The organism is Tardiphaga robiniae (assembly GCF_013359755.1).
GTDB lineage: Bacteria > Pseudomonadota > Alphaproteobacteria > Rhizobiales > Xanthobacteraceae > Tardiphaga > Tardiphaga robiniae.
Window position 1 is genome coordinate 1 of sequence record NZ_JABMCJ010000061.1, and the last position, 53323, is coordinate 53323.

Consider the following 53323-nt stretch of genomic DNA (forward strand, 5'->3'; position numbering starts at 1 on the left):
CCTTGGGACTTTAATTCGCGATCGGAGCGTTCGTCGAGGCAAAGTGCAAGCAACCGAAAAAACACCGCAGGCGGAACGTCGGGCACGCGCTCGGCGCCTCCGAAAGTCCTGATGCACTCTAAATTGCGGAAAACCGCATCGCATCAGGCCCAAGGGTGCAATGGGCACCCGGCGTTCCGCACGCCCTCTCACAGGGGGCAGGGAATGCAAGAGACGACGGCGCCCCCGCGCCGCAAACAATGGGGGCGATGACGCATGTCTTCAGAGCAGTGGCTGTTTGACAGTTGAATCTGCGATGGCGCGTAGGCGCCAGAGGAATCCCTTCCTCAGCGTGGCTACGCCGCTTGGGGGAGGAGCAGGAAGAGCGTGCTACTGCTTGAACGGATAGGCCAGTTGCCCGGTGAATTCGGTCGGCAAAGGCTCGCCGTCGACACCGTAATTATCCGGCAGTTCACCCTTCGGCATGCGGAAGGTCCCGAACATGATGTCCCAGATCGGAAACGTGCCGGCGAAATTGGTATTACCGCCGCGCTCCAGCGACGTGTGGTGCCAGCGGTGGAACACCGGCGTCGCCAGCACATATTTGAACGGCCCGAGGGTCCAGTTCAGATTGGCGTGCACGAAAGCCGAGTGGAAGGTCGTGAACGGGCCGACCCACAGCATGATGTTCGGCGAGATACCGGCCATCAATAGCAGCACGTCGACCGCGACGGTGCCGAGAAACAGGTTGACCGGATGAAACCGTGCAGCGGAGATCCAGTCGATCTCTTCCGACGAATGATGGATGGCGTGGTACTTCCAGAAGCCGCCGCCGTGATACATCCGGTGCAGCCAGTAGAGCATGAAGTCGGACACCACGAGGAAGAAGATCCCCTGTACCCAGAGCGGCATCTGCGCCAGCGGCCCGTGGCCGTTGTCGTAGAAGGCAATCAGTTCATCGGCATCGTGAATATTGAAGACGACGGCAGCGCCGACCACGAGGAGTCCGATCCGCACGACGCGGGTGATCAGCGGCACGAAGAACCAGTAGACCACGTCGGTCACGATCTCCGTCTTGCGCCACCAGTGCTTGCCGGGATTGCAGGCCCAGAAATGCGTCAGCACCGTAAAGACCACCGCAACAACCAGCGTGATCGGCACCACCTTCATGATGGTCTCGCCGAACATGTTCAGGACTTCCATGGGGAGTATAGTCATCGCGACCTCGTAGGCTCCGGAGGCCAAGAGTTACCGCGGTATGCTTAAGGAGCGATGAAGCGAAAAGGACACGCCTGGTGTCATCACACCCAAGTCATTCTAAAATCGCTTTAAGTAGGTATTTACCGTGCAAAAGAAGAGACAAATGCGACCGACTTTCATCAATCGAATTAACCGCACTGCAATTCCCCACTCCTAGTGTTCCCTCATGGTCACGGTGCTGAGAACGCCGGGGAGACCAGGCATCACGATCGACAGCCACGTGCACATATGGAGTTTTATATTATGAAGAACCTCGTTTCGCGTTTCATGAAGGATGAGTCCGGCGCCACCGCTATCGAATACGGCCTGATTGCTGCCGGCATCTCGCTGGCCATCATCGCGGTCGTTAACGGCCTCGGCTCGAACCTGAACGGCAAGTTCACCTCGATCAACGGCTCGCTCAAGTAAGCGACTGTTACGAGTGCATCAAAGGCTCCGGTGTCCGGAGCCTTTTTTGTTTCGGGATGCTGCTGAGCCGTCGTCGTCAAAAGTGTAATGCGTATGAGACACCCCGACATTCCCCGCTCCGTCCTGCAGGGACTTCAGATCTCGCTCCGCGACCCCGCCGGTCTGGTCTGCGCCGCATTGATTCTCGCGCTGGTCGCCGTCGCGATTCGGATCGCCAGCGTTTGGTAAATTCTTTCTTGTTGTCCGATTGTTCATTTCTGCTGGCTAGGTTTTCCGTTGTCGCCGTAACGGGCCCTTGAAGCCATGATCCTCGATTTGACGCGCCTCCTGCTGTTCCCGGGCCTGATGGCCTATGCGGCGATCAGCGACCTTTTCACGATGACCATTTCGAACCGTATCTCGCTGCTGCTGGTGGCGGGCTTCGCCGTGCTGGCGATCTTCGGCGGGATGGGCCTTCACGATGCGCTGTCGCATCTCGGCGCGGGGGCGACCGTGCTGGTGGTCGCTTTCGCCTGTTTCGCGTTCGGCTGGATCGGTGGCGGCGATGCCAAGCTCGCCGCAGCTGCGGGACTGTGGTTCGGCTTCGACCATCTCCTGAACTACCTCGTTTACGCCTCGCTGTTCGGCGGCGCGCTCACATTGCTGCTGCTCCAGTTCCGGCAGTGGCCACTGCCCTATGCGCTCGGCGGCCAAGCCTGGCTGATGCGTCTGCATCACAAGGAAACCGGCATCCCTTACGGTATTGCCCTCGCCCTCGGCGCATTGCTCATTTACCCCGACACCGGATGGGTGAAGACGATCGACCTGGCGCGTCTCGCGCTTCACTAAGATCGGAACTTTCTATTAACGCGATTTAGATACCGCTCATTAACCATGCTTTGACGAATAACTGGTCAACTCCCGTTACAGCGGCGGCAGCGTCGCGGCGTAATGTGGAAAGTTGAAGCGTATGAATACCGCACGCATTGTGGTCCTCGCCATTGCACTCGGCGCTGGCAGTGTGGCGCTATATCTTGCGAGCACATCGGACGCACCGCCGCCCCCTCAGGTCGCCGAAGCCCCGACAACTGACGTTCTCGTTGCCAAGGCCGATATCGCGCTCGGTCAGGCGCTCGGTCCCGATGATGTCCAGTGGCAGTCCTGGCCCGCATCAGCGGCGAGCACCAATGTCATCAGCCGTAACAGCCGCCCGGACGCAGCGACGCAAATCGCCGGCTCCATCGCGCGTTCGGCCTTCATTGCCGGCGAACCGATCCGCGAACCGAAACTGGTGCGCGCCAATGGCGCTGGCTTCATGGCCGCCGTTCTGCCGACCGGCATGCGCGCCGTCTCCACCGAAATTTCGCCGGAAACCGGCGCCGGCGGCTTCATTCTGCCAAACGACCGCGTCGACGTAATCCTGTCGAAGCGCGAACGTGGCACGGATCGCAGCGGCATTGAGGTCATCAACTCCGAGATCATCCTGAACAATATCCGCATTCTCGCCATCGATCAGGCGCCCAAGGAAAAGGATGGTCAGAATTCAGTCGTCGGCAAGACCGCAACGCTCGAATTGAAGCCCGAACAGGCCGAGTTGCTCGCCCGCGCGCGGCAGAGCGGCACGATCTCACTGGCATTGCGGGCCCTGGTCGACGCTAACGCGCCTGCGCCGGTTGAAGATCCCAATGGCGGTAAGCGCGACAGTATTAGCATCGTGCGTTACGGCATCCCGTCGACCGCGACCATGACGAAGTGATCAAGAGGACGCAGGCGATGAAGCGCATCACAACAGGCGGATCGATGCGGGCTCTTGCAGCCCGCGCGCTGTCGCTCACCGCCATCACGGCGCTCACGATCAATCCCGTATCGACGCCCGTTTTCGCGGCCGACTCCGCGTCCATGCAAGCCGGCAGCGCCGGCGCCTTGAACGCAAAATTCCTGCCGCTCGGCATCGGCAAGTCGATCGTTATCGACCTGCCGCGCGACATCAAGGATGTGCTGGTCGCCGATCCCAAGATCGCCAACGCCGTCGTGCGTTCGGCGCAGCGCGCCTACATCATCGGTGCGACCGTAGGCCAGACCAACATCGTATTCTTCGACGTCAACGGCCAGCAGATCGCCGCCTATGATATCGCCGTCACGCGCGACCTGAATGGTATTCGGGCCGCGCTCAAGCAGACCATGCCCAATACGGATATTCGCATCGAAGGTCTCGGCGATGGCGTGATGCTGTCGGGTACGGCATCGAGTCAGGTCGAAGCGCAGCAGGCCGCGGACCTCGCGGCGCGCCTCGTCGGCGGCATGGACAAGGTCGTGAACAGCATCTCGGTGCGCGGGCGTGATCAGGTCATGCTCAAGGTCACCGTTGCGGAAGTCCAGCGCAACATTGTCAAGCAGCTCGGCGTCGATCTGTCGGCATCGATGAGCTACGGCACGTCCGTCGTCAACTTCAACAATAGCAACCCGTTCACGGCGCGCGGCGGCAGCCTGGTCTCCGATAATGCCCTCAAGGCATCCTTCGGATCGACGCCATCCGTCACGGCGACGCTGAAAGCGATGGAAAACGCCGGCGTCATCCGGACGCTTGCCGAGCCCACGCTGACCGCGATCTCCGGCGAGACCGCCAATTTCCTTGCGGGTGGCGAATTCCCGGTCCCCGGCGGCAATACCTGCGATCCCACGACGCGGATCTGCACGACGCAGATCACCTTCAAGAAATTCGGTATTTCGCTGGGCTTTACGCCGGTGGTTCTGAGCGAAGGTCGTATCAGCCTGCGTGTCGGCACCGAAGTCTCCGAGCTATCGCAGGAAAATTCCGTCACGATCAGCGGAACGTCGATCCCGGCGATCAAGGTCAACCGTGCGGACACCACGCTCGAGATTCCGTCCGGCGGTTCGATGGTAATGGCCGGCCTTATCAAGCAGCAGACCAAAGCGGCCATCAGCGGCCTGCCGGGCATGTCGCAATTGCCTGTGCTGGGCACGCTGTTCCGCAGCCGGGATTACGTCAACAACAACACCGAGCTGATGGTCCTGGTCACGCCCTATGTGGTCCGCGCCGTCGCGCAGAAGGATCTCTCGCGTCCGGATGACGGCTTCGTGGATGCATCCGATCCGCAGGCCGATCTGCTCGGCAACGTCAACCGCATCTATGGCGCACCGCACCGCACCGAGCCGACCCAACCGACGCGCAGCTATCGTGGTGTTTTCGGCTTCATCACGGATTGAGACGGGGCAAGTATCCGATGACCATGATCAATCACACAGCGATACACTCTTCGCGCACACGGACCGCCACTGGCGCGCTGCTGTTCCTGGCGCTTGCGCTCGGCGGCTGCAAGACCGTTGCGCAGGACACGACGTCGAGCATACCGGACGATTACCGGCTGCGGCATCCCATCGTTGTCGAAGAACGGGCCAAGACCACCGAGGTCTTCGTCGGCAGCCAGCGCGGCGGCCTGTCGGCCACACAGCGCGCGGATATCGTATCGCTCGGTCAGGACTGGTTGCGCGAAGGCACCGGCGTCATCACTGCGGAGGTGCCGGTCAATACACCGAATGCACGCGCCGCCAGAGAGTCTTATCGTGAGGTTCATTCGCTCCTGATGGCGATTGGCGTGCCCCAGAACGGCGTCCTGATGCGTAGCTATCAGCCGAGCGATCCGCGTATGTTGCCGACCATCCGCGTCAGCTACCCGCTGATCGCGGCTTCGGCCGGTCCGTGCGGCACCTGGCCCGACGACCTTGCGTCGTCGATCAAGAACAAGGGCTATCTCGCGAACAAGCCATATTACAATCTCGGCTGCGCCCAGCAACGCAATCTCGCCGCCATGGTCGCCAATCCTTCGGACCTGGTTCAGCCGCGCGCCGAAACCCCTGTCTATGCCGGCCGACGTACCGTCGTGCTGGACAAGTATCGCAAGGGTGAGAGCACCGCGACGACCTATCCCGAAGACAAGACCAGAATCAGCAATGTGGGCCAATGATTAGCTACGCGCAGAAAACCGCAGACGAGCAGCCCTCCGCACCCGCAGCAGAGGAGCATATTGCGCCGGCACCGCGGGTGTCGGTGCAGGCGTTCTGCGAGACCGTGGAAACCGCTGCCGCTGTGCAGGCCGCCGCCGAGGACAGGCGCCTGGGCAAGGCTCACATCAAGATCCAGATGGGCGGCATGCCTGCGGCCATCGAGGCCTATCGGTCGGCACCGACGCCGAACGTCATCGTTCTCGAGACCGAACCGCGCGGCGACATTCTCGCTGGCCTTGATCAACTGGCGACAGTTTGCGATTCCGGTACCCGCGTGGTGGTGATCGGCAAGGTCAACGATGTCACGCTCTACCGCGAGCTCGTTCGTCGCGGCGTCAGCGACTACGTGATCGCGCCTGTTGCGACGATCGACGTCGTTCGTTCGATCTGCGGATTGTTCTCGGCGCCGGAAGCCAAGGCGGTCGGCCGTATCATTGCCGTAGTCGGCGCCAAGGGCGGCGTCGGCGCGTCCACCATCGCTCACAACGTCGCCTGGGCGATCGCGCGCGATCTGGCGCTGGACTCCGTTGTCGCCGACCTCGATCTTGCCTTTGGAACCGCCGGGCTGGACTACAACCAGGACCCGCCGCAAGGCATCGCCGACGCAGTGTTTTCGCCGGATCGTGTCGACACCGCCTTCATCGACCGTCTACTGTCGAAGTGCACCGACCATCTCAGCCTGCTGGCTGCCCCCGCCACGCTGGACCGCGTCTACGATTTTGGCGCCGAGGCCTTCGACTCGATCTTTGACACGCTGCGGTCGACAATGCCCTGCATCGTGCTCGACGTGCCGCATCAATGGTCGGGATGGACCAAGCGGGCCCTGATCGGCGCGGACGACATCCTGATCGTCGCGGCGCCGGATCTCGCCAACCTGCGCAATACCAAGAACATGTACGATCTGATAAAGGCCTCGCGCCCCAATGATCGCGCACCGCTGTACTGCCTCAATCAGGTCGGCGTTCCAAAGCGGCCCGAAATCAGCGCCAGCGAATTCGCCAAGGCCATCGAGACACCGCCGATCGTCACGATCCCGTTCGATCCACAGATGTTCGGCTCGGCCGCTAACAATGGTCAGATGATTGCCGAAATTGCGGCCGGCCATCGCACCACCGAACTCTTTCTGCAAATTGCGCAGCGGCTGACGGGCCGCGGCGAGGCCAAGAAGCCACGAGGATCCTTCCTGGGTCCGTTCCTGGAGAAATTGCGGTCGAAGTAATTCACCGCATGGAGTGTTGTCGTGTTTGGTAAGCGTAGCGGAACAGATACCGATGTCCGGGCCGTCAAGCCCGCCAGCGCGCCGGAGCCCTCTCCCGGCGCGATGGCTGCGTCTGCGCCACCGGCTGTGTCATCGCCGCCGCTGTCACCCGCGCGTGCTGCACCAGCGGCCCCCGTCATCGCAGAGCGTCGCTCCGAAAATTACTATCAGGTCAAAGCGACGATTTTCGGCGCCCTGATCGAGGCGATCGATCTCGCGCAGCTCGCCAAGCTCGACGGAGAATCCGCGCGCGAGGAAATCCGCGACATCGTCAACGAGATCATCGCGATCAAGAACATCGTGATGTCCATTGCCGAGCAGGAAGAACTGCTCGACGACATCTGCAACGACGTGCTCGGTTACGGGCCGCTCGAGCCGCTTCTGGCGCGCGACGACATCGCCGACATCATGGTCAATGGTGCCGGCACGGTGTTCATCGAAGTCGCCGGCAAGATCCAGAAGACCGGCATCCGCTTCCGCGACAATCAGCAGTTGCTGAATATCTGCCAGCGCATCGTCAGCCAGGTCGGCCGCCGCGTCGATGAATCCTCACCGATCTGCGACGCTCGTCTTGCCGACGGCTCGCGCGTCAACGCCATCGTGCCGCCGCTGGCCATCGATGGTCCTGCGCTGACGATTCGTAAGTTCAAGAAGGACAAGCTGACGCTCGAGCAGCTGGTCAAATTCGGCGCGATCTCGCCGGACGGCGCCCAGATCCTTCAGATCATCGGCCGCTGCCGCGCCAACGTGCTGATCTCCGGCGGTACCGGTTCGGGCAAGACCACGCTGCTGAACTGTCTCACCAACTATATCGACGACGACGAGCGCATCATCACCTGCGAAGACGCCGCTGAACTTCAGCTGCAGCAGCCCCACGTGGTGCGGCTCGAAACCCGGCCGCCGAACATCGAGGGCGAAGGCCAGGTCACGATGCGCGAACTGGTGCGTAACTGTCTGCGTATGCGTCCGGAGCGGATCATCGTCGGCGAAGTCCGCGGACCCGAGGCATTCGACCTGTTGCAGGCGATGAATACCGGCCATGACGGCTCGATGGGCACCCTCCACGCCAACAATCCGCGTGAAGCGCTGTCGCGCTGCGAATCCATGATCACCATGGGTGGCTTCTCGCTGCCCTCGCGCACCATTCGCGAAATGATCTGCGCGTCGATCGACGTCATCGTACAGGCCGCCCGTCTGCGCGACGGCTCGCGCCGCATCACGCACATCACCGAGGTGATGGGCATGGAAGGCGACACCATCATTACGCAGGACCTGTTCGTCTACGACATGGTCGGTGAAGACGCCAACGGCAACATCATCGGACGGCACCGCTCGACCGGTATTGGCCGCCCGCGGTTCTGGGATCGTGCCCGCTATTACGGCGAGGAGAAGCGGCTCGCGGCGGCGCTCGATGCTGCCGAAGTCATAGCGCCGAACTGAGGAGCGAATGATGAACATGCAGGCGCTCGCATTGGCATTCATGGCCAGCATCGCTGTCGGCGGTCTGGCCTGGGTTTTTCTCTATCCGCTGTTGTCCGGCGAGAAGAAGGCCGAAACCCGCCGTGCATCGGTCGCGCGGACGGAGCCCGTGGCGCGCCAGGTCGACAGAAACCAGCGGTCCCGGCGCGAGCAGGTCGAAGGATCTCTCAAGGAAGTCGAAGCACGTCTCCAGAAGGAAAAGAAGATCCCGCTCGGAATCCGGATCGCGCAGGCCGGCCTCGACTGGAGCGACCAGAAATTCATGGTGATCTCCGGCATTCTGGGAGGCGGAAGCTTCCTGGTGACCATGATGTTTGGCGGCGGTCTGCTCGCGGCCGCCGGTCTCGGATTCGCCGCCGGCTTCGGCCTGCCGCGCTGGATCCTCAGCTTTCTCAAGAAGCGGCGCGAGGCGGCCTTCCTCAAAGCGCTTCCAGATGCTGTCGACGTCATCGTTCGCGGTATCAAGGCCGGTCTGCCGCTATTCGACTCGATCAAGGTTGTCGCCGCCGACGCGTCGGAACCCCTACGCAGCGAATTTCTTGCCATCATCGAAACTCAGACCATAGGTATGCCGCTCGGCGAGGCTTGCGCGCGGCTCTATGAGCGCATGCCGCTTCCGGAAGCCAACTTCTTCGGCATCGTCATCGCGATCCAGCAAAAATCGGGCGGCAACCTCTCGGAAGCTCTCGGCAACCTCTCCAAGGTGCTGCGCGACCGCAAGAAGATGGCCGAGAAAATCCAGGCCATGTCGATGGAAGCCAAGGCGTCCGCCGGCATCATCGGCTCGCTGCCGCCGATCGTGATGTTGCTCGTCTATCTCAGCACGCCTGAATATATTTCGCTGCTGTGGACCCATCCGACAGGCCGCCTGATGCTGGCGGCCTGCGTGGTCTGGATGTCCTGCGGCATCTACGTCATGAAGCGCATGATCAACTTCGACTTCTGATGGTGCTGGCATGCTCGATCTCCTGATAGCAAAGCTTCACGACATCCGTTTCATGACGATGCTGCTGGCCGCGATCGCGGTTGCGGCAACGGCCTACAGCCTGCTGACGCCGCTATTCGCCGGCGATGGCCTCGCCAAGCGAATGAAAGCGGTCGCCAGCGAACGGGAGCGGCTGCGGCAGCGCGAGCGGGACCGCATGGCGAAAGGCGAGAGAGTGTCGCTGCGCCAGACGCCGAAGCAGTTGGTCTCCAAGGTCGTGACCGAGTTCAACCTCAGCAAATGGCTGGCGCAGGAAGCCGCGCTCGACAAGCTGGTCATGGCCGGCTATCGCGGCCAAGCGCCCTATATCACCTTCCTGTTCTTCCGCGCCGTCACGCCGATCGTGTTCCTCGTCTTCGCGATCCTCTATGTGTTCGTCATCTCGCGCATGGAACAGTCGATGCCCATCAAGATCGGCATGTGCCTCGGTGCCGCCTATCTTGGCCTGCAGGCGCCGATGATCTTTCTCAAGAATGCAATCACCAAACGCCAGCTTTCGATCCGCCGCGCGTTTCCGGACGCTCTCGATCTGCTGCTGATCTGCATCGAATCCGGCATGTCCATCGAAGTCGCGTTTCGCCGCGTGTCCATCGAGATCGGAACGCAGTCGGTGGCGCTGGCCGAGGAATTCACACTGACCACGGCCGAACTGTCCTATCTGCAGGATCGCAAGGTTGCATATGAGAACCTCGCAAAGCGTACCGGATTGGAGGGCGTCAAATCAGTCTGTCTGGCGCTAATGCAGTCGGAACGCTACGGCACTCCGCTCGGTCAGAGCCTTCGCGTGATGGCGCAGGAAAACCGCGACATGCGCATGAACGAAGCCGAGAAGAAGGCCGCCGCGCTGCCGCCGAAGCTGACGGTGCCGATGATCCTGTTCTTCCTGCCGGTTCTGTTCGTCGTCATTCTCGGCCCAACGGGCATCAAGGTCGCAGCGATGCAGTGAGGCCGGTGAGCTTGGCCTTGCTCAACGTCATTGCGAAATTTGACCTGCGAGAAATTACGACCGACGCGGCGCGTCGTCGTCCCGGGCGCCCAGGCGGGGCTGACCTTTACTGCTCAGCATCTGCTTGAGATAGGCGACATTCGCCGCTGCTTCGTCTGGGGGCAGGTCAGCCCTCACGATAGATTCCGCTTCACCGAACCGGCCCTGCAGGCCAACCACGAGACCGAGATTCTGGCGAACGCGCGGATCGACATTGCCGCGGCCCTGCGCGCGGCGCAGCGTCGCCTCGGCCTGCGGCAGATCCTTCGAGAGCATGTAGGACAGACCGAGATTGGAGAGCACGGACGACTCCTCCGGCCTGATCTTCAGCGCGCTGTCGTAGTAACGGCGGGCTTCGTCATGCCTCCCCATCTGGTCAAGGACGGCGCCCTGTGCCGACAGGATACGCCAGTCCGGATTGGCTGGGCTATGTGCGGTGGTCAGCACATCGAAGGCGCGCTGGAAGCTGCCGGCGTCGGCCAGCGCGCGGCCGTAGCCTGCCAGCAGCGGCTTGTTGCCGGGATTCGTCAGCGTCGCCTGTTCGAACACCGAAACGGCCTGGGCCCGCTGGCCGTTGGCCCGGAGCGCCTGGCCGTAACGCAGGGCAGCGTCAGCATCCTTGGGATTGGCGCGATAGCGTTCGCCATAGACTTCGGCAGCACGCGCGGGATCGGTATCGCTTGGTGCTTCCGCCCGAGCGCCAAGGGAACCGGTGATATCGGACATGCCCGCCGTCTTGCAGCCGGCAAGGCCTGCGGCCAGGATCGCGGTCACCGCCGCGGTCGTCAAAAGCCGGGCAAGACAAGGGGGCTGACGCATGACAGGTTGACTCAACAATGGCGCGAACGGGCGGGCCGGACGCCTTCAGCAATAGAGTGTTAACCCTAATGGCTGGTTAATCGGTGCAGACCGCGCCATATCCTCCCATACCGTCGCTTGACGCCCTTTGCGCTTCGGGTGTCATTGCCGCTCCCTTTCGCGAGATTCCGCATATGCATTCCGCCTTCGAGACCGCTGCCGCCGCATCCGCCATACCGATCACCTTCGCGACCAAGACGACCTGGCCCGAAATCAGCGCGGCACTCCCCGCGCGGGCGAGAGCTTTCGCCGCGGCCAACGGTTTTGCGGCGAAGCCCGGCGCGTGGCTGGCGCTGCCAGCAGAGGACGGCGCCATTGCCCAGGTGATCTTCGGACTGGAAGACGACAGCGCGACCTTCCGTGACCTGTTCCGCCCCGGACAGTTGCCTGGCCTGCTGCCGCCCGGCACCTACCGTTTCGCCAACGCCCCCCACGACACCCGCCTCGCCGTACTGGCTTTTGCGCTCGGCAGCTATCGTTTCGGCCGCTATCGCAAGAATGATGAGCCCAAGGCGAAGCTGGTGCCGCCGGATGGTATCGATGTCGCCGATATCAGCCGCATGGCCGAGGCTGCAGCACTGGCGCGCGATCTCATCAATACGCCGTCGAACGATATGGGACCGGAAGAACTCGCCGCGGCCGCCAGGGATCTCGCCACGCGTTTTGGCGCAGAGTTCAACTGCATCGTGGGCGACGACCTCGTGCAACAGAATTTTCCGCTGATCCACGCCGTAGGCATGGCCTCGACGCGCGTGCCACGACTGATCGATTTCTCCTGGGGTGATCCGTCGCATCCTAAAGTGACACTGGTCGGCAAGGGTGTCTGCTTCGACACCGGCGGCCTCGATCTCAAGCCATCGAGCGGCATGCTGATCATGAAGAAGGATATGGGCGGCGCCGCCAATGTCCTGGCGCTGGCGCTGATGGTAATGGACGCCAAGCTGAAAGTGCGGTTGCGCGTGCTGATCCCTGCTGTCGAGAACGCCGTGGCCGGCAATGCTTTTCGTCCGCTCGATATTTTCAAATCGCGCAAGGGTCCGACGGTCGAAATCGGAAACACAGACGCCGAAGGTCGCCTGGTGCTGGCCGATGCGCTGGCCTATGCCGATGAGGAGAAACCGGACCTGCTGGTCGATCTGGGCACACTGACCGGCGCTGCACGCGTAGCGCTTGGTCCAGATTTGCCGCCCTACTACACCAATGACGAAACGCTGGCGCTCGACGTTGCGCGCTGTGCGAAGGAGCAGAACGATCCGCTCTGGCGACTGCCGCTCTGGGCGCCCTACGATGCCTGGCTCGACTCCAAGGTCGCCAATATCAACAACGCACCATCCGGCGGTTTTGCCGGCTCGATCACCTGCGCGCTGTTCCTGCAGCGTTTCGTCGAAGCTGCGAAGAGCTGGCTGCATGTTGATATCTATGGCTGGACGCCATCGGCGAAGCCAGCGCGCCCCGAAGGCGGCGAATGCCAGGCGGCACGCGCAATCTATCAGCTATTGAGCCAACGCTATGGATAAACGCGACCCCAGGCTCACACCCGCGCGGCCAGACGTGGCCGCGCGATATCTTGAAGGTCAGGTCGAGGCCGCACGCTTCGTCGACGGCGAAGAATTCGAGGTTGCCGATGGCGTCGCCTCCATGCGGCTCCAACCATTCTCCGGCGCAGAAATGAATACGCAGGCCTTGAAGGGCGAGCGCTTCACCATCTACGACCGCAACGACGAAGGCTGGGCCTGGGGCCAACTCAATGGCGACGGCTATGTCGGCTGGCTCTCGGATCTCGCACTCTATCCACCCGGGCCGACGCCAACACACAAAGTGACCGCGCTCCGGACGTTCCTTTTCCCTGGGCCCTCGATCAAGCTGCCGCCGACAGATACGCTGCCGCTGGGCGCGCGCCTGGCCATCGTCAAGATGACAGATGCGTTTGCGATGACGAATGCCGGACATTGTGTACCGAGGCGGCATGTCGCGGAGATCGATGCGTTCGAAAACGATTTCGTTGCGGTCGCCGAGCACTTCGTCGGCACGCCCTATCTCTGGGGCGGCAAGAGCAGCCTCGGTATCGATTGCTCCGGGCTAGTGCAAATCGCACTGACCGCCGCGGGAACCGGATGCCCCCGCGACAGCGACATGCAGGAGAGCGGCCTCGGCCGCGCCTTGACAGACGCCGAGATGCAGCATCTGAAGCGCGGCGACCTGATCTTCTGGAAGGGCCACGTCGCCATCGCCCGCGATGCCGACACAATCGTGCATGCCAATGCGCATCACATGGCAACGGCCATTGAGGACACGAAAGGCGCCATTGCGCGGATCAGGGCGGCCGGCAGCAATGTCACGAGCATCAAACGGCTGGACTAGGCACCGCGCGCTCGTAGTAGTCCTGCAGTCGGTCACGATGCAGCGCCAACCACTGTAGGGCACTCACCATTAGGCCATTGTGAATTGCGCCGCCATCCAGCGCCGCGATCGCGTCGTGGATGGAGACCACGAAGGGCCGCGTATCCTCAGTCTCTCCGACGAGACCGCCCCGAACAGGCACCTTGCTGCTGTCGACGAAGCCGAGAAAGAACGTGATATATTCGTCGGTGCAGCCTGGCGTCGGCAGCACGCTATAGAGTTCAAACAAACGCTGCGGCGTTACGCCGATCTCTTCCGCGCATTCTCGCGCAGCGGCGGCGAGCGGCGTTTCATCGCCATCGATCCGCCCGGCGACGATCTCGACCATCTCACCACGCCCCGTGGCCAGATGCGCCGGCAAACGGAACTGGTGGATCAGTACGATCTTGCCGCGCTCCAGATCGATGGGAATTACTGCTGCCACCCTGCTCGCACGCAGCACGTCGCGCTGCTGCCGCAACGTCTCATCGTCCGCGCGAATGATCGCGAAATCGTACCGTTCGTAGGTCATGAAGCCGCGTCCGACCACCGTCGGAGCCGAGACAGCGACATCGGCAGCACGGTCCGTAATGGTGGGACGGTGATCGTTGTCTTTCGTCATTGTATCCTACTGCGCAGCATCCCCGCCCGGTGCCGTTTCGATCCTGAACGCTGCGGCAAACAGCGCGCGGGTGTAATCGCTCTTCGGATTCTTGAACAGATCCGCAGCCGGGCCCTCTTCGACCACCTTGCCGTGTCGCATCACGATCAAATGGCTGGCCAGCGAGGCGACTACGCGCAGGTCATGCGAGATGAACATATAAGTGAGATCGCGCTTGCGCTGCAGCTCGCGCAGGAGATCCACCATCTGCGCCTGGAACAACATGTCGAGCGCGCTGGTCGGCTCGTCCAGAACGACGAAACTCGGCTCCAGCACGGCTGCGCGCGCGATGCTGATACGCTGGCGCTGGCCGCCGGAGAATTCATGCGGATAGCGGAACCGGGTCTTGGGATCGAGGCCGACATCCTGCAGCGCCTTGACGACGCGCATCTCGCGATCCTCCTGCGAAAGAGAAGGCTGGTGCACGCTCAGACCTTCGGCCACGATATCGCCGACCGACATGCGCGGCGATAGCGCACCGAACGGATCCTGAAACACAATCTGCATGTCACGCCGGATCGGCCGCATATCCTTGAACTGCAGTCCCTGGATATCCTTGCTCAGGAACACGATCGGTCCTTGCGAGGAGATCAGCCGCAGCAACGCGAGCCCCAACGTCGTCTTGCCCGAGCCGGACTCGCCGACCACCCCCAGCGTTTCGCCCTGCCGTACCTTCAGACTGACGCCGTCCACGGCCTTCACGTGACCCACCGTCTTGCGCAGCAATCCGCGCTTGATCGGGAACCAGACCTTGAGACCGTCCGTCGACATCACCACCGGCGCTTCCGGCCGCGGCGGCGCGGGGTCGGGCTTCGGTTCGGCCGCAAGGAGTGCCTTGGTATAGGGATGCTGCGGCGCCGTGAACACCTGCTCCACCGGCCCCTGCTCGACGATCTTGCCGTTGTTCATCACGCACACCGTATCAGCGATACGGCGGACGATGCCGAGATCGTGGGTGATGAAGAGGAGACTCATGCCGAGCCGCTGACGAATGTCAGCCAGCAATGCGAGAATCTGCGCCTGCACCGTGACGTCCAGCGCGGTGGTCGGCTCATCGGCGATCAGCAGATCGGGCTCGTTCGCTAGCGCCATCGCGATCATGACGCGCTGGCGCTGACCGCCAGACAGCTGATGCGGATAGCTGGCGAGACGCGTTTCCGGATCGGGAATGCCGACTTGCGTCAGCAATTCCAGCGTTCGTTCGCGCGCCTTGCTGCCGCGGATGCCGTTATGGAGTTGCAGGATCTCGCCGATCTGCGCACCGATCGTGTGCAGCGGGTTCAGCGAGGTCATCGGCTCCTGGAAGATGATGGAGATATCGTTGCCCCGGATGCCGCGGATCTCGCGCTCTGACATGCTCAGGAGCTCATGGCCCTTGAAACGAATATGGCCGGACGGATGTGACGCCGTCGGATAGGGCAGCAGCCGCAGGATCGACATGGCGCTGACGGATTTGCCCGAGCCGGACTCGCCCACAAGCGCAACACACTCGCCCCGTTTGATCTCGAACGACACCCTGTCGACAGCGACCGACGTATTGCCGCCATGGTGGAAGGCGACCGAAAGATCGCGCACATCGAGCAGCGGCTGGTTGATGGCATCCATGCTGCGGCCCTACCTGAACGTCTTGCGCGGATCGAAGGCATCGCGCACGCCCTCGCCGATGAAGATCAACAGCGACAACATGATCGCCACCGCGAAGAAGCCGGTGAAGCCGAGCCACGGCGCCTGCACATTGGCCTTGCCTTGCGACAGCAGCTCGCCGAGCGACGGCGAGCCTGGCGGCAGGCCGAAGCCCAGGAAATCCAGCGCGGTCAGCGTCATCACCGAGGATGAGACGATGAATGGCAGGAAGGTCATCGTGGCAACCATGGCATTGGGCAGCAGATGCCGGATCATGATCTTGGCGTTGGATACGCCGAGCGCCCGCGCCGCCATGATGTATTCGAAATTGCGCCCGCGGAGGAATTCGGCGCGCACGAGACCTACGAGCGATACCCATGAGAACAGCAGCAGGATCCCAAGCAGCACGAAGAAGCCAGGCACCAGCACGGACGACAGGATCAGCAGCAGATAGAGTGACGGGATCGCACTCCAGATTTCGATGAAGCGCTGGAAGGCCAGATCGACCCAGCCGCCGAAATAGCCCTGCACACCGCCTGCGGCGATGCCGATGATTGACGAAACGATCGTAAGCGCGAGGCCGAATAGCACCGAGATGCGGAAGCCGTAGATCAGCCGCGCAACAACATCGCGGCCCTGATCGTCGGTGCCGAGCCAGTTATATTCGAGATCGCGGCAGCTCTTGAGGCCCTTCTTTTCGACCACCGGCTTGCACTGCTCCTCGGTGAGCATCCATGTCGGTTTCGACGGTGCCGGCGTCGGCAGATCGAGATTATGCGTGTCGTAGGAATAGCGGATCAGCGGCCAGAGAATGGTGCCGTTCTTCTCGGCGATCAGCTTCTGCAGGAACGGATCGCGATAGTCCGCAGCCGTCTCGAAATCACCGCCGAAGGTCGTCTCCGAATAAGTGACGAAAGCTGGGAAATACATCTTGCCGTCGAACTTGATGAAGAACGGCCGGTCATTGGCGATCACCTCTGCGAACAGCGAGATGAAGAACAGGGCCATGAAAAGCCAGAACGACCAGTAGCCGCGGCGATTGGATTTGAAGTTCTGCCAGCGGCGCTGGTTGAGTGGCGAGATGCCGAGCGGATGCCGCGATGGCGGCACGGCTTCGCCGAACGGCGACTGTGTGGTGCTCTCCACGGGAAGGGGCGCGGTGATGGTCATCAGACTTCTCGCGCCTCAAAGTCGATCCGCGGATCGATCCACATATAGGCCAGATCGGACAGCAGGTTCACCACCAGACCGACCAGCGAGAAGATGAACAACGTGCCGAACACCACGGGATAATCGCGGTTGAGGACGCTCTCGAAGCCGAGCAGGCCGAGGCCATCAAGCGAGAAGATCGTCTCGATCAGCAGAGAACCCGAAAAGAAGGCGTGGATGAATGCGCCCGGGAATCCGGCGATCACGATCAGCATGGCATTGCGGAAGATGTGATTGTAGAGCACCTGCCGCTCATTGCAGCCTTTGGCGCGCGCCGTCATCACATATTGCTTGCGGATTTCATCGAGAAACGAGTTCTTGGTCAGCAGCGTCATGGTGGCGAAGGCGCCGAGCACCATGGAGATCAGCGGCAGCGTCATGTGCCAGAAATAATCGATGATCTTCCAGTACCACGGGAACTGGCTCCAGCCGTCTGAAGTCAGGCCGCGTAGCGGGAAGATGCTCCAGAACGATCCACCCGAAAACAGGATGATCAATAGGATCGCGAACAGGAAGCCGGGAATGGCGAAACCGACAATGATGACCGCCGAGGTCCAGGTGTCGAAGCGCGAGCCGTCCTGCACTGCCTTGCGAATGCCGAGCGGAATCGAGATCAGGTAGGTGATCAACATCATCCAGATGCCGAGCGACATCGAGACCGGCAACTTCTCCTTGATCAGTTGCAGCACTGTCGTGTCACGGAAGTAACTCTTGCCGAAATCGAAGCGGGCGAAGTTCCACAGCATCAGCGCGAAACGTTCCGGCGCCGGCTTGTCGAAGCCGAACTGCTTTTCAAGGCTCTTGACAAAATCCGGATCAAGCCCCTGCGCGCCGCGATATTTCGAGTTCACCGCATCGCCTGCGGCGCCCGGCTGCGCACGGTTACCGAAGTCGCCGCCGGACGAGCCGGAGACGCGCGACGCGCCGGTATCGGCACCGCTGAGCTGTGCGATCACGCGCTCGACAGGACCTCCGGGCGCAAATTGCACCACCACAAAGGAGACGAACAGGATTCCCAGCAGTGTGGGAAACATCAGCAGCACGCGCCGTGCGATATATGCGCCCATGCTATTTGGCCTGCTCACTTGAAGGTTTTGCGGACGCCCACCACAGATCGGGGGCACCGACGCCGATATATTTCGGCAGATTGGCGGGATGGCCGAACACATCCCAATAGGCCACGCGATGCGAGGCCGCATACCATTGCGGCACCCAGTAGCGCCCGGCACGGATGACACGATCCAGCGCTCGCGCCGCGAAAACCAGCTTGGGCCGCGTATCGGCGGCGATGACTTCGTTCATCAGGGCATCGACCACAGGATCGGAAATGCCGGCGAGATTGTTCGAGCCCTTGGTCGCTGCCGACTGCATCGAGAAGAACGAACGCAGCGAATCACCGGGAATGGTGGAAAAGCTGAAACGTTCGATGGCTGCATCGAAGTCGAAATCGTCGCGGCGTGCGCGGAACTGCACGGGATCGACAAGGCGCACACTGGCCTCGATGCCGAGCGTGCCGAGATTCTTGATATAGGGCATGTGATGCGCCTGGAAAGCAGGCTCATCGAGCAAAAACTCGACCTTGAACGGCTCGCCCTGCGCCGTCATGCGCTTGCCGTCCTTCATCACGCAGCCGGCGTCGTTCAGGAGCTGGATGGCCTTGCGCAGCAGCGCACGGTCCTGACCTGATCCATCCGATGTCGGTGGCAGATAGGGCGCTCCGAAAACTTCGGCCGGCACCTTGTCGCGAAACGGCTCCAGCAATGCGAGCTCTTCCGGCGACGGCGCGCCGGTCGCCATCAAATCAGAATTCTGGAACGGCGACACCGTGCGCACATAGGCGCCATACATGATGGTCTTGTTGGTCCATTCGAAATCGAATGCATTGCCGAGCGCCTCGCGCACGCGCGGATCCTTGAACTTGGCGCGGCGTGTGTTGAGGAACCAGCCCTGCGCACCGGACGGTGTGTCATCGGGCAGCATCTCCTGCTTGACGCGACCATCCTTCACCGCGGGGAAATCGTAGCGCGTGTTCCAGATGCGCGAGGTGAACTCCTCGCGATACAGATAATTGCGACCGGTGAAACCTTCGAAGGCCACGTCGCGGTCGCGATAGAAATCGAACCGCACTGTATCGAAATTATAGCTGCCGCGATTGACCGGAAGGTCCGCGGCCCACCAGTCCTTCACACGATCGAATTCGATATAGCGCCCGACTTCGAAGCGCCCGACCTTGTAGGGACCGCTGCCGAGCGGCGTCTCCAGCGACGTCTCATCGAATGCGCGCTTATCGTAATAGGCCTGCGAGAAAATCGGCATGCCTGCCACGAACAACGGCACATCGCGGCCGCGTTTCTCGGCGAATGTCACCACCAGCGTCAGGTCGTCCACAGCCTCGGCCTTCACCATGTCGCGCATCTGCTGCGTGATGATGGGATGGCCCTTGGTCTTGAGGGCCGTCAATGAGAATGCCGCATCGCGTGCAGTGAGCTTGCTGCCGTCGTGGAAGCGAGCTTCCGGCCTCAGCGTAAAACGATAAGTCAGACCATCGGCAGAGATCTGCACGGACTTCGCGACCAGCCCGTACATCGCGTCTGGCTCGTCGCCCGCGCGCACCATCAGCGGGGCGAAGGTCATGCCCATGCCCTGCGCGCCGTCGCCCTTCAGAACATAGGCGTTCAGCGAATTGAAGGTCTGGAACGACTGGTTGAATGCACGGCTCGACGGCACCGTCGAGAAGGCGCCGCCCTTCGGCGCCTTGACGTTGACGTAGTCGAAATTCGGAAAATCGGCCGGATATTTCAGATCGCCAAAGGCGGAGATGCCGTGGGCTTCGCTCGGCGCTTGCGCCAAAGCGGGGCTGAAGCGTGACGCCGCGATAGCGCCGATCCCGAGACCCAGCACGTGCCGACGATTGAGCTGCGCCATGCGCGATGTGCTCCTCAAGAGCGCTTGCCGATCTTGGCGGCCTTGTCGGCGTCGTACCACCAGATGGCGGGGAAACCCGACTGGCCGTATTTCGGCGGCTCGGGCGGTCGGCCAAAGCGATCCCAGCGCGCGGTGCGGACCTTGTTGTAGGTCCATTGCGGCACCACGAAGTTGTTCCACAGCAGCACACGATCGAGCGCCTTGGTCGCAGCGACGAGATCGTTGCGGTCCTTGGTGAAGATCACGCGATCGATCAGCTTGTCGATCGCAGGATTCTTGATGCCGACGATGTTGCGTGAGCCGGCCATGTCGGCAGCCTGCGAGCCCCAGAATTCACGCTGCTCGTTACCGGGTGACAGCGACTCCGGCCAGGACGACACGACGATGTCAAAATCCCAGGTCCGCAGCCGGTTCTCATATTGCGTGGCATCGATGGTGCGGACCGACACGCCGATGCCGAGACGTTCCAGCGACGGCTTGAAGAACAGCATCACGCGCTCGAAAGAGGGATCCTCGCCGAGCAATTCCAGCTCAAACGGCGCACCGGTCTTGGCATTGACCAGTTTGCGATCACGGACTTCGTAGCCCGCTTCCTTGAACAGTTGCAGCGCTTCGCGAAGATTGCCGCGCACATTTTCAGCACTGCCACCGACCGGATTCGTATAGGGCTTGGTGAAAACCTCCGGCGGCACTTCGGCGCGCACCGTCTCCAGAATCTCCAGCTCCTTGCCTTCCGGCAGGCCTGAGGACGCAAGCTCGGTGCCGTCGAAATAGCTGGAGATGCGCTTGTACTGGCCAAAGAAGATCTGCTTGTTCATCTCCTCGAAGTCGAACGCATAATTCAGCGCGCGGCGGACGCGCGGATCCTTGAACTTATCGCGGCGAATGTTGAGCGCGAAGCCCTGCATGATGCCCGACGAGCGATTGAGGAATTCCTCGAGAACAACGCGCTTCTCGGCCACCGCCGGAAAGTCATAGGCCGTCGCCCAGTTCTTGGCGCTGTTCTCGGTGCGCCAATCCACCTGGTCGCCCTTGAAGGCTTCGAGCGCGACGGTGCCGTCGCGGAAATACTCGTAGCGCAGCTCATCGAAATTATTGCGACCGACATTCACATTGAGGTCGCGCCCCCAATAGTCTTTCACGCGCTCCACCGACACCGAGCGCCCCGGGACGAACTCCTTGATGCGATAGGCGGCGCTGCCAAGCGGCGCCTCAAGTGTTGTGCTGCCGATGTCGCGCTTGGCGCCGGAAGCATTGGTGCCTTCCCACCAATGCTTGGGCAGCACGGTGAGCTGGCCGACGATCTGCGGCAGTTCACGGTTGCCGGGCGCATCGAAGGTGAACTTGATCTCGCGCTCGCCGACCTTCTCGGCCTTCACCACATGGCGGTAATAGGCAGAATATTGCGGATGATATTTCTTGAAGGACTCAAGCGAGAAGATCACATCCTCCGGGGTCACCGGCTTACCATCATGCCACCTGGCATTCACACGCAGCCGGTAGGACACCCAGGAGTAATCCTCGGGATGGCTGACGGCTTCGGCCAGCAGACCATATTCGGTCGAGACCTCGTCCAGCGATCCTGTCGTAAGGGACTCGTAGATCAGTCCGACGGCACCGGCGATGTTGCCCTTCACGCCGGCCACCGCGATGTTGAAATTGTCGAAGGTCCCGATGGCGATCTGGCGGACGGTGCCCCCCTTAGGCGCTTCCGGATTGACGTAGTCGAAGCGCTTGAACTCCGCCGGATACTTGATCTCCCCGAACAGGGACAGCGCATGGCGCCATTCTGCACCTTTTGCCGCAGACTGGGCACTTGCTGCGTCGATGACGGAGAGGCTGCCGGCACCACCGATGACAGGGGCAAGTGCGGCGAAGGCGCTGGTCTGGAGAAGGCGGCGTCGGGAAATCGTCAATGTGCTGAATCCTGTGAACCGAAGCAGTCTATTAGAACGGTCATATAAGGCGAGGGTTCGACCGATTATGCCGGCTTTTCCGCAGGATACCACCCGTCACGCTGGTTGCATCCTAACGCGTTGCGGCCAAACGTCCCGCTTAAGCTTTGGTAATGCAGATACGAAAACGGCCAGGCTGAGCCTGGCCGTTTAATCGATGATAAATTACCAAGGAACAGCGTTACGACACCGTCCTCATTTCGCTGCAGTGGGCAGCGGCACCGGCTTATCGGCGAGAGTTGCGAGATAGGCGATCACGTCGGCGCGCTCGCTATCCTTTTGAATGCCGGCGAAGCCCATGGCCGTGCCCGGTACGGTGCCCTTCGGATTGGCGATGAACTTGTTCAGCTCCTCGAAGGTCCAGGTGCCGCCCTTGGCCTTCATGCCCGCCGAGAAGTTGAACCCGGCCTTGCCTTCGCCCACCTTCTCATTGACGACGCCGAACAGGTTCGGGCCAACGCGGTTCGGACCGCCCTTTTCGAATGTATGGCAGGCGGCGCACTTCTTGGCTGCGGTTGAGCCCTTCTCGACCGAAGCCGTCTGCAGCAGCTTCTCGATCGGTTCGGACGGCGCGGCAGCGGCCTTGGCACCGCCGGCGGCCTCTTCCTTCACGGCGATATCAAAGCCGGGCTTTTCCATATGCTTCGGTGAAAACACAGCCTGGGCGGTGAAATTCGTCACCATCAGAACCAGGCAGGTGCCGAGAATGGCGCCCATAATCTTGTTGAGTTCGAAGGAGTCCATAGTCGAAAAGCCCCACGCCGTTTTAGGTCATTGGAAGGCCGCTCCAACGGCCTCGACACACTCAGGAATCACGTTCCTGCGGCCCTCAGGCCTGCCGTTTTGAGATAACGGTTTGCCCATCCTCTGGCAACCCGTATAAACGCCGCGCCCTTTGATGTGCATCATACTTTTCGGGGGGAAGATCACTGGAATCCAAGCCGATTTTGACATGACAGACACACGCACCCTGGTGCTCATTCCCGCCCGGATGGCGGCCACCCGCCTGCCCGGCAAGCCGCTGCTCGATATTGGCGGGCTGCCGATGATCGTGCATGTGGCGCGACGCGCCAAAGAGGCCGGTCTGGGCCGTGTCGCCATCGCCACCGATACGGCCGACATCGCGGACGCCGTTAAAGCCCACGGTTTCGAGGCGGTCATGACCTTCCCGGACCACCCGTCAGGGTCCGACCGGATTTTTGAGGCCCTGTGCAAGCTCGATCCGGCCGGGCACGTCCAGACCATCGTCAACGTCCAGGGCGACCTGCCCACTATTCCGCCGGGCGACATAAGCGCCGCGGTCCGCCTGCTCGACGACCCCGCGGTCGACATCGCGACCCTGGCGACCGAGATCCACAAGGATGACGAACATACCAATCCGAGCGTGGTGAAGCTGATCGGCTCGCCAGCCGGACCCGACAGGCTGCGTGCGCTGTATTTCACCCGAGCCACGGCGCCCTATGGCGACGGGCCCCGCTACCATCACATCGGGCTTTATGCCTATCGGCGCGCCGCGCTCGAAGGCTTCGTCAAACTCGCGCCGTCGACGCTTGAGCTGCGCGAAAAGCTCGAACAGCTCCGCGCACTGGAAGCCGGCATGCGGATCGACGCCGCCATCGTCGATAGCGTCCCGCTCGGCGTCGATACGCCCGCGGATCTCGAAACCGCCCGCCGGCTACTGGCAAAAACCTGAGTGACTGATACAAGGCCCGCCATGACCATTCCCCAAAATCAGATCATGAAGATCGCATTCCAGGGCGAGCCCGGCGCCAATTCCCATATCGCCATCGTCGAGGCGTTTCCGAATGCCGAGCCGCTGCCCTGCGCCACCTTCGAGGATGCGCTGGCCGCGATCACCTCGGGCGAGGCCGATCTCGGCATGATCCCGATCGAGAACTCGATTGCCGGCCGCGTCGCCGACATCCATCATCTGCTGCCGCAGTCGGGCCTGCATATCGTCGGCGAGTGGTTTCTGCCCATTCACCACCAGATGATGGCGCTGCCCGGCGCGAAGCTCACCGACATCAAGACGGTGGAAAGCCACGTCCACGCGCTTGGCCAGTGCCGCCGCATCATCCGCAAGCTCGGCATCAAGGCCATCGTCGCCGCCGATACCGCCGGCTCGGCCCGCGCGATTGCCGAACGCGGCGACAAGAGCTGCGCCTCGCTGGCCTCACGGCTCGCGGCAGATATCTACGGGCTCGAAATTCTCGCCGAGGACGTCGAGGACGAGGATCACAACACCACGCGTTTCGTCATCCTTTCCAAAGACGCCAAGTGGGCGCCGCAGGGCTCCGAACCGCTGGTCACCAGTTTTGTTTTCCGCGTCCGCAACCTTCCTGCGGCGCTCTACAAGGCACTCGGCGGCTTCGCCACCAACGGCGTCAACATGACCAAGCTGGAAAGCTACATGGTCGACGGCGAGTTCTTCGCCACGCAGTTCTACGCCGATGTCGACGGCCATCCGGATGACCGCAACCTCGCTTTCGCACTCGAAGAACTGAAGTTCTTCTCACGCGAATTCAGGATCGTCGGCGTCTATCCGGCGCATCCTTTCCGCGCGACCTTCGGCGAACCGACCTCGTAACCGGCAAGTTCAGGACGACGCCGGCCGGACGTGATCGGTCAGCGCATGCGTCGCCGCCATGGGCGATCCAGGCAGAAATAGCTGAACCGGACGGATTTCATAGACCGCAGTCGGATTGACGCGGCGCAGATCGCGCGCGGTCGCGACGGCGTCCTCACGGGTCGCACAATCGACCACATAGAAGCCGAGCAACTGCTCCTTGGTCTCGGCAAAGGGCCCGTCGATGACCACGCCGGCACCGGGTCCGCGCAAGGTGAATGCACCCTTGGTGCCGCCCAGCCGCGCAGCCGGCCCCATCCGGCCGTCGGCCGTCAGCTTCTCGTGAAGCTCATGAAGATTGGCCATCACCGCAGTGTCTTCGTCGGCCGTCCACGACACGACGACGTCTTCGACGTGATAGGCCAGGATTGCATAGAGCATAGGTTTTACCTCGTGTGGTGACGGCGCCGATCCAAGGACGTTTCGGTAGTCCCGATCCCGACATTGCCTTTCGAAACTTTACGACGCCTCGCAAATTGACGCGTCCACCGCAACCAACTCGACGATATTGCCGTCCGGATCGGTGACGTAAATGGAGCGCCAGCCGATCCATCGGTGTTCGTAGGTGTTCGGCTTGAAACCCGCTTTCGTCAGGGCATCGAGAGCAGGCTGATAGTCCGATAACGCAATCTCCAGCGCAAGGTGATGCAGAGTGGGTGCCCGCAAATCGGGAGCAGACCATTTCGTGTCGTCACGATTGGACGGCTGATCGGCCCTGAAAAGACCGATAATCCGGTGATGGCCTTCAAAGCCATCTTCCACTTTGAGAAATACAATCCGATCGTCGAAGGCGCGCAGCAGACTGAGACCAAGGACATCTCGATAGAAACTGACCGCGCGCGGCATATCGCTGACACGCAGAACAACTTCGCCAAGGCCACGCGGTGTTACCAGAGGCGCCATCATCCCCTCCCATTGTCGCGGCGCTCGCTAAGCTCGCTGCGCCCAGGCTGCTGCTCTCTGCAATTGAAATACATCCGCCAACAGATCATAGGACCGCTTCCGCGCCTCATGATCATACATCGCGGTAATGACCATCAACTCATCGGCCTGGCATTCGCTGATGAGCGGCTGCAGCTTTTCCAAGACTGTCGACGGACTGCCGACGAACAGACGTGAACGATTGCGCGCGATCTTCATCTTTTCGCTGTCGCTATAAGGATAGGCCAGCGCCTCTTCGACGCTCGGCAGCGGCGCGTATTCGCCGCGGTCGCGACGGAGGCGATTGAGGTCGGCCGACGAGGCCAGCCGCTCGGCCTCGGCATCCGTCTCCGCGCAAATCACTGCGACAGCGAGAATCGCATGCGGTGCCTGCCGCCAGCTGGAGGACTTGAAGCGCGCGCGGTAATGCACCATCGCGTCGGCGGCGTCGTGGGATGCAAAATGGTGGGCGAAAGCGAAGCCCATGCCCACCTGCGCAGCGAGATCCGAACTGTAGTCGCTGGACCCGAGCAGCCAGAGCGGCGGCAGTGGCACGTCATTCGGCATCGCCACAACGTTGTTATAGGGATGACCTTCCGGGAATTGCCGCGTCTCCCACAGTACCAGCTCGCTCAGTCGCTCAAGGAAATCATCGCCCTCGCGGCCGGCAAGACGGTTGCGCAACGCATAAGCCGTCGCGCCATCGGTCCCCGGTGCGCGGCCGAGGCCGAGATCGATCCGGCCGGGAAACAGCGCCTCCAACATCTTGAAGCGCTCGGCCACCATCAGCGGCGCATGGTTCGGCAGCATCACGCCGCCGGAGCCGACCCGGATGTGCTGCGTCACTGCCGCAATCTGCCCGATCATGATCTCCGGTGCCGGGCTCGCGACCGACGCCAGATTGTGATGCTCGGCCAGCCAGTAGCGGACATAGCCGAGGCGATCGGCATGTTTGGCCAGATCGATGCTGTTGCGGAGCGCGCCCGCGGGCGGCGTGCCTGACGTGACGACCGAGAGGTCGAGAATGGACAATGGGATCATGGCGCCAAGCTAGTGCCTGCGCTGGAGAGGGCAAAGAGCGTTTTGGGCCACCAACGCCTCCCCCAAACGCCGACGGCAGCAAAGACCGCCTCTCGTGGGACGAATTCTGATATAAGAATAATTACACGACATCTGCCCACATACATCGTCATAGATCGAAGCGGCCAGATCGGCTATTTAAGGCCATATTCTGGTAATTTTGCAGGAAACCGGCGCTGCCCACTTATATTCCAATGAGGGAAATTACGCGAGATATCTGCTCTTAGTTGGGCCAATTCCCACCCTAAAACCGCTCCAGATGGGCTATTTCAGTCACCGACCATAGCCTATCTTTGTGCAGTGCAGCCAACGTCCCCCGGGCTTGGCGCCAGAGACAACCGGTACCGCTTCATGCGGTGGAGTTCGACGCGATGACCGAGATCAACCCGGCCACCCCCACCAAGCTTCCCAATATTTCCTTCGAGTTCTTCCCGCCGAAGACCGAGGAGATGGACCGGACCCTGTGGGACACCATTGAGCGCCTGGCGCCGCTGAACCCGTCCTTCGTGTCGGTGACCTATGGCGCCGGTGGGTCGACGCGCGAGCGCACCCACGCCACCATCGTCCGTCTGCTCAAGGAGACCGCCCTCACCCCGGCGGCGCATCTGACCTGCGTCGGCGCGCCGAAAAGCGAAATCGACGATGTCGTAACCCGCTATCATGAGGCCGGCGTTCGCCACATCGTGGCCCTGCGCGGCGATCCGACCACGGGCATCGGCACGGAATATATACCGCACCCCGACGGTTACAAGACCTCCGCCGATCTGGTCGCCAGCATCCGCAACCGCTATCCCGATATCGACGTCACCGTCTCCGCCTATCCGGAGAAGCATCCCGAGAGCGCCGACTTCGATGCTGACATCGATACGCTAAAGGCGAAAGTCGATGCCGGCGCGACTCGCGCCATCACCCAGGTGTTCTTCGATAACGACCTGTATTTCCGCTACCTCGACAAGGTCCGCGCCCGCGGCATCGATATCCCGGTGCTGCCCGGCATCATGCCGATGCATAATTTCAAGCAGGCGAGAGCCTTCGTCACCCGTGCTGGCACCACAGTGCCCGACTGGCTCGCCGCCAAGTTCGACGGCCTCGATAACGATGCCGAGACACGCAAACTGGTAGCCACCACCGTGGCCGCTGGCCAAGTGCAGAAGCTCGCCAAGCAGGGCGTCTCCGATTTCCATTTCTACACGATGAACCGCGCCGATCTCGTTTTCGCCATTAGTCACCTGTTGGGCTTCCGGCCGAACGGCGCGCAGAAAGCTGCCTGATCTCATGTCCGTACCCGTTTCGCCGAAGCGTACCGAACTGCTTGCCGCCGCTGCCGAGCGCATTCTCGTGCTCGACGGTGCCATGGGCACTATGATCCAGGGTCTGCAATTCGACGAGGCCGCATTCCGCGGTGAGCGCTACAAGAATTTCCACCGCGACCTCCGCGGCAACAACGACCTGTTGATCCTGACGCAGGCCGACGCCATCGAGGACATCCACGCGCAATATCTGCGCGCCGGTGCCGACATCGTCGCCACCAACACCTTCTCCTCGACCTCGATCGCGCAGGCCGATTACGACCTGCAGGACATCGCCTATGAGATGAGCCGCGAAGGCGCGCGCCTCGCCAAGAACGCCGCGATCACCGTCGCTGCCGAGGACGGCAAGCCGCGCTTCGTCGCCGGCGCCATCGGCCCGACCAACCGCACCGCCTCGATCTCGCCGGATGTCGCCAATCCCGGCTATCGCGCGGTGACCTTCGACGACCTCCGCATCGCCTATAGCGAGCAGATCAACGGTTTGCTCGACGGCGGCGCCGACCTCCTGCTGGTTGAAACCATCTTCGACACGCTGAACGCCAAGGCGGCGCTCTATGCCATTGCCGAAATCTGCGAGGCGCGCGGCATCGACGTGCCGGTGATGATCTCCGGCACCATCACCGACAAGTCCGGTCGCCTGTTGTCCGGCCAGATGCCGGAAGCGTTCTGGAATTCGGTGAAGCACGCCAGGCCCGCCACCATCGGCTTCAACTGCGCCCTCGGCGCCGAAGACCTGCGCGCGCATATCGCCGATATCGGCCGCGTCGCCGATACCCTCGTCTGCGCCTATCCGAATGCCGGCCTGCCCAACGAATTCGGCCAGTATGACGAGAGCCCGGAATTCATGGCGGGGCTGATCGGCGAGTTCGCTGCCAGCGGCCTCGTCAATGTGGTCGGCGGCTGCTGCGGCACCACGCCGGACCATATCGCGGCCATCGCCAAGGCCGTCGCGCCGCACAAGCCGCGCGTTGTACCGGAGATCGCACCGCTCCTGCGCCTGTCAGGTCTGGAGCCATTCGAACTGACCTCGGCGATTCCCTTCGTGAATGTCGGCGAGCGCACCAACGTCACGGGCTCCGCGAAATTCCGCAAGCTGATCACCGCCGGCGACTACACCGCCGCGCTGCAGGTGGCGCGCGACCAGGTCGAGAACGGCGCACAGGTCATCGACGTCAATATGGACGAAGGCCTGCTGGATTCCGAGGCGGCGATGGTCGAGTTCCTCCATCTCGTCGCCTCCGAGCCGGATATCGCCCGCGTCCCGGTGATGGTCGACTCGTCGAAATTCAACGTCATCGAAGCCGGCCTGAAATGCGTTCAGGGCAAGCCGATCGTCAATTCGATCTCGATGAAGGAAGGCGTGGAGAAGTTCATCCATGAGGCCAAGATCGCGCAGCGCCATGGCGCCGCCGTGGTCGTGATGGCCTTCGACGAGGTCGGCCAGGCCGACACGTTCGCGCGCAAGACCGAGATCTGCAAACGCGCTTACGACATTCTGGTAGGTGAGCTGAACTTCCCGCCGGAAGACATCATTTTCGATCCGAACATTTTCGCCATTGCGACCGGCCTCGAAGAGCACAATAATTACGGCGTCGACTTCATCGAGGCTACGCGCTGGATCCGCCAGAACCTGCCGCATGCCCATATTTCCGGCGGCGTCTCCAACCTCTCCTTCTCGTTCCGCGGCAACGAGCCGGTACGCGAGGCGATGCATTCGGTGTTCCTGTATCACGCCATCAAGGCGGGCATGGATATGGGCATCGTCAATGCCGGCCAGATGATCGTCTATGACGACATCGATCCTGAACTGCGCCAGGTCTGCGAGGACGTCATCCTCAACCGCGATCCCGGCGCCTCGGAACGGCTGCTCGAACTCGCCGAGAAATTCCGCGGCCAGACCAAGCAGGCCAAGGAGCAGGATCTCACCTGGCGCGAATGGCCGGTGGAGAAGCGGCTGAGCCACGCGCTGGTGCACGGCATCACCCAATATATCGACGAGGATACCGAAGCTGCACGCCTGACCGTGGCGCGCCCGCTGCATGTCATCGAGGGCCCGCTGATGGCCGGCATGAACATTGTCGGCGACCTGTTCGGCGACGGAAAGATGTTCCTGCCGCAGGTGGTGAAGTCGGCCCGCGTGATGAAGCAGGCGGTGGCCTACCTGATGCCGTTCATGGAGCAGGAGAAGGCCGACAATCTCGCCGCAGGGATCACCGGGGATGGCCGCAAGAATGCCGGCAAGATCGTGCTCGCCACGGTGAAGGGCGATGTCCACGACATCGGCAAGAACATTGTCGGCATCGTGCTCCAGTGCAACAATTTCGAGGTCATCGATCTCGGCGTCATGGTGCCGGCATCGAAGATCATCGACACCGCTAAGGCCGAAGGCGCCGACATCATCGGCTTGTCCGGCCTGATCACGCCGTCATTGGACGAGATGACGTTCCTGGCCGGCGAGATGGAACGGCAGGGTCTGAAGATGCCGCTGCTGATCGGCGGCGCGACGACCAGCCGCGTGCATACGGCGGTGAAGATCGATCCGAACTACCGCGCCGGCGCTGTGGTGCATGTCAACGATGCCAGCCGCGCCGTGGGCGTTGCCTCGTCGCTGCTGTCGCCGGAGAAGAGCGTCGCCTATGCGGCCGAGGTGCGCGCCGATTATGCGAAGATTTCTGCCGCGCATTTCCGCGCTCAGCAGGACAAGAAGCGGCTCTCGCTGATCGCAGCGCGCGCCAACGCGCATGTCGCGGACTTCAGCAAGACGGTGCGCAAGCCGACCTTCCTGGGCATCCGGACTTTCAGCGATTATTCGCTCGAAGAGCTTGCTGCCTATATCGACTGGACGCCGTTCTTCCAGACCTGGGAACTGTCCGGCCGTTTCCCCGGCATCCTCACCGACAGCGTGGTCGGCGAAGTCGCGACGTCGCTCTATGCCGATGCGCAGAAGATGCTCAAGCAGATCGTCGAGGAGAAGTGGTTCACGGCGAAGGCAACCATCGGCTTCTGGCCGGCCAACGCCGTGGGCGACGACATCCGCCTCTATGCCGATGACACCCGCACAACCGAGATCGCGACGCTCTACACGTTGCGCCAGCAGCTCGAAAAGCGCGAGGGTCGCTTCAACGCCGCGCTTTCCGACTTCATCGCGCCGAAGACCTCGAATGTGCCGGATTATATCGGCGGCTTCGTCGTCACCGCGGGCATCGGCGAGGATATTATCGCCGATCGCTTCAAGAACGCCAATGACGACTACTCGTCAATCTTGTGCAAGGCACTGGCCGACCGTCTCGCCGAAGCCTTTGCAGAACGCATGCATGAGCGCGTGCGCAAGGAGTTCTGGGCCTATACGCCGGACGAGAACATCTCGACCGACGACCTGATCCTGGAGAAGTATCAGGGCATCCGCCCTGCTCCCGGCTATCCCGCACAGCCCGATCACACCGAGAAGGCGACGATCTTCAAATTGCTCGATGCGGAGAACACTGCGGGCGTAACACTCACCGAAAGCTACGCCATGTGGCCGGGCTCGTCGGTGTCCGGGCTCTATTTCAGCCATCCCGAGAGCTATTATTTCGGCGTCGGCAAGATCGAGCGCGATCAGGTCGAGGAATATGCCGCGCGCAAGAACATGAGCGTGGCCGAGGTGGAACGTTGGCTGGCGCCGGTGCTGAACTACATTCCGGGTGCCGAGCCTGCGCCGGTCGCCGTACCCGCGCCTGCCAATGACGAACTCGCGACCCATCCGCCGGGATGTAACTGCGCGGTGCATTTGATGTATCGCGGCAAGAAGGTCGGAGCGAAGTAGCGCTTTGCAAGTCGCAGGATGTGCTTGTCAAACAGCCAAGCTCTCGCATTCTCGCGGCGCTTGCGCGTCCGAGGTATGAGCAGTCCCCCTCAAACGATGAGGGGTGGCGGCGCGCCGTGAGGCGCAAAGGGTGGTTTTATCGCGATCCGCTCCACCGGAACGCCGGCAAGCTGCAACCGCGCAACGCCTCACGGCGCGCCACCGCGGCGATTTCTGTCCCCGGGACCGTTGTTCCGGGCAAAGGCGCAGAGCTCCGCACTCCGCTGATCCCGACGGTTTCCCGCCGTTCACCAATGCCACGTCCAGCCAGCATGAGTGGCAGACCCCCGTAGTGGGGCCGGACGGTGACCCAAGACCTCCCGAGTGCGCGGGGTACGTCACCCCACACCCGCAGGCGCCGCATCCCTGTCCACTTCAAGACGCCTCTAGAAGCGCCCCTCGCGAACGGGATAGAAGGCATATAGACCTATATAGGATTTTCGTCAATAGGGCGTGAGGGATTATTTTCTCTCTACCACCGCCGCGACGAATTCCGCTCCCGGCAAAGTTATCGTTTCAATCCCGTGGCGACGGAACGATCAGGAAGGCCGCAGCTTGTCGTATGCGCAATATTTGCGTTTGGAGGGTTGAAATGAAACGTACCATGATCGCGACGGCAGCCGCGGCGCTCCTGGGTCTGGGCCTGATGCTTCCAGCGAACGCCATGCCGGTCGGTGGGCTTGCACCTGCGAGCACCGCCAGCGACATCATCCAGATTCGTGGCCATGGCGGCGGACATCACGGCATGCACCGCGGCGGGCGTGGACATCATTACGGCTGGGGCCGCGGACGCGGCCATCATTATGGCTGGTCGCGCGGACGGCATCGCGGCTGGCGCTAAAATCTGATTCATCTTCGATGAATCAGATTCTAGCTTCTTCTTTTATTTGAGCATGATCTTATCCGAAAACCGGTATCTACTTTTCGGGATCATGCTCTAACGACCAACAGCAGGCGCGATCAACCTGACATGAACATCATGAAGAGCCGCCCGCACAGGCGGCTCTTTCTGTTGGCGAGCAGGCTTTCAATCCTTCCCCGGATCGCTCGCCAGCACACCCTTCACCGCCTGCGCCCAGCCCTTCAGTTTTCGTGTCCGCGTGGCTTCGCTCATGGCCGGCTTGAAGCGGTGTTCGAGCCGCCAGTTGTCGGCGAATTTGGCAGGCTCCGGAAATACGCCGGCCGTGAGACCGGCGAGATAGGCAGCACCCAGCGCGGTGGTTTCCTGGATCATCGGGCGATCGACTGGTGCATTCAGCAGATCCGCGAGACGCTGCATGGTCCAGTCCGATGCGGTCATGCCGCCATCGACGCGCAGCACGACAGTCGCAGCGGAGACATCGGGCCAGTCGGCACGCATCGCCGCATAGAGATCCCTCGTCTGATAGCAGACGCTTTCCAGCGCGGCATGGGCGAGTTCGGCCGGGCCGGTGTTGCGCGTCAGTCCGAACAGCGCTCCGCGCACATCGGGATTCCAGTAAGGCGCACCGAGGCCGACAAAGGCCGGGACCAGATAGACCGATTGCGAAGAATCGTTCTGATCAGCGAGCGGCCCGCTTTCGGCCGCGCTCTTGATGATGCCGAGCCCGTCACGCAGCCACTGCACGGCGGAGCCGGCAACGAAGATCGAACCTTCCAGCGCATAGGTCCGCACGCCGTTGAGCTGATAGGCAACCGTGGTGAGCAGCTTGTTCTTCGATTGCACCGGCGTCGTGCCGGTGTTGAGCAGCGCAAAACAGCCGGTGCCGTAAGTCGACTTGATCATGCCCGGCGCGAAACAGGCCTGCCCGATGGTTGCAGCCTGCTGATCCCCGGCAATGCCGCCGATGATGATCGTGCCACCGAACAGATCGGTGCTGCCGAAATCCGACGAAGAGTCCTGCACCCTGGGCAGCATCGCCTTGGGCACACGCAGCAGCTTCAGCAGTTCGTCATCCCACTCGCCGGTGTGGATGTTGAAGAGCTGCGTGCGCGAGGCATTGGTGGCGTCGGTGGCATGCACCTTCCCCGCCGTCAGCCGCCACAGCAGATAGCAATCGACAGTGCCGAACAGCAATTCGCCGCGCTCGGCGCGGTCGCGCGCGCCGGGGACATGATCGAGAATCCACGCCACTTTCGTTCCGGAGAAATACGGATCGATGATCAGGCCGGTCTTTTGCGTGATCAACGGCTCATGGCCGTCGGCTTTCATCTGCGCGCAGATCTCCGCGGTACGGCGGTCCTGCCAGACGATGGCACGGTGCACAGCCTGGCCGGTGACGCGGTCCCACACCACCACCGTCTCGCGCTGATTGGTGATGCCGATGGCGGCAATATCCTTCGCGGTAACGCCCGCCTTCGTCATGGCCTCGTGGCAAACGGCCAACGTCGAGGTCCAGATATCCTCGGGCTCATGCTCGACCCAGCCGGAGGCCGGGAAATGCTGCGGGAATTCCTGCTGCGCACTGGCCGCGATCGAGATGTCGGCGCGAAAGATCATCGCGCGCGAGGATGTGGTGCCCTGATCGATGGCCATCACGAAAGACATGACGTTTCTTCCCGAAAGATTGTGGTCGCGTTGTGTTGGGAGGCGCAGGCAACCGGATTAGCGCGGGCGCGTCAAGCGGCAGCGCCGGCGGTCAGGTCGCCGAGTCGATCATCATGACCAGAGCGGACGCGACCATCGCCAGTTCGCGCGGCAGCGTCTCGCGGGCCCGCCGCACCATGCCCTCGCCGAGCCGGCCAAAGAAACGCGCCCAGCGCTGCGCGCGCCAATACAGCGAATTCTCGACAGTGACTGAGCGCAGCTTGAACGCCTTGCCGGTGGCCCAGGCGTCGCATTCCAGCTTCAACGGATCGGCGTAATATTGCGCGATCTTGTCGGCGCCCATGCCTGAAGTCGCGAGCCAGTTCGGGATATGCACGCTGCAGAGCTGCGCGACATCGGTGAACACCTTGTCGGTGCCGGTGCCGCTGCCCGGGCACGGCGAAGCAAAGGCATCGCCAACCAGCACGACGCCAGGCTGGACCACATTGTCGCTCTCATAGAGATCGATGGGGCGGATCCTGATATCGCCGGATATCTTGTAGTCGCCGATCAGCGCGCGCAGTTTCGGCAGGCAGGCGTCAAGCGCCGCCTCGGGCGTCCGGCGCATCTGGCGAATCCAGGGATCGTCGGTCTCGCGATAGACGAACAGATTGCCGCGCATCGTGTCGCCGATCGGGAACAGCGTGACATAGGCGGTGCGATGAACCGTGGTTTCCGCGAAATAAGTGAGCGCCGGAAAGGCAAAACGTTCACGGCCGACGGGCGCGATATCGAAACCCACCGAGATCGAATGATTGGCCGAGATGACCGGGCGGCCGATATTGAGCTGATTGCGCAGGCTGACGCTGGCGCCGTTGGCGAGCACAACGAGACGCGCGGAAATCTCCTCGCCATTGGACAGGCCGATGGTCTGACGGTCATCCGATGTGGCGATCGACGTCGCCTTGGCGTGAATGGTCTCGACAGATGACGGGATCTGGCCACGCACGGTATTGACCAGCGTGTCATAGAGAAAGCCGTGCTGCTGACTGGGGCGCTTGTCGATCACGCGGCCGAAACGCGCGATCCAGATCTCGTCGTCATGGGTGGCGGCACCGAGCACCGCATCGACGAGACCTGTCTTGCGCAGCCGCTCGAGCTGGACGCCGCCGCTGATCTTCTCGCAGCGGAGTTCGGGGGGATGGACCTGATGCGGTTCGATCAGGATCGCAGACACACCGGCGCGACCGAGCATCGCCGCAGCCGTCGACCCGGCGAGGCCGCCACCAATGATCGCGATATCCGTCTGCCGCACGGGAACTCTCCAGCTGCGGCTATCCGTGCGCCCGAAATGTTAAAAAACGGGAAAGGATTGAGGCAGGCGGCAAGTGGCTACCGCCGGAGGTTTGTTTCGCGGGATTTCTTACCCTCCCCTGCAGGGGGAGGGTCGGCGATCATCGCGCGCAGCGCGGTGAGAGGCGGCGTGGGGTGAAGCTGCGGGCGACAGCGTCTGTGGCTTCACCCCACCCCGACGAACGCTACGCGTTCGTCGACCCTCCCCCTTCAGGGGAGGGTAAGGACGTCACACCGATGCGGTCGTCACGCCGCCGTCGATGACGATGGTCTGGCCGGTCATGAAGGTGGAGGAATCCGAGCCGAGATAGGCGACGGCGCCAGCGATCTCGTGGGGTTCGCCGATCCGGCGCAGCGGCGTGGTTGCGGTGCGGCGCTTGAGATTGGCCTCGTCTTCCCACAGCGCTTTCGCGAAGTCGGTCTTCACCAGCCCAGGCGCGATGCAATTGACGCGCACGCCCTTCGGTCCCCATTCGCCGGCGAGGCTGCGACACAGGGAGAAGTCGGCAGCCTTGGAGATGCCGTAGGCGCCAATCACCGTGGACCCGCGCAGACCGCCGATGGATGAGATGATGACGACAGAGCCCTTGCCGCGCTCGGCCATTGCCGGGATCGCCTTGGCGCAGAGCCAGATGTTGCTCTTGACGTTGGAGCCCATGATCTTGTCAAAGGCCTCATCCGCAATATCGAGCAGCGGACCGTAATAGGGATTCACCGCGGCATTGCAGACCAGAATATCGATCGGGCCGTAATGTTTCACGGTGCCATCGATCAAAGCTTCGACCTCGTCGCGGCGCGAGATGTTGCAGGGAATGACATGGGCATCACCGCCATTGGCCTTGATGCCATCGACCACGGCCTGACAGGCATCGGCCTTGCGGCTGGAGACGACGACCTTGGCACCGAGGCTGGCGAGCAATTCCGCGGAGGCCTTGCCGATGCCGCGGCTGGACCCGGTGATGACGGCGACCTTGCCGGTGAGGTCGAAGGGATTGTTCACGGGCGGCCTCCTTGTTGTTGATTGATTTTAGCGACGGCGCATTCCTTCTCCCCGCATGCGGGGAGAAGGTGGCTGGAATGCGCGTAGCGCGTTCGAGTCGGATGAGGGGGACTCTCCACGAGTTCATGAGCGCGTGGAGAGTCCCCCTCACCCGGATTGCTTCGCAATCCGACCTCTCCCCGCAAGCGGGGAGAGGTTAAGAGCAGAGTTACTCCGTGATCCCGCCCGCCTGCGCGACGCGGCGGAGGTGATAATCGGCATCGCCGAACTGCTGCTCGATCATGGTCAGCCGCTTGAAGTAGTGGCCGATCTTGTACTCCATGGTCACGCCGACGCCGCCATGCAGCTGCACGCCGCCCTGGCCGACGAAGCGCGCGGAGCGGCCGATCTGCACCTTGGCAGCGGCGACCGTCTTGGTGCGTTCGTCGAGATCGGTGAAGCTCGACGCCATCGAGGCCAGGAACGACATGCTGCGCGCGGTCTCCAGCGCGGTGAACATGTCGGCCGCGCGGTGCTGCAGCGCCTGGAACGAGCCGATGGCGACGCCGAACTGCTTGCGCTCCTTGATGTACTCGACGGAGATCTTCAGTGCCTCTTCCATCGCGCCGACCGCTTCGGCACACAGTGCGATGCGGGCGTCATCGACGACCTGATTGACGATCGACAAGCCATCCTCGGCATTGCCGATCGCAGCATCTGCGCCGACCTCGACATTGTTCAGCTTGATATCGGCGGCGCGGCTGCCGTCCTGCGTCTCATAGCCCTTGATGTCGACGCCCTTGGCATTGGCCGGCACCAGGAACACGCCGACGCCCTTGGCATCGCGCTGGCCACCGGCGGTGCGTGCGGTGACGATCAGCGTATCGGCGGTGTCGCCGTGACCGACGACGAACTTCTCGCCGGACAACGTGTAGCCCGAACCGCTCTTCTTGGCCGACGTCTTGATGTCCCCGAGGTCATAGCGTGAGTCACGCTCGACCTGTGCAAAAGCCATGGTCTTGGAGCCGTCGATGATCCCGGGCAGATGCGCAGCACGCTGCTCCGCAGAGGCGCGGCGCAGGAAACCGCCGCCGAGCACCACCGTGTCGAGATAGGGCTCGACCACGAGATTACGGCCCAGCGCTTCCATCACGATCATGGTCTCGATCGGACCGGCACCGAAGCCACCGTCATCTTCCGAGAACGGCAGACCGAGCAGGCCCTGTTCGGCAAACTTGCCCCAGACGTCGCGGCTCCAGCCGCCCTTCTCGGCGCGATACTTCTTGCGAGCCTCGAATTCGTAAGACGATTTCAGCAGGCCGTCGACGCTGTCCTTGAGGAGGCGCTGCTCCTCCGACAAATCAAAATCCATGGTCTTTCTCTCTCGGATCGCGCGTAACGCGCGTGTGAATGTGTTTAAGCTCCCTAACCTCTCCCCGCTTGCGGGGAGAGGTTAGGGCGAGCGAAGCGGAGCCTTCGGGTGAGGGGGACTATCCGCGGGCACCGGGCCGGCGGAGGCTCCCCCTCATCCGGTCCGAATGCGCTACGCGCAATCGGACCACCTTCTCCCCGCAAGCGGGGAGAAGGAAGACATCACAGTCCCAGCACCGCTTTCGCGATGATGTTGCGCTGGATCTCGTTGGAGCCGCCATAGATCGACACCTTGCGGTAGTTGAAATAGGTCGGCGCGATCGGCGAGGCCCAGTCGCCCTCTTCGTTCTGCCCTTCGCCTTCCGGCATGAACGGCAATGCGAATGGGCCGGTGACTTCGAGCAGCAGCTCGGTGAGCGTCTGCTGGATTTCCGAGCCCTTGATCTTGAGGATCGACGAGGCCGGATCCGGCTTACCCTTGCCGTGCTTGCCTTCGGCCGCGACGACGCGCATCTGCGTCAGTTCGAGCGCCTTCAGCTCGATCTCGGTCGCAGCCAGCTTCTGGCGGAACTGCGGATCCTCGATCAGCGGTTTGTCACCGGACATCACGCTGGACGCCAGCTCCTTGATGCGGCGGATGCGCTCCTTCGACATGCCGACGCGCGCGATGTTGACGCGCTCGTTGCCGAGCAGGAATTTGGCGTAGTCCCAGCCCTTGTTCTCTTCACCAACCAGATTCTCGGCCGGCACCACGACCTCATCGAAGAACACTTCGTTGACTTCGACGCCGCCATCGATGGTCTGGATCGGGCGGACGGTGATGCCCTTCGACTTCATGTCGATGAGGATGAAGGAGATGCCCGACTGCTTCTTCGCATCGGGGTCGGTGCGACAAAGGCAGAAGATCCAGTCGGCATGTTGCGCGAGCGTGGTCCAGGTCTTCTGGCCGTTGACGATATAGGTATCGCCCTTCTTCTTCGCCGTGGTCTTCAGCGAGGCGAGGTCCGAACCCGAGCCCGGCTCCGAGAAGCCCTGGCACCACCAGTCGTCCATATTCGCAATGCGCGGCAGGAAGTGCTTCTTCTGCTGCTCATTGCCAAAAGTGTAGATGACTGGGCCGACCATGTTGACGCCGAACGGTAGCGGCGGCGGCGCCGGGGTCTTCTGTAGCTCTTCGAGGAAGATGTACTGCTTCGCCGCGCTCCAGCCGGTGCCGCCATATTCCTGCGGCCAATGCGGGACGGCCCAGCCCTTCTTGTTGAGCGTGCGCTGCCAGTTCACCAGGTCGTCCTTGCTGGTGTGGTGACCTTCCTGCAGTTTCTTGCGCACCGCCGGGTCGAGGCTTTCGCGGAAAAAGGTGCGCACCTCGTCGCGGAATGCTGTTTCTTCTTTGCTGAAGCTCAGATCCATCGGATCCTCCTTGTGAGCAGATGTGTAATTACTGAACGATTTCGAGCAGGCCGGCGGAGCCCATGCCGCCGCCGACGCACATGGTGACGACGGCATATTTCGCCTTGCGGCGGCGGCCTTCGATCAGCGCGTGACCGGCGAGACGTGCGCCCGACATGCCATAGGGATGGCCGACCGAGATCGCGCCACCATTGACGTTGAGCTTTTCCGGATCGATGCCGAGCTTGTCGCGGCAGTACAGAACCTGCACGGCGAAGGCTTCATTGAGTTCCCAGAGATCGATGTCCTCGATCTTGAGGCCATGACGCTTCAAGAGGCGCGGCACGGCGAACACTGGACCGATGCCCATTTCATCCGGCTCGCAGCCGGCGGAGACGAAGCCGCGGAAGATGCCGAGCGGCTTGAGGCCCTTCTGCGCAGCGAGCTTGTCGCTCATGATCACGGTGGCGCTGGCGCCGTCCGAGAGCTGCGAGGCATTGCCGGCGGTGATGGTGAAGCCATCGCCGCGCACGGCCTTCAGACCGGCGAGGCCTTCGGCAGTGGTTTCTGGACGCGGGCCTTCATCCTTCGACAGCGTGATGTCCTTGAACGAGACTTCGCCGGTCGCCTTGTCGACGACCCCCATCCTGGTCGCGATTGGCGCCAGTTCGTCGTTGAACTTGCCGCCCTGCTGCGCGGCCGCGGTGCGGCGCTGGCTCTCCAGCGAATATTCGTCCTGGCGTTCGCGTGAGATGTTGTAGCGCTTGGCCACCGTCTCGGCGGTGTCGAGCATCGGCATATAGACGTCGCCCTTGATCTTCATCAGTTCGGGATCGACGGTGTGGAACTTGTTGGCGTGCTCGTTCTGCACCAGCGAGATCGACTCGCCGCCGCCGCCAACCGCGATCTCGACGCCGTCGAAGATCACCGAACGTGCGGCCAGCGCAATCGCCTGCAGGCCCGAAGCGCACTGACGATCGATAGTGGTGCCGCCAACCGTGACCGGCAGGCCGGCGCGGAGCAGCGCCTTGCGTGCGATGTTGCCGCCGGTCGCACCCTGCTGCAGGGCTGCGCCCATCACCACATCTTCGACTTCCTTGGGATCAATGCCGGCGCGCTTGACGGCATGCTCGATCGCATGGCCGAGCAGCGTCGCGCCTTCGGTGGCATTGAGGGCGCCGCGAAAGGCCTTGCCGATCGGCGTACGGGCGGTGGAAACGATAACGGCTTCGGTCATGGGCGGGGTCCTCCAGAGGCGGTTTGTTGTTGCGAGGTTGTTTCTTGGTTCATGATGGGCGTGGGTTGCAACCCGCGCAAGGCGTGACGCGAGAGTTTTCCGACCGCAGTGCGCGGCAAATCGTCGACGAAATCCAGGGCGGCCGGTAGTTCATGCTTGCCGAGCTTGCCGGTGAGAAACGCGCGCAGCTCGTCGATAGTGAACGGCGCCGCGCCATTGCGCAGCCTGATAAAGGCCTTAGCCGCTTCACCGCGATATTGATCGACGACGCCGATCACGATCACTTCCTGTACGGAGGGATGTTCGTAAATCGCCTGCTCGATCATCTGCGGATAGACGTTGAAACCGCCGGAGATGATCATGTCCTTCTTACGATCGACCAGATAGAAGAATCCGTCTTCATCCATGTAGCCGATATCGCCGGTGAGGAAGCGATCGCCGACGAATGACTCGGCACTCTCCTGCGCGCGGTTCCAGTAGCCTTTGGTGACGTTCGGCCCCTTGATGCGGATTTCGCCGGTTTCGTTGACGCCGAGCACCCTGGTCGGGTCATCGAGTGACACCACGTCAATCTCGATCCCTGGCAGCATCAGGCCGATCGAGCCCGGCTTGTCGAGACCGCCGGGCGGATGGCTGGTGCCGGGCGAGCAGGTTTCGGTCATGCCCCAGCCGCTCTTCAGCGACAGGCCAGTCTTGCGCTCGAACAGACGCGCCACTTCATCGGGCAACGGCGCGCCGCCAGAGGCCGCCGACACCAGCGACGACAGATCGCGGGTCTCCAGCGACGGATCGGCCGCGATGGCGATCCACATGGTGGGCACGCCGGGAAATACGGTGGCCTTCTTCTTCTCGATATCGTCGAGCACGCGGCTGACATCGAAACGCTGATGCAGCGAAATGGCGTCACCGAGGCTGATGCGGCTCAGCAGGATCACGGTCAGTGCATAGATATGAAACAGAGGCAGCACGCAGATGACGCGCTCGATCCGATTGCGCCCGGCGCGTGCCGGCGCGCCCCATAGATTGTAGATCGAGACCGCCGAGGTGAGATTGCCGTGGCTCAGCATCGCGCCTTTCGGCAGGCCGGTGGTGCCGCCGGTATATTGCAGCAATGCGACATCATCGGCCGAAATCTCCGGCCACTGCGTCGGCGGCGTGGCGCCTGCGGTAAAATTGCGGAAAGTGACGATGGCGGGATTTTCCGGCAGCGGCAGCTGCGGATTGTTGACGGGGCCCCAGTCGTCATCCTCGCAGACGATCAGGCGATCGAGCAGGCCTTTGTCGAGAAACTTCAGTGCCATCGGCAGCAACGCCGCGAGGTTGCTCGTCACCAGCACGCGTGCGCCGGAATCCTTGAGCTTGTGGGACAGCGCGATCTCGCCATCGAGCGGCGACAAATGCACGAGGCGGGCGCCGGCCTTGAGGCCACCGAAGAAATGCACCGGATGATCCGGCGTATTGCCGAGAAAGATGCCGATGGAGGAGCCCTTGCCATAGCCGGCGCGCATCAGCGCGGCAGCTATGATATCGACGCGCGCCTGCAGATCATTGAACGAGATCGGCTGATCCCGAAATTCGATGGCGGTGCGGTCACCATGTTTTGCAACGGAGTCGGCAAGCAGACCCGGCAGCGACCCACGCGCAATCGGCGCGTCCCATCTGACGCCCGGTGGGTAGTGCTGTTCGCCGGGATGGGTCATGGACGATGGACCTGCAATGATAGTAGCCGCTGCGCGTAATATCCCTCCCCCTTGTGGGGAGGGTCGGCCGAGCGACGTCGATGCGCAGCATCGACGGAAGCGGAGGCCGGGGTGGGGGTGCCACAAGCTCTGAGTGCGGGGCTACCCCCACCCGACCGACCTTCGGTCGGCCACCCTCCCCACAAGGGGGAGGGAAAAGAGCAGTGAGCGCTCCCGGCCATCTCAGCCCTTCGCCAGTGACGCAAACGTCTTGCCTTCATCGGCGAGCTTCTTCAGCAGCGCGGCCGGCTCCAGCGACGGATCGTTGGTCTGCTTGGCGTAGAACTGCAGGCGCTCGACAATCTGCTTGAGGCCGACCTGATCGGCATAGAACATCGGGCCGCCACGATAGATCGGCCAGCCATAGCCATAGAGCCAGATCACGTCGATATCGCTCGGACGCGATGCCACCTTCTCTTCGAGGATGCGCGCACCCTCGTTGATCATCGGATACATCATGCGTTCCAGGATTTCCTGATCGCTGACGGCGCGACGGGTCAGGCCCAGGCTCCGGCAGGTGTCGTCGATGAGCTTCTCGACGTCCGGATCCGGCACCGGCGCGCGGGAGCCGGCCTCATACTTGTAATAGCCCTTGCCGGTCTTCTGACCGAAGCGGCCGGCTTCGCAGAGCGCATCGGCGATCGGCGAGGTGATGCCGCGATCCTTGCGCGAGCGCCAGCCGATATCGAGGCCGGCGAGATCGCCCATGGCGAACGGACCCATCGGCATGCCGAACTTGGTGACGACGGCATCGACCTGCTGTGGCAGCGCGCCTTCGAACAGCAACTTCTCGGACTGCTTGGAGCGGGCCGCGAGCATGCGGTTGCCGACGAAGCCGTCGGAGACGCCGACCACTGCCGGCACCTTGGCGATCTTGCGGGCGACAGCGACAGCGGTGACGAGCGCATCCGGCGCAGTCTTGTCGGCGCGGACGATTTCGCACAGCTTCATGACATTGGCCGGCGAAAAGAAGTGCATGCCAAGCACGTCCTGCGGACGCTTGGTGACGGCTGCGATCTCGTCGATGTTGAGATAGGACGTGTTGCTGGCAAGGATGGCACCCGGCTTGGCATAGGCATCCAGCGCGGTGAACACTTCCTTCTTGATCGCCATGGTCTCGAACACGGCTTCGATCACCAGATCGACATCCTTGACGTTTTCGAGGCCGACGACGCCGTTGATCAGCGCCATGCGCTTGGCCGGTGCATCGGCAGGAATGCCGCCGCGCGCTGCAGTCGCCTCGTAATTCTTCTGCATGATACCGAGACCACGCTTGAGCTGCTCTTCGCCGGTCTCGATCAGCGTCACGGGAATACCGGCATTGGCGAAGGACATCGCAATACCGCCGCCCATGGTGCCGGCGCCGATGATGGCGACGCGCTCGACCGGACGCGGCTTGACGCCTTCCGGCACGTTCTGGACCTTGGCGGCTTCGCGCTCGGAGAAGAAGGCATAGCGCTGCGCCTTGGACTGGTCGTCGGCGACCAGCTTGAGGAACATCTCGCGCTCCTTCTTGAGCGCCTCGTCGAACGGCACGTCGAGCGTCCAGCTCACGGCTTCGGCGCAGGCCAGCGGCGCATTCATGCCGCGGTTCTTCTTGTTGGCGGCTGCGGCGGCGCTGGTGAAGATGGTGCGATCGGCGCGCGCGGCGGCGAGCTTGGAATCGTCGTTGCGCAGCAGGCGCAGCGGACGCTTCTCGGCGATGACCTTGCGCGCGAAGGCTTCTGCGCCCGAGGCCGGACCTTCGACGATCTCCTCGATCAGACCGTTCTTCAAAGCTTCAGATGCGCTGATCGGATCACCGGTGACGACCATCTTGACGCCGAGTTCAGGACCGACTGCGCGCGGCAGGCGCTGTGTGCCGCCGGCACCCGGCAGGAGGCCGAGCTTCACTTCGGGCAGACCGAGCTTGGCTTCTTTTGTCGCCACGCGGAAATGACAGCCGAGTGTGAGCTCGAGGCCGCCGCCGAGCGCGGTGCCATGGATCGCGGCGATCACCGGTTTGGAACAATTCTCGATTTCCGAGATGACTTCGCTCAATCCGGGCGACTGCGGCGGCTTGCCGAATTCGGTGATGTCAGCGCCGGCAACGAAGGTACGGCCTGCGCATGCGATGACGATCGCCTTCACGGCAGGATCGGCAGCGGCCGTTTTGACGTTCTCAAAAATGCCGCGGCGAACCGCCGCACTCAGCGCATTTACAGGGGGAGAGTTGATCGTGACGATGGCGACTTCATCATGACGTTCAAGCTTTACGACATCGCTCACGGCATTCTCCTTGGCTACGTTTACCGATCTGATTTTCTTAGTTTCGCACTGCGAAATTTAATTCCACATCTTGACACGGAGGGTTATTTTGAAGAGCGTCCCTTGTCAACGAGGGCCGTGGTGCAATCGTATGAAACTGACAAAACCAAATTTTGGGAAGCATGAAACGTCCAGCGAAGAATGTGGCGACAGATCGCAATTTCGTCGTCGCCTTGGCTCGCGGCCTGGATGTCTTGCGTGCATTTCGCCCCAATGACGGGCTTCTCGGTAATCAGGAGATTGCCGCCCGCACCAAATTGCCGAAGCCAACCATCTCGCGATTGACTTACACACTCACGAAGTTGGGCTACCTTACACCTGTGCCACGCTTCGAGAAGTATCAACTCGCGCCAGCAGCCATGGCCCTGGGGTATGCTGCACTTGCGAACTTAGGCGTTAAGCATCTCTCGGAATCATTTCGCGACGAATTGATGCGGCAGACCGGCGGCGCCTGCGCAGTCGGCGCGCGCGATCGGTTGAGCATGATCTATTTCGGGCAGAGCCGTTCCAGTCTCACTGTTGGCGTTCAACTCGACGTCGGCTCGCGCATCCCCATTGCAACCACGGCGATGGGCCGCGCTTATTTCTGGGCGTTGCCGCCGGAAGAACGTGCCCAATTATTGCGCGAATTTCGCGAACATTACGGACATCGCTGGTCGAAGATGCGTGATGGACTCGAACGTGCGGGCGAAATGGTCGCACGCCACGGCTTCGTCATCTCGGCTGGCGAGTGGCAGGACGATGTGCACGCTGCCGGTGTTGCAATGACATTGAATGACGGCACCGGTCCTTATGCCTTTAATTGCGGCGCGCCCGCGTTCCGTTTCACGGAAGAGCGCTTGCTCAACGATATTGGACCTCGGCTATTGGCGATGGTAAGAAACATCGAAGCGGCGCTCGGGGGAACAGCTGCACCACAATCCAAAAAACTCGACAGCAAAAAAATCAAATCAGGAGGGAAAGTTGCACGCATTGTTGAAGGGCTCTGACAGCCTTCATCGTCGTGACCTGCGCAAGACTTCGCCGCAGCCGACGATCGAGGGACGCCGCACATGACACAGGCACAACTCGCAGAGCGCGCGCCCGTCGCATCGACGGCGCCGCTGCTTTCGGTTCGCGACGTCAGCGTTGTGTTCGGTGGCATCATCGCGTTGAACGGCGTCTCGTTCGACATGCAGAAGGGTCACATCCTCGGCCTCATCGGACCGAACGGCGCCGGCAAGACCACGCTGTTCAATTGTCTCAGCCGGCTCTACCAGCCGAGCAAGGGCGATATCCTGATGGACGGCCAGACGATCCTGAATCGTCCGGCCCACAAGATTTCCGAGATCGGCATCGGCCGCACCTTCCAGAACGTCGCGCTGTTTCCGAACCTGACCGTGCGTGACAATGTCCGCGTCGGCAAGCATGCGCGCACCAACAGCGACATCATCAGCGATTCGCTGAAGCTGCCATGGGTGCGATCAGGCGAAGCTGCTATCAACAAGGACGTCAACGACATCCTTGATTATCTCGATCTGCACAGCGTTGCCGATACGATCGTCAGCGGTCTTCCCTTCGGCACGCAGAAGCGCGTCGAACTCGCGCGTGCGCTCGCCGCCGAACCGAAGATCCTGCTGCTCGACGAGCCCGCAGGCGGTCTCAACCATGAGGAAGTCTACATTCTTGGCGACCTGATCCGCCGCATCCGCGACGATCGCGGCGTGACGGTGCTCCTGGTCGAGCATCACATGGGTCTCGTGATGTCGATCGCCGACCATGTCGTCGCATTGAATTTCGGCAAGAAGCTCGCTGAAGGCACACCTGCTGCCGTCCAGAAAGACCCTGCTGTGATCAAGGCCTATCTGGGAGACAAAGACTCATGACCGCGATGCTTCACGTAAAAGACCTGCGTGCGTATTACGGCCAGGTCCAGGCACTGCACGGCCTCGAATTCGAACTGCAGGAAGGCAGCCTCACCACCCTGCTTGGCGCCAATGGTGCCGGCAAGACCACGACGCTGCGCTCGATCTGCAACATGATCCGCTCCACGGGCTCGATCGAGTTCGAGGGCAAGAAGCTCGACAACAAGTCGACCGAAAGCATCGTGCGGCTGGGCATCGCCCATGTTCCCCAGGGCCGCGGCACCTTCACCACCATGACGGTGGAAGAGAACCTGCAGCTCGGCGCGATCAGCCGCAAGGACACCAAGGCGATCGGTGACGACATCGAGCGCATGTATGCCCACTTCCCGGTGCTCAAGCAGCGCCACACCCAGCAGGCCGGCACGCTGTCCGGCGGTGAACAGCAGATGCTCGCGGTCGCCCGCGCGCTGATGCTGCGTCCCCGCCTGATGCTGCTGGACGAGCCGTCCTTCGGTCTCGCGCCGCTGATCGTGCGGGATCTGTTCAAGATCCTCGGCAAGATCAACCGCGAGGACAAGGTCAGCATTCTTGTGGTCGAACAGAACGCGCAGCTCGCGCTCGAACTCGCCGACAAGGCCTATGTCATCGAAACAGGACGCATCGTGATGTCCGGCACAGCCGACGAGATCGCGAACAACGAAGACGTCCGTAAATCGTATCTGGGATATTGAGGGGGCGGCCATGGAACTCTTTACCAACCAAGTCCTGGCTGGCATCGCCACCGGCGCGATCTACGCCTGTATGGCGCTCGCCGTGGTCATGATCTACCAGGCGATCGACCACCTGAACTTCGCCCAGGGCGAAATGGCGATGTTCTCGACCTTCGTCGCCTGGCAGATGATGCAGTGGGGCATACCCTATTGGGGCGCATTCGCGCTGACGCTGATTTTCTCCTTTGTCGGCGGCATCGTCATCGAGCGGGCTTTGTTCAAGCCGCTCGCCAAGGCGCCGGTGCTGACCCACGTCGCCGGTTTCATCGCGCTGTTCGCCATCATCAACAGCGTCGCGGGCCTGACCTGGGACTTCACCATCAAGCAGTTTCCCTCGCCGTTCGGCTCGTCGCCGTTCCTGGGCAGCCAGCTGATCTCGACGCATCAGGCCGGCATGATCGGCGTGACGATCATCCTGCTCGTCCTGCTGTTCATCTTCTTCCGCTACACCCGCGTGGGCCTTGCGATGCGGGCAGCGGCGTCGATGCCTGAATCGGCGCGGCTGGTCGGCATCAACACGTCATGGATGATTGCACTCGGCTGGGGCATGGCGGCCGCGATCGGTTCGATCGCCGGCATGCTGATCGCCCCCGTCGTGTTCCTCGAGCCCAACATGATGGGCGGCGTGCTGATCTACGGATTTGCCGCGGCCGTCGTCGGCGGGCTCACGAGCCCACTGGGTGCTGTCATTGGCGGGTTCCTTGTCGGCGTCTTCGAGAACCTCGTCGGCACCTATATCCCGGGTGTCGGCAATGAGCTGAAACTGCCCATCGCCCTGGCGCTGATCATCACCGTGCTGGTCGTCAAACCCAATGGCCTGTTCGGCCGTGCCATCGTGAAGCGAGTTTGATCATGAGCACCGTTCAAGACGTCTCCGCCGCTCCCGCGGTCGCTGCCGTTCCCAAAAAGGCAATGGCGCTCGGCCCGCTGGCATCGCTGATCATCCTGGCGCTGCTCATCGTCACACCACTATTCGTGAAGAACTTCATCATCTTCCAGATGACGATGTGGCTGATCTACGCCATCGCGGTTCTCGCGCTGAACATCCTGACCGGCGCCAGCGGCCAGTTCTCGCTCGGCCAGAGCGCGTTCTACGCCCTCGGCGCCTATACGTCGGCAATCCTCATGGAACATGTCGGCGTCAACTACGCACTGACGCTTCCTGTCGCCGGCCTCGTCTGCTTCATCGCCGGCTTCCTGTTCGGCCTGCCGGCGCTTCGGCTCTCCGGCATCTACCTTGCGCTGGCGACCTTCGCCCTCGCGGTGGCAATGCCACAACTTCTGAAGCTCGGCGTGTTCGAACACTGGACCGGCGGCGTGCAGGGCCTTGTCGTCACCAAGCCTGATGCACCGGAAATCCTGGCCTCGCTGGGTCTGAAAGTGTCGCAGGACATGTGGCTGTACTTCTTCACCCTCGCGGTCACGATCCTGATCTACATCCTCTCGGTCAACCTGCTGAAGTCGCGGTCGGGCCGAGCCATGATGGCGATCCGTGACAACGAGATTGCCGCCTCGGCGATGGGTGTGGACGTCTCGCTCTACAAGACGCTGGCTTTCGGCGTTAGCGCAGGGATCACCGGCGTTGCCGGCGGTCTCGGCGCCATCGCCGTGCAGTTCGTGGCACCGGATGGCTACACCATCCAGCTCGCCATCGCGCTGTTCCTCGGCATGGTCGTCGGCGGCGTTGGCTGGCTTCCCGGCTCGCTCGCCGGTGCGGCTTTCATCGTCTTCGTTCCGAATATTGCGGAACACGTCTCGAAGGGTCTGTCTGGCGCCGTGTTCGGCGTCATCCTGATCATCATCATCTTCCTGCTCCCGAACGGGGCCAGGCAACTCGCCTATTTGGCACAGGGCTTGATAGGCAAACTACGTAAACACTGAGGACCTATGAACTGCAGAAACTTTCTGCGCACCGCCGCGCTCTCGAGCGCGGCGTTTGCGTTTCTCGCCTTCTCAACTTCCGCGAATGCCCAGAAGAAATACGACACCGGGGCGAGCGATACCGAGATCAAGATCGGCAACATCATTCCCTATAGCGGCCCGGCTTCGGCCTACGGCATCATCGGGAAGATGGAAGAAGCCTACTTCAAGATGATCAACGATCAGGGCGGTATCAACGGCCGCAAGATCACCTTCGTCAGCTATGACGATGCCTACAGCCCGGCCAAGGCTGTGGAACAGACCCGCAAGCTCGTCGAATCCGACGAAGTTCTGTTCGTGTTCGGTCCGCTCGGCACGCCGTCGAACACCGCGATCATGAAATACCTGAACGCCAAGAAGATCCCGCAGCTGTTCGTCGCCACCGGCGCGACCAAGTTCGGCGAGTACAAGACCGCGCCATGGACGATGGGCTGGCAGCCAGCCTATCAGAGCGAAGGCCGCATCTTCGCGCAATACGCGATCACCGAGAAGCCGAACGGCAAGATCGCCGTGTTCTACCAGAACGACGACCTCGGCAAGGACATGCTGAAGGGCCTCAAGGACGGCCTCGGCGAGAAGGCCTCGATGATCGTGGCTGAAGACAGCTATGAAGTATCCGAGCCGACCATCGACTCGCACATCGTCAAGATGAAGGCATCGGGCGCCGACATCTTCGTCTCGATCTCGACGCCGAAATTCGCCGCGCAGGCGATCAAGAAGGTGGCCGAGATCGGCTGGAAGCCGATGTTCTTCCAGAGCAATGTCGGCTCCTCGGTCGGCGCAGTGATGCGTCCCGCCGGCATCGACAACGCGCAGGGCGTGCTGTCGCTGGCCTATGCCAAGGATGCCATCGATCCGCAGTGGAAGGACGATGAGGGCATGAAGAAGTATCTCGACTTCCTGGCCAAATACGCCCCCTTCGCCAATCCCGCCGAAAGCTCGGCTGCTTATGGATACGGCCAGGCACAGACCGTGGTTCAGGTCCTCAAGCAGGCCGGCGACGACCTGACCCGTGCCAACATCATGAAACAGGCCGCCAGCCTGAAGGACTTCGCACCCGACACGTTGCTGCCGGGCGTCAAGATCAACACCTCGGCGACCGACTTCTACCCGATCGAGCAACTGCGCATGATGCGCTTCACCGGCGAGAAGTGGGACGTGTTCGGCCCGCCGATCGACAGCAAGCTCGGCGGGTAAACTCAACCGTCATTCCGGGATGCCCGAAAGGCGACGAAGTCGACTGAAGGGTAGACCCGGAATCTCGACATGAGTGATGAACAATACGAGGTTCCGGGTTCGCACGCGCGAAGGCGCGCATACGCCCCGGAACGACAGCGATAATGCCCAATAAAACAGCCCCTTACGACGAAAGTCGTGAGGGGCTTTTTCTTGCCAGTTGCAGTGGAAAAGTATTCAATCCAACGCGCCGCAGCATTCAACAAAAAACAAGAATACGCGCGGCTTCATCAAATGATCAGGGAGATCAGAAATGCCTTCGTTCAGCTCGCGTGCAATGACGTTCACGGTTGCCGCAGCCCTCAGTGCGGCCCTTGGCGGTACTGCCTTCGCCCAGAAAAAATACGACACCGGCGCCAGCGATACCGAGATCAAGATCGGCAACATCATGCCCTATAGCGGGCCCGCATCCGCCTATGGCGTGATCGGCAAGATGGAAGAAGCCTATTTCAAGATGATCAACGATCAGGGTGGCATCAACGGCCGCAAGATCAATTACATCACCTATGACGACGGCTACTCGCCGCCTAAGGCTGTGGAGCAGGCGCGCAAGCTCGTCGAGTCGGACGAAGTATTGTTCATCGCCAGCTCGCTCGGAACCCCGTCGAACTCCGCCATTCAGAAATACATGAATGCGAAGAAAGTCCCGCAACTGTTCGTGGCCACCGGCGCCACCAAGTTCGGCGACTACAAGGACTTCCCCTGGACCATGGGCTGGCAGCCTGCCTATCAGAGCGAGTCCAGGATCTATGCAGCCTATCTGCTGAGGGAAAAGCCCGACGCCAAGATCGCGATCATGTACCAGAACGATGATTTCGGTAAGGACATGCTGAAGGGTCTGAAGGATGGTCTCGGCGCCAAGGCTGCATCGATGATCGTCGCCGAGGAAAGCTATGAAGTGTCGGAGCCGACCATCGAGTCCCATATCGTCAAGCTGAAGTCGACCAATGCCGACACCTTTGTCAGCTTCACCACGCCGAAATTCGCTGCGCAGGCGATCAAGAAAGTGGCGGAGCTCAGCTGGAAACCGACCTTCATCCAGAGCAATGTCGGCTCTTCGGTCGGCGGCGTGATGAAGCCGGCGGGTTACGAGATCGCCCAGGGCATCCTGTCGGCGAACTACGCCAAGGACGGCGCCGATTCCAGCTGGGACAATGACGAGGGCATGAAGAAATTCTACGCCTTCCTCGCCAAATATGCGCCCACCATGGACAGGAGCGACGGCTCGGTCGTCTATGGCTATGGCCAGGCGCAGACCATCGTTCAGGTGCTCAAGCAGGCCGGTGACAACCTGACCCGCGCGAACATCATGAAGGAAGCAGCCAACCTCAAGGAATTCGCGCCCGACACATTGCTGCCCGGCGTGACCATTTCGACCTCGGCGACCGACTTCTACCCGATCGAGCAGCTGCAGATGCAGCGCTTCAAGGGCGAGAAGTGGGAGCTGTTCGGCCCGATCATCGCGGGCAAGATCGACGGCTGATGTTCTGATCTCTCCCCGCCGGTTGAAGCCAAGCTTCGCCAGGCGGGGAGAGATCGAGATCAGTAATAATCCCGGAACGCATCCGCGAGACTGTCGGGCTGCCAGTCGATCTGGTCCGACGCGATCGGATCGTCCGATAGCAGCGCACTCGCCTGCGTCTTGTAATCCGGCGCCACGTAATCCGCCTGCGGCAGGCCACGGCGCACGATATCCTGATAGTTGAGATAGTTGTCGCGATTTCCCACGAAGGTACACATGCATTTGGCGGGATCGGCATAGAGATAGCGCGGACCGTTCGGCGTGGTGTGCACGACGAAGCGATAGGCCGGCAATTTGCTTAAGGCCGCCTTCCCTGCGGCATCGTTGGCAAAGCGCGCCTTGAAGCCGGCGGACTCCATATCGAAACCGACCTTCTGCAGCACTGGCACGCTCGGCAATTCCCGCGCCACCAGCAGCGTGATATCGAGCAGCGCCAGCACCGCGATGACAGCGAGCGCGATGCCGCGCGGGTGCAAAGCGGAAAACGTCATCATCGTTACTGCGCGCATGTCGCAAAACCCCGGCTATAAGCGCGCATCGGCGCGCACTATTGCGCGCGACACTAACGGACCCCGCATGCGGTGTCACGGCAGCGCCGCCGCAGGAAGCAAGGCCGGTTAACAAATCCATCACGCCGCCTCGCTGGCGACGAGCGCCTCCAGGACGCGCCAATACATTTCGTCCAGCATCGCTTGCTGCTGCTCTGCATTCAGAACACGCCGTCGTTGAAACAGAAGACAGATCGGCCGACTGCCTGTGCAATGGTGTGCACGACGACAGGCCTTGATGACGCAAGTGCGATGGGTGCGCAGGATGTTCGCATTGCCGCGCTCGATCTCCTCGATGCAGGCGGCGACGATCATATCCGACAGCCGCTTGGCCGCCAGGTCGCTCTTGTCCCTGGCGCGCTGCGCGAGATGCCAGGCGTCGTGTTGCGAGATGATCATGTGAACTCCCGTTGTGACGATGATGACTGGATATGAGTGACTTGGGTGACGGTCACGCGCCGTCCTTGCCCGCGCCTGAGCGCGTGAGTGGCAGTCCCGGTGCTCTCCCTCGAAAATGAGGGAGATGAAGCGCCGAAAGGCGCGACTTGGTAACAGTGCCGCAGCGTAGTGTCCGGATCGCCGGACAGCAGAGGCCGCGGAAACGCCTTTCGACGCTCCACCGTGGCGATTTCTGTCCCCGGGACCGTTCTTCCGGGCAAAGGCGCAGACCTCCGCAGTCCGCTTATCCCGACGGTTTCCCGCCGTTCACCGATGCCACGTCCAGCCAGCATGAGTGGCAGACCCCCGTAGTGGGGCCGGACGGTGACCCAAGGCCTCCCGAGTGCGTGAGGGAACGTCTCCCTCCCGCCCGCAGGCGCCACATCCCGCCCCGCGCTAACAAGCGTCCCTGGC

The 53323-nt window shown here is 61.9% G+C and carries 45 protein-coding genes; 23 read left to right on the forward strand and 22 right to left on the reverse strand.

What is annotated here, in order from left to right; translation table 11 throughout:
• Window positions 1–369 precede the first annotated feature (369 nt).
• Window positions 370–1197 (reverse strand): sterol desaturase family protein, encoded by an 828-nt coding sequence (locus HP556_RS01450; RefSeq protein WP_089263571.1) that lies wholly within the window; start codon window positions 1195–1197, stop codon window positions 370–372.
• Window positions 1198–1482: 285 nt separating this feature from the next.
• Here HP556_RS01450 and HP556_RS01455 point away from each other — a divergent pair, with 285 nt between their 5' ends.
• The 9 genes from HP556_RS01455 (at window position 1483) to HP556_RS01495 (ending at window position 10320) form a co-directional block, all read left to right on the forward strand.
• A complete protein-coding gene (locus HP556_RS01455) occupies window positions 1483–1647 on the forward strand; it encodes a Flp family type IVb pilin (protein ID WP_089261533.1) in 165 nt (54 codons plus the stop codon).
• Between the two features lie 303 nt (window positions 1648–1950).
• Window positions 1951–2475 carry an A24 family peptidase gene (locus HP556_RS01460; protein WP_175365645.1) on the forward strand — a complete coding sequence of 175 codons (525 nt, stop codon included), beginning with the start codon at window positions 1951–1953 and terminating at the stop codon, window positions 2473–2475.
• A 121-nt stretch (window positions 2476–2596) separates the two neighbouring features.
• Window positions 2597–3382, forward strand: a complete 786-nt coding sequence (gene cpaB, locus HP556_RS01465) for a Flp pilus assembly protein CpaB (protein WP_089261538.1) — start codon at window positions 2597–2599, stop codon at window positions 3380–3382.
• Between the two features lie 17 nt (window positions 3383–3399).
• Entirely contained in the window at window positions 3400–4854 is a 1455-nt protein-coding gene (locus HP556_RS01470) for a type II and III secretion system protein family protein (RefSeq protein WP_175365646.1), read from the forward strand.
• A gap of 23 nt (window positions 4855–4877) precedes the next feature.
• A complete protein-coding gene (locus tag HP556_RS01475) occupies window positions 4878–5612 on the forward strand; it encodes a CpaD family pilus assembly protein (RefSeq protein ID WP_175365672.1) in 735 nt (244 codons plus the stop codon).
• Window positions 5609–6871 carry a CpaE/TadZ family protein gene (locus HP556_RS01480; protein WP_175365647.1) on the forward strand — a complete coding sequence of 421 codons (1263 nt, stop codon included), beginning with the start codon at window positions 5609–5611 and terminating at the stop codon, window positions 6869–6871. The genes HP556_RS01475 and HP556_RS01480 overlap by 4 nt, the downstream gene beginning before the upstream one ends.
• A 21-nt stretch (window positions 6872–6892) precedes the next feature.
• Window positions 6893–8350, forward strand: coding sequence for a TadA family conjugal transfer-associated ATPase (locus tag HP556_RS01485; RefSeq protein ID WP_120288696.1), 1458 nt, complete (start codon window positions 6893–6895; stop codon window positions 8348–8350).
• 10 nt (window positions 8351–8360) lie between these two features.
• Window positions 8361–9335: a type II secretion system F family protein gene (locus HP556_RS01490; protein ID WP_175365648.1), complete on the forward strand. Its 975-nt coding sequence runs from the start codon at window positions 8361–8363 to the stop codon at window positions 9333–9335.
• Window positions 9336–9345: 10 nt separating this feature from the next.
• Window positions 9346–10320: a type II secretion system F family protein gene (locus tag HP556_RS01495; RefSeq protein WP_175365649.1), complete on the forward strand. Its 975-nt coding sequence runs from the start codon at window positions 9346–9348 to the stop codon at window positions 10318–10320.
• A 54-nt stretch (window positions 10321–10374) separates the two neighbouring features.
• On the opposite strand, the gene HP556_RS01500 is transcribed toward HP556_RS01495, so the two are convergent.
• A complete protein-coding gene (locus HP556_RS01500) occupies window positions 10375–11178 on the reverse strand; it encodes a tetratricopeptide repeat protein (RefSeq protein WP_175365650.1) in 804 nt (267 codons plus the stop codon).
• Between the two features lie 173 nt (window positions 11179–11351).
• Between HP556_RS01500 and HP556_RS01505 the strand changes: the two genes are divergently transcribed.
• Both HP556_RS01505 and HP556_RS01510 read left to right on the forward strand, forming a co-directional pair.
• A complete protein-coding gene (locus tag HP556_RS01505; RefSeq protein ID WP_175365651.1) occupies window positions 11352–12734 on the forward strand; it encodes a leucyl aminopeptidase family protein in 1383 nt (460 codons plus the stop codon).
• On the forward strand, window positions 12727–13578 hold the full coding sequence (locus HP556_RS01510; protein ID WP_175365652.1) for a C40 family peptidase: 852 nt from the start codon (window positions 12727–12729) through the stop codon (window positions 13576–13578). The genes HP556_RS01505 and HP556_RS01510 overlap by 8 nt, the downstream gene beginning before the upstream one ends.
• Here the strand turns inward: HP556_RS01510 and HP556_RS01515 are convergent.
• From HP556_RS01515 to HP556_RS01545, 7 genes are all read right to left on the reverse strand, one after another.
• Window positions 13562–14218 (reverse strand): NUDIX domain-containing protein, encoded by a 657-nt coding sequence (locus HP556_RS01515; protein ID WP_175365653.1) that lies wholly within the window; start codon window positions 14216–14218, stop codon window positions 13562–13564. The two genes, HP556_RS01510 and HP556_RS01515, sit on opposite strands and share 17 nt — an antisense overlap.
• Window positions 14219–14224: 6 nt before the next feature.
• Window positions 14225–15862 carry an ABC transporter ATP-binding protein gene (locus HP556_RS01520; RefSeq protein ID WP_175365654.1) on the reverse strand — a complete coding sequence of 546 codons (1638 nt, stop codon included), beginning with the start codon at window positions 15860–15862 and terminating at the stop codon, window positions 14225–14227.
• Window positions 15863–15871: 9 nt separating this feature from the next.
• Window positions 15872–17050, reverse strand: a complete 1179-nt coding sequence (locus tag HP556_RS01525) for an ABC transporter permease (RefSeq protein WP_175365655.1) — start codon at window positions 17048–17050, stop codon at window positions 15872–15874.
• Window positions 17050–18156: a microcin C ABC transporter permease YejB gene (locus HP556_RS01530; RefSeq protein WP_068736211.1), complete on the reverse strand. Its 1107-nt coding sequence runs from the start codon at window positions 18154–18156 to the stop codon at window positions 17050–17052. The genes HP556_RS01525 and HP556_RS01530 overlap by 1 nt, the downstream gene beginning before the upstream one ends.
• Before the next feature lies 1 nt (window position 18157).
• Window positions 18158–20014, reverse strand: coding sequence for an extracellular solute-binding protein (locus HP556_RS01535; protein ID WP_175365656.1), 1857 nt, complete (start codon window positions 20012–20014; stop codon window positions 18158–18160).
• Between the two features lie 14 nt (window positions 20015–20028).
• Entirely contained in the window at window positions 20029–21930 is a 1902-nt protein-coding gene (locus HP556_RS01540) for an extracellular solute-binding protein (protein ID WP_175365657.1), read from the reverse strand.
• 234 nt (window positions 21931–22164) lie between these two features.
• Window positions 22165–22713, reverse strand: a complete 549-nt coding sequence (locus tag HP556_RS01545) for a c-type cytochrome (RefSeq protein ID WP_068736206.1) — start codon at window positions 22711–22713, stop codon at window positions 22165–22167.
• 208 nt (window positions 22714–22921) lie between these two features.
• On the opposite strand from HP556_RS01545, the gene HP556_RS01550 reads away from it, so the two are divergent.
• Both HP556_RS01550 and HP556_RS01555 read left to right on the forward strand, forming a co-directional pair.
• On the forward strand, window positions 22922–23662 hold the full coding sequence (locus tag HP556_RS01550; RefSeq protein WP_175365658.1) for a 3-deoxy-manno-octulosonate cytidylyltransferase: 741 nt from the start codon (window positions 22922–22924) through the stop codon (window positions 23660–23662).
• Window positions 23663–23707: 45 nt separating this feature from the next.
• Window positions 23708–24556: a prephenate dehydratase gene (locus HP556_RS01555; RefSeq protein ID WP_068736325.1), complete on the forward strand. Its 849-nt coding sequence runs from the start codon at window positions 23708–23710 to the stop codon at window positions 24554–24556.
• 9 nt (window positions 24557–24565) lie between these two features.
• Here HP556_RS01555 and HP556_RS01560 read toward each other — a convergent pair whose 3' ends face one another.
• From HP556_RS01560 to HP556_RS01570, 3 genes are all read right to left on the reverse strand, one after another.
• The gene (locus HP556_RS01560; RefSeq protein ID WP_093759237.1) at window positions 24566–24976 is read right to left on the reverse strand and encodes a YciI family protein; all 411 of its coding nucleotides are present in this window, start codon (window positions 24974–24976) and stop codon (window positions 24566–24568) included.
• A gap of 78 nt (window positions 24977–25054) precedes the next feature.
• Window positions 25055–25498, reverse strand: coding sequence for a VOC family protein (locus HP556_RS01565; RefSeq protein ID WP_175365659.1), 444 nt, complete (start codon window positions 25496–25498; stop codon window positions 25055–25057).
• Between the two features lie 27 nt (window positions 25499–25525).
• Window positions 25526–26557 carry an LLM class flavin-dependent oxidoreductase gene (locus HP556_RS01570; protein WP_175365660.1) on the reverse strand — a complete coding sequence of 344 codons (1032 nt, stop codon included), beginning with the start codon at window positions 26555–26557 and terminating at the stop codon, window positions 25526–25528.
• Between the two features lie 410 nt (window positions 26558–26967).
• Here HP556_RS01570 and metF point away from each other — a divergent pair, with 410 nt between their 5' ends.
• The 3 genes from metF (at window position 26968) to HP556_RS01585 (ending at window position 32591) form a co-directional block, all read left to right on the forward strand.
• Complete coding sequence (gene metF, locus HP556_RS01575; RefSeq protein ID WP_175365661.1) at window positions 26968–27867, forward strand: methylenetetrahydrofolate reductase [NAD(P)H]; 900 nt, start codon at window positions 26968–26970, stop codon at window positions 27865–27867.
• A gap of 4 nt (window positions 27868–27871) precedes the next feature.
• Complete coding sequence (gene metH / locus HP556_RS01580; RefSeq protein WP_175365662.1) at window positions 27872–31711, forward strand: methionine synthase; 3840 nt, start codon at window positions 27872–27874, stop codon at window positions 31709–31711.
• Window positions 31712–32342: 631 nt separating this feature from the next.
• Window positions 32343–32591, forward strand: coding sequence for a hypothetical protein (locus HP556_RS01585; protein ID WP_089261574.1), 249 nt, complete (start codon window positions 32343–32345; stop codon window positions 32589–32591).
• A 186-nt stretch (window positions 32592–32777) separates the two neighbouring features.
• Here the strand turns inward: HP556_RS01585 and glpK are convergent, their stop codons facing one another.
• The 8 genes from glpK to HP556_RS01625 all read right to left on the reverse strand — a co-directional run bounded on the left by glpK (window position 32778) and on the right by HP556_RS01625 (window position 44592).
• Window positions 32778–34277, reverse strand: coding sequence for a glycerol kinase GlpK (glpK, locus tag HP556_RS01590; protein ID WP_175365663.1), 1500 nt, complete (start codon window positions 34275–34277; stop codon window positions 32778–32780).
• Window positions 34278–34368: 91 nt separating this feature from the next.
• Window positions 34369–35571, reverse strand: coding sequence for an FAD-dependent oxidoreductase (locus HP556_RS01595; RefSeq protein ID WP_175365664.1), 1203 nt, complete (start codon window positions 35569–35571; stop codon window positions 34369–34371).
• Window positions 35572–35838: 267 nt separating this feature from the next.
• On the reverse strand, window positions 35839–36609 hold the full coding sequence (locus HP556_RS01600) for a glucose 1-dehydrogenase (protein ID WP_175365665.1): 771 nt from the start codon (window positions 36607–36609) through the stop codon (window positions 35839–35841).
• Window positions 36610–36817: 208 nt separating this feature from the next.
• Complete coding sequence (pimD, locus tag HP556_RS01605) at window positions 36818–37960, reverse strand: pimeloyl-CoA dehydrogenase small subunit (protein ID WP_089261584.1); 1143 nt, start codon at window positions 37958–37960, stop codon at window positions 36818–36820.
• 221 nt (window positions 37961–38181) lie between these two features.
• On the reverse strand, window positions 38182–39369 hold the full coding sequence (pimC, locus tag HP556_RS01610; RefSeq protein ID WP_089261586.1) for a pimeloyl-CoA dehydrogenase large subunit: 1188 nt from the start codon (window positions 39367–39369) through the stop codon (window positions 38182–38184).
• Between the two features lie 28 nt (window positions 39370–39397).
• Entirely contained in the window at window positions 39398–40585 is a 1188-nt protein-coding gene (locus HP556_RS01615) for an acetyl-CoA C-acyltransferase (protein ID WP_089261588.1), read from the reverse strand.
• Window positions 40582–42285 (reverse strand): dicarboxylate--CoA ligase PimA, encoded by a 1704-nt coding sequence (pimA, locus tag HP556_RS01620; RefSeq protein ID WP_175365666.1) that lies wholly within the window; start codon window positions 42283–42285, stop codon window positions 40582–40584. The genes HP556_RS01615 and pimA overlap by 4 nt, the downstream gene beginning before the upstream one ends.
• Window positions 42286–42507: 222 nt before the next feature.
• A complete protein-coding gene (locus HP556_RS01625) occupies window positions 42508–44592 on the reverse strand; it encodes a 3-hydroxyacyl-CoA dehydrogenase NAD-binding domain-containing protein (RefSeq protein WP_175365667.1) in 2085 nt (694 codons plus the stop codon).
• Between the two features lie 161 nt (window positions 44593–44753).
• On the opposite strand from HP556_RS01625, the gene HP556_RS01630 reads away from it, so the two are divergent.
• The 7 genes from HP556_RS01630 (at window position 44754) to HP556_RS01660 (ending at window position 51884) form a co-directional block, all read left to right on the forward strand.
• Complete coding sequence (locus HP556_RS01630) at window positions 44754–45620, forward strand: IclR family transcriptional regulator (protein WP_120288678.1); 867 nt, start codon at window positions 44754–44756, stop codon at window positions 45618–45620.
• A 63-nt stretch (window positions 45621–45683) separates the two neighbouring features.
• Window positions 45684–46496 carry an ABC transporter ATP-binding protein gene (locus HP556_RS01635; RefSeq protein ID WP_093759246.1) on the forward strand — a complete coding sequence of 271 codons (813 nt, stop codon included), beginning with the start codon at window positions 45684–45686 and terminating at the stop codon, window positions 46494–46496.
• Window positions 46493–47206, forward strand: coding sequence for an ABC transporter ATP-binding protein (locus HP556_RS01640; protein ID WP_116663743.1), 714 nt, complete (start codon window positions 46493–46495; stop codon window positions 47204–47206). The genes HP556_RS01635 and HP556_RS01640 overlap by 4 nt, the downstream gene beginning before the upstream one ends.
• Before the next feature lie 10 nt (window positions 47207–47216).
• Window positions 47217–48095 carry a branched-chain amino acid ABC transporter permease gene (locus HP556_RS01645; protein WP_089261600.1) on the forward strand — a complete coding sequence of 293 codons (879 nt, stop codon included), beginning with the start codon at window positions 47217–47219 and terminating at the stop codon, window positions 48093–48095.
• Between the two features lie 2 nt (window positions 48096–48097).
• A complete protein-coding gene (locus tag HP556_RS01650) occupies window positions 48098–49126 on the forward strand; it encodes a branched-chain amino acid ABC transporter permease (protein WP_093759247.1) in 1029 nt (342 codons plus the stop codon).
• A gap of 6 nt (window positions 49127–49132) precedes the next feature.
• Window positions 49133–50362: an ABC transporter substrate-binding protein gene (locus tag HP556_RS01655; RefSeq protein ID WP_175365668.1), complete on the forward strand. Its 1230-nt coding sequence runs from the start codon at window positions 49133–49135 to the stop codon at window positions 50360–50362.
• 316 nt (window positions 50363–50678) lie between these two features.
• Window positions 50679–51884 (forward strand): ABC transporter substrate-binding protein, encoded by a 1206-nt coding sequence (locus HP556_RS01660; protein ID WP_246297313.1) that lies wholly within the window; start codon window positions 50679–50681, stop codon window positions 51882–51884.
• 59 nt (window positions 51885–51943) lie between these two features.
• Here HP556_RS01660 and HP556_RS01665 read toward each other — a convergent pair whose 3' ends face one another.
• Together HP556_RS01665 and HP556_RS01670 are read right to left on the reverse strand one after the other, a co-directional pair.
• On the reverse strand, window positions 51944–52432 hold the full coding sequence (locus HP556_RS01665; protein ID WP_175365670.1) for a hypothetical protein: 489 nt from the start codon (window positions 52430–52432) through the stop codon (window positions 51944–51946).
• A gap of 120 nt (window positions 52433–52552) precedes the next feature.
• Window positions 52553–52870 carry a hypothetical protein gene (locus HP556_RS01670; protein WP_175365671.1) on the reverse strand — a complete coding sequence of 106 codons (318 nt, stop codon included), beginning with the start codon at window positions 52868–52870 and terminating at the stop codon, window positions 52553–52555.
• Window positions 52871–53323: the final 453 nt, after the last annotated feature.

Excerpts from the sequence above, each read along its gene's own strand:
- HP556_RS01450 (WP_089263571.1), bottom strand. The coding sequence starts at position 1,197 with ATGACTATACTCCCCATGGAAGTCCTGAACATGTTCGGCGAGACCATC.
- HP556_RS01455 (WP_089261533.1), top strand. The coding sequence starts at position 1,483 with ATGAAGAACCTCGTTTCGCGTTTCATGAAGGATGAGTCCGGCGCCACC.
- HP556_RS01460 (WP_175365645.1), top strand. The coding sequence starts at position 1,951 with ATGATCCTCGATTTGACGCGCCTCCTGCTGTTCCCGGGCCTGATGGCC.
- cpaB (WP_089261538.1), top strand. The coding sequence starts at position 2,597 with ATGAATACCGCACGCATTGTGGTCCTCGCCATTGCACTCGGCGCTGGC.
- HP556_RS01470 (WP_175365646.1), top strand. The coding sequence starts at position 3,400 with ATGAAGCGCATCACAACAGGCGGATCGATGCGGGCTCTTGCAGCCCGC.
- HP556_RS01475 (WP_175365672.1), top strand. The coding sequence starts at position 4,878 with ATGATCAATCACACAGCGATACACTCTTCGCGCACACGGACCGCCACT.
- HP556_RS01480 (WP_175365647.1), top strand. The coding sequence starts at position 5,609 with ATGATTAGCTACGCGCAGAAAACCGCAGACGAGCAGCCCTCCGCACCC.
- HP556_RS01490 (WP_175365648.1), top strand. The coding sequence starts at position 8,361 with ATGAACATGCAGGCGCTCGCATTGGCATTCATGGCCAGCATCGCTGTC.
- HP556_RS01495 (WP_175365649.1), top strand. The coding sequence starts at position 9,346 with ATGCTCGATCTCCTGATAGCAAAGCTTCACGACATCCGTTTCATGACG.
- HP556_RS01500 (WP_175365650.1), bottom strand. The coding sequence starts at position 11,178 with ATGCGTCAGCCCCCTTGTCTTGCCCGGCTTTTGACGACCGCGGCGGTG.
- HP556_RS01505 (WP_175365651.1), top strand. The coding sequence starts at position 11,352 with ATGCATTCCGCCTTCGAGACCGCTGCCGCCGCATCCGCCATACCGATC.
- HP556_RS01510 (WP_175365652.1), top strand. The coding sequence starts at position 12,727 with ATGGATAAACGCGACCCCAGGCTCACACCCGCGCGGCCAGACGTGGCC.
- HP556_RS01515 (WP_175365653.1), bottom strand. The coding sequence starts at position 14,218 with ATGACGAAAGACAACGATCACCGTCCCACCATTACGGACCGTGCTGCC.
- HP556_RS01520 (WP_175365654.1), bottom strand. The coding sequence starts at position 15,862 with ATGGATGCCATCAACCAGCCGCTGCTCGATGTGCGCGATCTTTCGGTC.
- HP556_RS01525 (WP_175365655.1), bottom strand. The coding sequence starts at position 17,050 with ATGACCATCACCGCGCCCCTTCCCGTGGAGAGCACCACACAGTCGCCG.
- HP556_RS01530 (WP_068736211.1), bottom strand. The coding sequence starts at position 18,156 with ATGGGCGCATATATCGCACGGCGCGTGCTGCTGATGTTTCCCACACTG.
- HP556_RS01535 (WP_175365656.1), bottom strand. The coding sequence starts at position 20,014 with ATGGCGCAGCTCAATCGTCGGCACGTGCTGGGTCTCGGGATCGGCGCT.
- HP556_RS01545 (WP_068736206.1), bottom strand. The coding sequence starts at position 22,713 with ATGGACTCCTTCGAACTCAACAAGATTATGGGCGCCATTCTCGGCACC.
- HP556_RS01550 (WP_175365658.1), top strand. The coding sequence starts at position 22,922 with ATGACAGACACACGCACCCTGGTGCTCATTCCCGCCCGGATGGCGGCC.
- HP556_RS01555 (WP_068736325.1), top strand. The coding sequence starts at position 23,708 with ATGAAGATCGCATTCCAGGGCGAGCCCGGCGCCAATTCCCATATCGCC.
- HP556_RS01560 (WP_093759237.1), bottom strand. The coding sequence starts at position 24,976 with ATGCTCTATGCAATCCTGGCCTATCACGTCGAAGACGTCGTCGTGTCG.
- HP556_RS01565 (WP_175365659.1), bottom strand. The coding sequence starts at position 25,498 with ATGGCGCCTCTGGTAACACCGCGTGGCCTTGGCGAAGTTGTTCTGCGT.
- HP556_RS01570 (WP_175365660.1), bottom strand. The coding sequence starts at position 26,557 with ATGATCCCATTGTCCATTCTCGACCTCTCGGTCGTCACGTCAGGCACG.
- metF (WP_175365661.1), top strand. The coding sequence starts at position 26,968 with ATGACCGAGATCAACCCGGCCACCCCCACCAAGCTTCCCAATATTTCC.
- metH (WP_175365662.1), top strand. The coding sequence starts at position 27,872 with ATGTCCGTACCCGTTTCGCCGAAGCGTACCGAACTGCTTGCCGCCGCT.
- HP556_RS01585 (WP_089261574.1), top strand. The coding sequence starts at position 32,343 with ATGAAACGTACCATGATCGCGACGGCAGCCGCGGCGCTCCTGGGTCTG.
- glpK (WP_175365663.1), bottom strand. The coding sequence starts at position 34,277 with ATGTCTTTCGTGATGGCCATCGATCAGGGCACCACATCCTCGCGCGCG.
- pimD (WP_089261584.1), bottom strand. The coding sequence starts at position 37,960 with ATGGATTTTGATTTGTCGGAGGAGCAGCGCCTCCTCAAGGACAGCGTC.
- pimC (WP_089261586.1), bottom strand. The coding sequence starts at position 39,369 with ATGGATCTGAGCTTCAGCAAAGAAGAAACAGCATTCCGCGACGAGGTG.
- HP556_RS01615 (WP_089261588.1), bottom strand. The coding sequence starts at position 40,585 with ATGACCGAAGCCGTTATCGTTTCCACCGCCCGTACGCCGATCGGCAAG.
- pimA (WP_175365666.1), bottom strand. The coding sequence starts at position 42,285 with ATGACCCATCCCGGCGAACAGCACTACCCACCGGGCGTCAGATGGGAC.
- HP556_RS01630 (WP_120288678.1), top strand. The coding sequence starts at position 44,754 with ATGAAACGTCCAGCGAAGAATGTGGCGACAGATCGCAATTTCGTCGTC.
- HP556_RS01635 (WP_093759246.1), top strand. The coding sequence starts at position 45,684 with ATGACACAGGCACAACTCGCAGAGCGCGCGCCCGTCGCATCGACGGCG.
- HP556_RS01640 (WP_116663743.1), top strand. The coding sequence starts at position 46,493 with ATGACCGCGATGCTTCACGTAAAAGACCTGCGTGCGTATTACGGCCAG.
- HP556_RS01645 (WP_089261600.1), top strand. The coding sequence starts at position 47,217 with ATGGAACTCTTTACCAACCAAGTCCTGGCTGGCATCGCCACCGGCGCG.
- HP556_RS01650 (WP_093759247.1), top strand. The coding sequence starts at position 48,098 with ATGAGCACCGTTCAAGACGTCTCCGCCGCTCCCGCGGTCGCTGCCGTT.
- HP556_RS01655 (WP_175365668.1), top strand. The coding sequence starts at position 49,133 with ATGAACTGCAGAAACTTTCTGCGCACCGCCGCGCTCTCGAGCGCGGCG.
- HP556_RS01660 (WP_246297313.1), top strand. The coding sequence starts at position 50,679 with ATGACGTTCACGGTTGCCGCAGCCCTCAGTGCGGCCCTTGGCGGTACT.
- HP556_RS01665 (WP_175365670.1), bottom strand. The coding sequence starts at position 52,432 with ATGCGCGCAGTAACGATGATGACGTTTTCCGCTTTGCACCCGCGCGGC.
- HP556_RS01670 (WP_175365671.1), bottom strand. The coding sequence starts at position 52,870 with ATGATCATCTCGCAACACGACGCCTGGCATCTCGCGCAGCGCGCCAGG.